The following is a 57,671-nucleotide window of genomic DNA, read 5'->3' as shown; positions in this document are numbered from 1 at the left end:
TCGTTGATGCGTGCTTCGACAGCTTGACGTTTTTCCGTATAATCAAGTGCCTTCGCCTTTTCTTCATCAATAACATGTGCCGGTGCTTTGCCAACGAAGCCAGGGTTGTTGAGTTTTTTCTCGACCCGTTCGACTTCTTTCGTATACTTGACGAGTTCTTTATTCAAGCGCGCGATTTCTTCCTCGATGTTGATCAAGTCCGCGAGTGGGATGAACAATTCTGCTCCCGTTACGATCGCACTCATTGCTTTTTCTGGTGCTGGCATCTGTTCTTCGATTCGAAGTTCAGATGCGTTCGTGAACTTTTGCAAGTACGAGCTGTTTGACGACAGGTCGTCTTGAACACGTGCGTCATTCGTCGAGATGAACAGTTGGATCTGTTTCGACATCGGTGCGTTCACTTCCGCGCGGATGTTACGAACCGAACGGATGACGTTCTGAACCGCTTCGAATGCTGGAACGGCTTCCGGGAAGTCGAGTGACGCTTCACGTGTTGGCCATGCAGCACGTGTGATCGTCTCGCCTTCATGCGGTAAGTGTTGCCAGATCTCTTCCGTGATGAACGGCATGAACGGGTGCATCAGACGCATGATCCGATCGAGCGTATAGGCAAGAACCGAACGCGTCGTCTGTTTCGCTGCTTCATCTTCCCCGTTGAGCGGTAACTTCGCCATCTCGATGTACCAGTTACAGAAGTCTTCCCAAATGAAGTGATAGAGAATACGTCCCGCTTCACCAAACTCGTATTTGTCAGATAAACGCGTTACGTCGTCAATCGTCGTCTGTAGGCGTGTCAGGATCCATTTATCTGCGAGTGACTTCTCGCCTGTCAAATCGATCTGATCAAACGTTAGACCATCCATGTTCATCAAGGCAAAGCGGCTTGCGTTCCATAGTTTGTTCGAGAAGTTCCATGTTGCTTCGATCTTTTCCCAGTAGAAGCGGAGGTCGTTGCCTGGTGTTGATCCTGTCGTTAAGAACCAACGAAGAGAATCGGCACCATACTTCTCGATGACATCCATCGGGTCGATTCCGTTCCCAAGTGATTTCGACATCTTGCGTCCTTCCGAATCACGAATCAATCCGTGAATCAAGACGTCTTGGAATGGACGTTGTCCTGTGAATTCGTACGATTGGAAGATCATCCGTGATACCCAGAAGGCGATGATGTCGTAACCTGTGACGAGTGTCGACGTCGGGAAATATTTTTGATAATCCGCTGCGTCTTTGTTCGGCCAACCCATTGTTGAGAACGGCCAAAGCGCTGACGAGAACCACGTGTCGAGAACATCGTTGTCTTGCTCCCAGTTCTCGATATCGGCTGGTGCTTCCTTGCCAACGTATACTTCGCCTGTTTCTTTATGGTACCAAGCCGGAATCCGGTGTCCCCACCAGAGTTGACGGCTGACACACCAGTCACGGATGTTTTCCATCCAGCGCACATACGTGTTCTCAAAGCGTTGTGGAACGAAGTTGACCTTGTCTGGTCCTTGTTGTTCCTCGAGTGCTTTTTGCGCGAGTGGTTCCATTTTGACGAACCATTGGAGTGAAAGATACGGCTCAACGATCGCGTCTGAACGCTCCGAGTGACCGACAGAGTGCAAGTGTGGTTCGATTTTGATTAGAACACCTTCTGCTTTTAAATCTTCAACGATTTGTTTCCGGCATTCGAAGCGATCCATACCTTCGTATTTCCCTGCGTTCTCGTTCATCGTTCCGTCTTCATTCATGACGAGGACACGTGGTAACTCGTGACGGTTACCGACTTCGAAGTCGTTCGGGTCGTGCGCTGGTGTGATCTTAACGACACCTGTACCGAACTCCATGTCGACATAGTCATCGGCAACAATCGGAATCTCGCGACCAACGATTGGTAACGTGATTGTTTTTCCGACGAGGTGAGCATAACGCTCATCCTTCGGGTTCACGGCGATCGCTGTATCACCGAGCATCGTCTCAGGACGTGTCGTCGCTAGTTCAACGTGACCTGAACCGTCCGTTAGTGGATAGCTGAAGTGATAGAACGCACCTTCTATATCCTTGTAGATGACTTCGATATCCGAGATCGCTGTTTTCGTCGCTGGGTCCCAGTTAACGATGTATTCGCCGCGGTAGATCAAGCCTTTTTCGTAAAGTTTCACGAAGACTTCTTGAACCGCTTCTGACAATCCTTCGTCAAGCGTGAAACGCTCCCGTGAATAGTCGAGTCCAAGACCGAGTTTTGCCCATTGTGCACGGATCGTTGACGCGTACTCTTCTTTCCATGCCCATGATTGCTCGAGGAATTTCTCGCGCCCCATTTCAAGACGTGATTGTCCTTCTGCCCGCAGTTTTTGTTCGACTTTTGCTTGCGTCGCGATACCGGCATGGTCCATTCCTGGTAGGTAAAGAACGTCGAATCCTTGCATCCGCTTCATCCGTGTCAGCATGTCTTGTAACGTTGTGTCCCACGCGTGACCAAGGTGCAATTTACCTGTGACGTTCGGTGGTGGAATGACGATCGTGTACGGCTCTTTTTCTGGATCCTGATCGGCTTTGAAATAGTCACCTTTCACCCAAAAGTCGTACCATTTTTCTTCCGTTGCCTGCGGATCATACTTCGTTGGCATTGATAATTCCTGCATCCTGATCGCTCCCTTTTTGTCCATAATAAAAACGGCTTCTCTCGTCCTATGCTAAGGACGAAAGAAAGCCGTTGCTTTTTTCCGCGGTACCACCTTAGTTCATCCACAATCGGATGCCCTCGAGCCACGTAACGTGTGGAGAACGGATATCGCTCGTAAGACTCACGATACCAGCTCGTGGGGTGACCTTCCTCCTGTTCGCCCGTCACATCTTTCAGCCAAGGATGTGTTCTCTACACCGGTACGAATACAGGACTACTCTTCCCGTCATCGCTGTTGCCATTTTCTTCTTTACTTATTTTAGCCGAGAGTTCAAGCAATCGTCAAGAACTGCTTAACGACCAAATTCAACTTGGAGTTCTTGGAACGTCAATTCGACGGCTTCGATCGTCCGCTCGATGTCTTCGTCCGTGTGGGCGATTGACAGGAAGAGACCTTCGAATTGTGACGGTGGTAAGAAGACACCACGCGCCGCCATCTTTTGATAATACGAACGGAACATCTCAAGATTCGATGTTTTCGCTTTTTCGAAGTTCGTGACGCGCTCATCCGTGAAGAAGACACCGAACATCGCGCCTGCACGGTTCGTCGTCAACGGAATGTTATACTTCGCCGCAGCGTTCAGGTAGCCTTCTGACAAACGGCTCGCTTTCCGGTCGAACTCTGCATAGTGTTCTGGTTTCAATTGTGTCAATGTCGCTAGACCTGCTGCCATCGCGAGTGGGTTCCCGGATAACGTACCTGCTTGATAGATTGGACCTTGTGGTGCGATCTGCTCCATGATGTCACGACGTCCACCGTAAGCACCAACTGGCATTCCGCCGCCGATGACTTTACCGAGACACGTGATATCCGGTGTGACACCGAAATGTCCTTGGGCACAGTGGAATCCGACACGGAAACCGGTCATGACTTCGTCAAAGATCAGTAAAGCGCCGTTTTCTGACGTGATTTCCCGTAAGCCTTCGAGGAATCCTGGTTCTGGTGGCACGAAGCCCATGTTCCCAGCAGCCGGTTCGACGATGACACCGGCGATATCGTCGCCATGTTTTTCGAACGCGATCCGGACAGCGTCCAAATCATTGTACGGAACTGTCAGCGTCATGCTCGCGATTTGCGCCGGAACGCCTGGTGAATCTGGTAATCCGAGTGTCGCGACACCTGAACCTGCTTTGATCAAGAGCGAGTCACCGTGACCATGGTAACAGCCTTCGAACTTCAAGATTTTCGTCCGACCTGTGTAGCCACGTGCGAGACGAAGGGCAGCCATCGTCGCTTCAGTCCCTGAGTTGACCATCCGGACGACTTCGACCGACGGCACACGACTGATGACGACTTCCGCCATCGCTGATTCGATTTCCGTTGGTGTCCCGTAGCTCCAGCCACGCGTTGCTTGTTCTTGAATTGCTGACGTGACGATTGGATCGGCATGACCGAGAATCATTGGTCCCCATGACAAGACATAATCGATATATTCTTTTCCGTCGATATCATAGAGCTTCGATCCTTTCGCATGATCTGCGAAAATCGGTGTCATCCCGACCGATTTATAAGCACGGACCGGACTGTTGACACCACCCGGCATGAGCGGGAGTGCCCGCTCGAATGCTTCTTTTGATTTTGAGTTCTGGTTAATTAAGCTCATTTCGACCCCTCCAGGTAACGACAAATGTCTTTTGCGAAATAGGTGATGATTAAATCAGCGCCTGCTCGTTTAAAGCCAAGCATCGTCTCAAGGACGATTCGTTCTTCATCGATCCAGCCGTTCAAGGCAGCGGCTTTGACCATTGCATACTCACCCGATACGTTATATGCGACAATTGGTAAATCGATTCGCTCGCGCACATCGCGAATGATATCCATGAACGCAAGTGCAGGTTTAACGATCATGAAGTCAGCTCCTTGATCGACGTCCGCTGTTGCTTCGCGGAACGCTTCGCGACGGTTTGCCGGGTCCATTTGATAACCTTTCCGGTCGCCTTCTCCCGGTGCCGAGTTCGCTGCATCACGGAATGGACCGTAATAAGCAGACGCATATTTAACACCGTAGCTCATGACCGGAATGTGGCTGAAGCCGTTCTCGTCTAATCCTTGACGAATCGCTGCGACGAATCCGTCCATCATCGATGATGGCGCGATGACGTCGGCACCTGCTCGGGCTTGTGAGATTGCTGTCTTGACGTGAAGCGGTAATGACGCATCATTATCGACCGTACCGTCGGCGACGATTCCACAATGACCTGTCGACGTATATTCACATAAGCATGTGTCGGCGATGACCGTTAGCTGCGGGGCAACCTTCTTGACGAGACGTGTCGCTTCTTGAACGATTCCGTGATCGTGAAACGCACCTGATCCTTGCTCGTCTTTCAAGTGGTCGTGCGGGACACCGAATAAAATGACAGATTCGATTCCGAGTGCGACGACTTCTTCAATCTCAGCCGTCAGATGATCGAGTGATAAGTTGAAGACGCCAGGCATCGAACTGACTTCGCGTTTAATGTCTTCGCCTTCAGCGACAAAAATCGGATAAATCAAATCTGATTTATGCAACTGATTCTCGCGGACGAGTGACCGGAGTGATGCGGTATGACGTAAACGACGGTGACGTGCGTATTCTAATGTGTTCATGCTGATTCCTCCTCAATGATACGATCAATCATGCCGTCCACCGTGAATTCACGGGCGACATGGATCGGTTGAAGTCCGGCTGCTTTTGCTGCTTGCTCCGTGACCGTCCCGATGACGATGAATATCGTCTGTGGGGCTAACGGCGCAATCGCTTCGACAGCGGAAGGACTCTGCAGTCCAATATAGGTGGCAGTTCTGACAAGTGCTTCAGGTAGTCGACGGGTGACGGTTTCATAGGTGATGATATCTTCAATTGTGAATCGATTCAGTTTCCGTAACTGATCGACTGGTGCTTGACGCGACCGATTCCCACGCGCAAAAACGATATGATCGCCGTCAGACAAGTGTGGTCCGAGTTCTGCGACGAGTGCGTCTCCTGTAAAGGTCGACGGACAGAAGTCGGCCGTTCGACCGTACTTCGCAAGTGCGTCTGCCGTCTTTCGTCCAACGACCGCGATACGTGTTGCTGTTAATTCAGGCAACGCATCAGCAATCCGGTGGACACCATTCGGACTCGTCACGATGAGCCAATCCATTCCCTTCGGCAATGTAAACGAAACCGGTCGCGTTTCAATGACAGGATAGTGCACTGACTCGATCGCGACGGCGCGCAGTCGCGCCATCTGCTCGGTCGTCGGTGGTCGGCTGCCCGTGAAGAGTACCTGCTTACAAGTCATCCGGAAGTGTCGCGAGAATCTCACGACCGCCCGAAGCAAGCAGACGTTCTGCAACATCTTGACCGAGTTGCATCGGGTCAAGACCTGATTCGCGCTCGAGTAGGATTTGCTCACCATCGACGGATCCAATGAATCCGACAAGTGTCGTTGACATGTCTTCGTTGATCGTTGCGAATCCACCGACCGGAACGTGACAGCTACCTTCGATCGCCGCTAAGAACGCGCGCTCTGCGTAAGCTACTTTTTCCGTCATCTGATCATGGATCAGGTGCAGAAGGTCACGTACTTCTTGATCATGTTCGCGACATTCGATACCGAGGATTCCTTGACCGACGGCTGGAATCATGTCATCTGTCGAGAGATATTCCGAGACGACGTCTTCAGACCAACCCATCCGTTGTAGACCAGCTGCTGCGAGCAAAATTCCGTCAAACGGACCATTCTTTAATTTATCGAGTCGTGTGTCGATGTTTCCGCGAATCGATTCGATTTTTAAATCAGGGCGGAGTTTTAGCAATTGCGATCCACGACGTAAGCTACTCGTGCCGACAACTGCACCTTCTGGCAAGGAAGCAAGACCTTCGCCTGTTTTCGTGATCAAGGCATCACGCGCATCGACACGTGCTGGTGTGGCACCGATGATGAGACCATCCGGTAATTCAGAAGGTAGATCCTTCATGCTGTGAACGGCAAAATCGATTTCTTCGTCAATCATCTGTTGCTCGATCTCTTTTACGAATAATCCTTTACCGCCGACTTTCGAGAGCGTCACATCCAAAATGCGGTCCCCTTTTGTGATGATGTTCTTGATTTCGAACTCATACGGCGCGCCGGCTTGTTTCAACTGGTCAATGACCCATTTCGTCTGTGTCATCGCTAGCTTCGAGCTTCGCGATCCAACAATGATTTTTCGCATGCTAAAATCCCCCTGTACAATGATAAAGGGGCGGCACAAGTCCGCCCCATGCATTTTCTATTGTAACACAAATCGTGCTTTGTTCACCGGTTCACAGCTTTTGCAGAAGGTGTCGTCTCTTCTGATGTCATGACATCATCTTCGAGCCCTTCGAACAAGTCTTCGTTTAATGCAAACGTATCCATGAACTGCGCAATCCGCTCATCGGCATCTGGCTTCGCTGCCGCATCTTTAATATAAGACAACGGCTCACGCAACAACTGGTTGATGATTGATTTCATGTGTTTGCCAATGACGGTTTTTTCGCGTTTTGACATATCCGGTAATTTCCGTTCCAAGCTTTGCATCGTTTCTTGTTGAATCCGCAATGCCTGGTCTCGTAATTCCGTGATGATCGGTACGACACCAAGTGTCGTCATCCAACCTTCGAACTCAGCGATTGCTGCTTCGATCCGTTGTTCGATTTTCGCCGCTTCCTTCATCCGTTCCGCCATGTTTTGTTGGACAATCGATGTCAAATCATCGACATCGTACAAATGAACACCCGGTAAATCACCGACGGTCGGTTCAATGTCCCTTGGTACGGCGATATCGATCAAGAGGAATGGACGATCGTGCCGGAACAGCTGTGCTGCCGCGATGTCTTCCCGTTTGATGATGGCACGTTTGGCACCTGTTGAAGAGATGACGATGTCTGCCCGAAGCAAACCGCACTGCATCTCGTTAATCGAATGTGCCGATCCTTCGAACCGATTCGCGACCTCTTCTGCTTTAGCTAACGTCCGGTTAAAGACCGTGATATCGCGTGCCCCTGCTTCATATAGGTTGAGCGTCGTCAATTCGCCGGTTTCTCCCGCACCGATGACGACGATTGATTTATCTTCAAGCGATCCAAGTAACTGTTCGGCAAGCGTGACAGCAGCAGCACTGACAGAAACGGCATTTTCACCGATTCCAGTTTCTGCGTGAGCCCGTTTGGCGAGCGTGACCGCTTCTTTGAAGAGTTTATTGAAGACCGTTCCTGTCGTTTCAAGCTTCTGCGCCATGAAGAAGCTTGTCTTCACTTGACCAAGGATCTGCGTTTCACCGACAATCATCGAATCAAGTCCACTTGTCACGCGGAACAGATGCTTCATCGCATCAAACCCTTCATGAATGAAGAGATACGGCTCGAGTTCCTCCATCGTCAAACCGAACCAGTTTGCAAGGAAACGTTTCGTATAATATCGTCCTGTATGTGGCTGATCCGTCACGACGTACAGTTCCGTCCGATTACATGTCGAGACGATGACACTTTCAAAAATACTTTTTTCATCGCGCAATGCGACGACCGCTCCCTTCATCTCATGCTCCCCAAATGAGACTTGTTCGCGTATTGATACAGGCGCTGTTTTGTTATTCAAGCCGACCACTACGATATGCATGCGCTCTACCCCTTACGTCCAAAGATTTCGTTCCGATCTATCTTTTCGTTCTCTATCCTACATTATAACCATTATAAAAAAGATTCCAATCAATTTATAAACTAAAATGAGTCGAAGTTGTGAAATCTTCTTCATTTTTTCTCTTCTTCTACCTTATCCCTCTCTCATGAAAATCACAAACCCTCTGCTCCTAAAAAGGTCAGAGGGTTACACTTTACTTCAAGGATTCAGGTGATACCGTCACGTCCGGTACGTCGAGACGTTGCTGACGTAAACGATAGATCCGAGCGATATTTTGAATGACGACTTTTGTGACCGCATAGGTCGGAACTGCTAGGATGACACCAATGATTCCACCGATTTTCCCAGCAACGAGCAAGACGATGATGATCGTCAGCGGATGAACCTTGAGTGTTTTTCCTTGGACATAAGGAGAAATCAAGTTCGACTCAATTTGCTGCGCGACGACGATCGTGATGATCGCATAGACGGCTTTGATCGGATCATCGATGAACCCGACGATGACCGCCGGTACAGCACCGATGTAAGGTCCAAGATACGGAATGATGTTCGTGACCGTACAGAATAAGGCAAGCAGTAACGCATATTGAATATCTGAGATGAAGAAGCCAATCAATGACATGAGACCGACACAGATTGAGACGATAACCTGTCCATTGACATAATGCTTCACTGTCACATGCATATCGTGCAAGATTTTACGCGTTTCTGTTTCATAGCTTTTCGGCAACAGCTTCACGACGGAATCCGGAAACTTATAGCCGTCAAGCAACATATAAACTAAGATGAACGGCACTAAGACAATGATTAAGACGGTCGAAGAGATGACACCGAAAATCGTTCCGACAGACGTCGAGACAGACTTAAAGACTGTACCGATATACGACGTCGCTTCATTCGTCCACTTGTCAAACAAGTCTGTATTCTCGTGAACCCATGTCGAGATGAAACGATTGTCCATCAATTGATCGCGTAAGTTTAACGTCTGATCGCGCAATTCGATGACGAGCGTCGGAATGCTTGTCGCAAAATCCGTCACCTGCTCGACTAAGATTGGTCCGATCGAAGCGACAGCAATCGTCAGAACCGTGATGAAACCAAGCAAGACAATCAACACGGCAAGACCACGTTTCTTGACGCGTTTTTGCAATGCATCTACGATACCGAGCGTGAAATAATAGAAAATCCCCGCAATGATCAGCGGCGGGAAGATCAATGCCAGCATGACTTTAATCGGCTGGAATAAAAATGAGATCTTTGTACCGACCCAGATAACGAGAAAAATCACTAATACCCAGATTAATGCCTTAAACCATTTGTTTCGAAGCAAATCCAAACCATTCACACTCCCATTTATTACATAGTCATTATAGCTATTCTTACACACTATATTACGAAATAATAGTTTTTTCATAAAACATATCTTATGTACCATACATAAAAAAAGCCTACGAAATCTTACTGATTTCATAGGCTTAACATCAATTCATAGTAAGCGATAAATGGCTTCCCACGCTGCATCGACGCCTTCTCCAGTCTCAGATGAGAAAGGAATCAATGTATCTTGACCATCAAATTGCAACTTACGTTTAATCGCCGCGATATGTTTATCACGTTGACTCTTCTTGATTTTATCGAGTTTTGTCGCAACGACGATGACCGGTAGATCGTAATACTTCAAGAAATCATACATCGTCACATCGTCCGCAGACGGATCGTGTCGGATGTCGACGAGCTGTACGACACCTTTGAGGATTTCCCGTTGTGTGAAGTACTTCTCCATCATTTTGCCCCACGCTTCACGCTCCGTCTTTGAGACTTTCGCATATCCGTAACCCGGTACATCAACGAACATGACTTCATCATTGATGTTGAAGAAGTTCAAGGTTTGCGTTTTACCTGGTTTCGAAGATGTCCGCGCGAGTGCTTTACGCTGGACCAGTTTATTGATGAAAGAGGACTTTCCGACGTTCGATCGCCCAGCGAGTGCCACTTCTGGCAACAATGGCTCCGGATAATGTTCCGGATTGACGCCACTCGTAATAAAATCAGCTTTATAAATTTTCATGTTACTCTCCTTTTAATGCATGTTCGAGCACTTGCTCCATCGTCGCGACCGGAATGAATTCCATTCCTGCGCGGACGCTTTCCGGGATATCATCGATGTCCCGCGTATTGTCTTGCGGTAGTAGAACGGTCGTCAAGCCCGCACGGTGTGCTGCGAGTGACTTCTCCTTTAGTCCACCGATTGGTAAGACACGTCCACGCAACGTGATTTCACCCGTCATTCCGACGTCTCGGCGAACCGGACGTTTTGTTAAAGCGGAAATCAATGCTGTCGCGAGTGTGATCCCAGCAGATGGACCATCTTTTGGTACGGCACCCTCAGGAACGTGGATGTGAATGTCTTGCGTTTCGTAGAAGTTCGGTTCGATGCCAAGGGACGTCGCATTCGCTCGGACGAAGCTGTAGGCGGTCTGAGCCGACTCTTGCATGACATCACCGAGTTTCCCGGTTAACTGCAATTTCCCTTTACCCGGAGCAAGGCTGACTTCGATCGTCAACGTATCGCCCCCAAAAGCAGTATACGCTAAACCAGTCACCGCGCCAATCATATCTTCGAGCTCGCCTTGACCATAGCGGTAAATCGGTTTGCCTAGGAAATCGTCCAGATTACGCTTCGTCACCGTCACCCGTTTCTTCTCCCCCATCGCGATTTGTTTCGCTGCTTTCCGGCAAAGTGAGCCGAGGACACGTTCGAGATTCCGAACACCGGCTTCTCGCGTATAACGACGGACGACTTCTTCTAGCGCGTCTGCTTTGACCGTCAATTGACTCTTTTTCAGACCGTGTTCAGCCAGTTGCTTCGATAAGAGATGACGAACAGCGATCTCCGTCTTCTCTTGTTCCGTATAGCCACCGATTTGAATCAGTTCCATCCGGTCAAGCAACGGTCCGGGGATGTTCGAGACATCGTTCGCTGTCGCGATGAACAGGACATTCGATAAATCGAACGGTTCTTCGATATAGTGATCGGAGAAGCTGTTGTTTTGTTCTGGATCAAGAACTTCGAGCATCGCGGACGACGGATCACCACGGAAGTCATTTGACATCTTATCGATCTCATCGAGCAGGAAGACCGGGTTGTTCGTTCCTGCTTGTTTTAAACCGCGAATGATCCGTCCTGGCATCGCACCGATATACGTCCGGCGATGTCCACGGATTTCCGCTTCGTCGCGCACGCCACCAAGTGAGACACGGACGAACTTCCGCTCAAGTGCTGTAGCAATCGAACGGGCAAGCGACGTTTTCCCGACTCCTGGAGGACCAGAAAGACAAAGAATCGGTCCACGCAATGAGTCGGTCAATTGACGAACGGCAAGATACTCAAGGATTCGTTCTTTGACCTTCTCTAGACCGTAATGGTCCTTTTCAAGCTGTTCCGAAGCAGCTGAGACGTTCAAGAAATCATCGGTTGCTTCATTCCACGGCAATGAGAAGAACCATTCGAGATAGTTGCGAATGACCCCATGTTCGGGACTCGTCGCCGGTACGACCGCTAAACGACTGATTTCCTTCTCGACGTTCGCAACCGTCGTTTCTGGTAAATCAAGCATCGCAAGCTGCTCCCGGTATTTCGTCGCATCGCTTTCAACAGAAGCCGACTCGCCACCGAGTTCTTGTTGAATCGTCTTCAATTGTTCCCGCAAGTAATACTCGCGTTGCGATTGTTCAATCGTCTTCTTCGTCCGTTCACGCATCTCACGTTCGAGTTCGACGACTTCATATTCGTGTTTCATGACGTCAAGCAACATCAATCCTCGTTCGACCGGATCCTGTTGTTCGAGAAACTCCTGCTTCTTCGAAATATCGATTGGTAGCTTCGACGTGATATAGTCCGTCAATGAATCGAGGCGTTCGTATGTCTCGAACCGGCGACGTTCATCGGTTCCGATTCCTTTAATCCGGGAGACGAGTTGACCAAACTGTTCTTTGATGAGACGAACGAGCGCTTCTTGTTTCGCTCCTTTGATGTCCATCTTCTCGATTGGTTCGATGACAGCTTGATAACCCTCGTCCGTCTCCTCGACGTTTTCAATCCGGACGCGTTCCTTCCCGATGACGCGGACACGGACCGTATCATTCCCGAGTTCACTCATCTTCGCAATTTGAACGAGCGTCCCAACCTGATGCAGCCCGTCGACAGACGGCTCTGCTTCTGGATCACGTTGCGTGACGACGACGAGATCGATTTCGTGTTCCTTTGATGCAAGTAAGGCTTTCAAGGATACCGGACGCCCGACATCGATCGTCAATCCGATCAATGGATACGCGACAACACCGCGTAACGGTAAAAGTGGATATTGTTTTTTCTTCATTCGAATTCCTCCTAAACAAAAAGACTCGGAAAGGCGTACAAGTAGCCTCCGAGCCGATTTGTCACGGTGTTACGCCGTTTCTTTTTCTTTCCCATGTTCAATTGTACCATCTTTCAACTCAAGCGTTGGACCGCGTTTACCAGTCAACGTTTCTGCTGTAATGATGACTTTCGCGATGTCTTCACGCGATGGGATTTCGAACATGATATCAAGCATAGTTTCTTCGATGATGGAACGAAGACCACGTGCACCTGTTTTACGTTCGATTGCAAGTTTTGCAATCTCAAGAAGTGCATCTTCCGTGAAGTCGAGTTCGACATCATCAAGTTGAAGCATTTTCTTATATTGTTTCACGAGGGCGTTTTTCGGTTTCGTCAAGATTTGAACGAGTGCCTCTTCATCAAGTGGCTCGAGCGTCGCCATGACCGGCAAACGACCGATGAACTCTGGAATCAAACCGAACTTTTGAAGATCTTCTGGTAATGCAGCTGCCAGAATTTCTTTTTGTGTAAGGTTACGGTTCTCTGAATCGTTTCCGAATCCGATGACTTTTTTACCAAGACGACGTTTGATCGACTGATCGATACCATCGAATGCGCCACCAACGATGAACAAGATGTTCGTCGTATCGATTTGGATGAATTCTTGATGTGGGTGTTTCCGTCCACCTTGTGGCGGTACACTCGCAACCGTTCCTTCCAAAATCTTCAGCAAGGCTTGTTGGACACCCTCACCAGATACGTCACGTGTAATCGACGGATTTTCTGATTTACGAGCGATCTTATCGATCTCATCAATGTAGATGATTCCTTTTTCAGCCTTCTCAACATCATAGTCCGCTGCTTGGATGAGTTTCAACAGGATGTTCTCGACGTCTTCACCGACATAACCGGCTTCCGTCAAACTTGTTGCATCTGCAATCGCAAACGGTACGTTCAAGATACGTGCCATCGTTTGGGCAAGAAGTGTTTTACCGCTACCTGTTGGTCCAATCATGACGATGTTCGATTTCGAAAGCTCGACATCATCTGCGCGACCACCAGCATTGATTCGTTTGTAGTGATTATACATCGCTACAGACAACGACTTCTTCGCTTTTTCTTGACCGATGACATAATCGTCAAGTGTCGTACGAATTTCATGCGGTTTCGGAACATTCTTTAGCTCGACTTCTTCTTCAGTGCCGAGTTCTTCCTCTACGATTTCATTGCAGAGTTCGATACACTCGTCGCAAATGTAAACGCCAGGTCCAGCAACAAGTTTGCGTACTTGTTCTTGTGTCTTTCCACAGAAAGAACATTTTAGCTGACCTTTTTCTTCGTTAAATTTAAACATAAAGGTCCACCCCTTTAACGTGGAAATTGTATGGATGCCTGTAGCATCCCGTCTCACGTTTTACTATTTATGATTGTAGCATGAACAAGGAAAGTCTTTCAAATCCTGGACGAACGATTTACAGTTTGATGTTCTGAACCAAGGATCGTTTGTCCTTGTTTGACCTATCGTACAAAAAAATCGACTCCAAGACCAGAAATTGGGCTTGAAGTCGATCGAAAACCATGAAATGGCTTATTTTGCTTTTGCGTTGTCGACGAGAACATCGATAGCTTTACGGAATTGAAGATCGCCTTTAAGCGTTTCAAGACCACCTTGTGGTGCAAGCATCGTTTCAAGTTGATCTGCAGGGATGTTGTAGAGTTCTGACATTGATTGAAGTTCAGCTTGAGTTTCCTCATCTGTTACTTCGATTTTTTCGTCAGCAACGATTTGCTTGAGGACGAGACGTGCTTTAACGCGCTCTTCCGCTTGCTCTTTCATTTCAGAACGCATTGCCTCTTCTGTCGTTCCAGTCAACTGGAAGTACATGTTGAGGTCGATGCCTTGTGATTGAATACGTTGTGTGAACTCTTGAACCATACGCTCGACTTCGTTTTCGACCATGACTTCTGGAAGATCAACTGTCGCGTTTTTCGTAGCCGCTTCGACTAACTCATCGCGCATTGAAGCATCAGCTTCTTGTTTGCGTGTGTTTTCGAGACGCGTACGAATTTTTGTTTTCAACTCGTCGAGTGAAGAAACTTCTTCATCCATTTCTTTTGCGAACTCATCTGTCAATTCAGGGAGCTCTTGTGCTTTAACTTCGTGGATCGTTACTTTGAATGTAACTGGTTTTCCAGCGAGTGATGCTTCGTGGTATTCCTCTGGGAATGTCACTTCAAGATCTTTTTGCTCGCCAGTTTTTAAACCGACCATTTGCTCTTCGAATCCAGGAATGAAGTTTCCAGAACCGATGACGAGTGAGTAGTTCTCAGCAGTTCCGCCGTCGAATTGGTTTTCCCCATCGAAACCTGCGAAGTCGAATACGACTGTATCGCCATTCTCGATGACGCCATCTTCTTTAACGACGAGTTCTGCACCGCGTTCTTGTAATGTTTTGAGTTCAGCGTCGACGTCTTCGTCAGTAACGTTCGTTTCAACTGCTGTGTACTCAAGACCTTTGTACTCACCGAGTGTAGCTTCTGGCTCGATGACGAACGTGATTTTGAATTCGACTGGCTTGCCTTTTTCGAGTGTTTCAACGTCGATGTTCTCAAGCGCGATTGGCTCGATTCCTGATTCGACGACTGCACCTTCGATTGTGTCCTTGTAAAGGATATCGAGTGCATCTTGGTACAGTGCTTCTTCACCGTACATTTTGTTGAACATTGCGCGTGGCATTTTTCCTTTACGGAAACCAGGTGTGTTCAAAGTCTTAACGACTTTCTTGAACGCTTGGTCTACCGCTTTATCAAATGCTTCAGCAGGCGCTTCATACGTGAGGACGCCGAGGCTACCTGATTGTTTTTCCCATTTTGCAGTCATGCTGAGTCCCTCCAAAATTGTCAATTAGCGTACATGTGTGTACAACAAGTCACATTATAGCACAATCGTTCTGACGATTACCACTGTTGAACGAATCGTTTCCAGATGTCTCAATCGAAGTAAATCTGCTCGAATGCGATGACTTCTGGATAAAGGATATGTGCCGCTCGATATAACCGCTTCGCCAGCGGACTGAGGATACGTTCCGGTTCTTCACGTTCAAATGTCAGACCTGCGAGTTCTTCGCATGCTGCGAGCCACTTCTCCATATCTGATCCGATTCGTTCTCGTTCTTCAAGATGAATCAGTTGATCCGATCGCAAGACGAGCAACGCTCGGAACGGATCCATTCGCTCTAACGTATGCATCGATGCCAGTAACGCTTGTTGCTCCTGTTGATGTACCAGCAGGATTTCTTCTAAATCTTCGCGTGACGAGATCGTCCAGTCTACAGCTAAGTGTGGTACATGAATGCTTATCGGATATGGCACGTGATCAAGCACGCTTCCTAATAACTGATCAATGACGAGTAGACTTTGATGTTCGGTCTCTTGCGCCTGAAGATATTTCTGGGTGATATATGCAATGAGCTCAGAGGTCCGTTCGAATTCAATACCGGTCAAATGGCGCATTTGTTCGACCCAACTCCCATGTCGTAACACATGCATCAGTTCCGTTGCTGATGTTACCTCACGCTGCGCAACAGGGTTGTTTTGAACTGCCGGCTTTTGTTCGCGAACACGCATCTGTTGTTTGATTTCATCTAATCGAAGCGCGAGCCCATAAGGCAGATACGGTGACGCCGAGCGCAAAGCGAGTTTCATCGGATAACGTTCTCCGAGATCATAAAGAAAGAGTGCGAGCACTTGCTCGACACCCTCGACTTCAAGAAATCGTTCTGCCACTGTTTCAAATCGTTCACGGTCATGCATTAAGAGTGGTTGAATGACATAGAGCCGGTGTAATACATCTTCTCCTGTCAATTGGTCAGTCTCTAATTCCATAATCAATTGTTCTTGTCTAGAAGCGGGCAAACGAAGAATCCGCGCTCGTTCTACTTCTAGTTCATGTTCCATCCAGCGCGATGTCCCCATATTCCGGCACTCCTTCATGTTCAACTTCTTATTTCGTAAATGGATCGAGTAAAGACGTCCAGTTCGTGATCGCTTCTTGAAGTTGTCCCGCCTGCTCGATTCCTAATCGATTCAACGTATCTAATGAGACGTCAGCTTCAAGTAATCGAGCGATGTCTTCCGATTGATTCACGTACTGCTCGAGTTTTGCACTTAAATTCTGCAATTCTTGCGGCGGGTTTTCAAGTCCCGCTAATCGTTGATCGATTTGATCCAGTTCTTGATTGAACTGATCAATCGTTCCGTTTTCCTTTAACTTTTCGATTTGTTGATCAAGTGCTTGTTCAGGGTTCGCGGATTCACGCGCTGTCGTAGCAGCCTCATTCAAGGAAGCCGACAAATCTGACGTGACTTGTGCCGTATCTTTTGCAATGCCTTGAAGTTCTCCAGCGTAATCGACACTATTTTTTACATCGTTGACTTGTTGTTTTGCATCGTCGACTGTATTTGAAATCTCACTACATCCAGCAAGAAACGTACTTAGCATAAGGACTGCTCCAACTTTCTTCCACATAGCATTCATCCCTTTCGAGTTCATGATACCTTAATTATAATCGAAAATCGGAATAAAAAAAAGAGACCACCCTCGTAAGGGCAGTCTCTATTTTAATTATAGCGTCCCAAGAGGGATTCGAACCCCCGACCGACGGCTTAGAAGGCCGTTGCTCTATCCTGCTGAGCTATTGGGACGTGTCAACACGAATAAACTATACTAGAACAATTCTTTCGTGTCAATCACATTACAAACATTGCAATTATTATATCACAAAAATGTCCCGTCCAGATGAAGGGCATTTACCGGGTCACCGTTCACATTAAGAAAATCGACAGAATAACGGTTTTGATCCACTTCAAGAATCGCATACGTCTTGTCTGGTCGATGACGTGGCATCCGGATTGAACCTGGATTGATGAATAACACACCGTCCCGATATTCAGCCTTCGCCACATGGGAATGACCATATAAGACGATGTCCGCCTGCTTTTCCTTCGCATGATGCTGTAAGACATCTAGACTGTATTTGACGTCCTGCCGATGCCCGTGGACACAGAGGATGGTATGACCATCCATTTCCGATACGACTTCTTCCGGAAAATCGTGTCCGTAATCGCAATTCCCTCGCACAACACGATATGGATATAATGATTCGATGTCGCGCGTCAATTGGGAGTCCCCACAATGAAATGCCGCATCTACGTCTTGGTGACGTTCGAATATCGTAAGCAGTTCTTGTTCTAGTCCATGACTATCACTAACGATCAACGCTCTCATCTTCATCACACTCCTAAGAAAGTAGTTAAGTCCTGTTCGAGCTTGCGCAATGCATTGCCACGATGACTAATCATCGCTTTTTCTTCTTTCGTCAATTCAGCAGCCGTCTGTCCGCTTTCTGTGACGAACAATGGATCATAACCGAAACCGTTCGAACCCGACGCCTCAAAACCGATTCGCCCTTCCATCGTTCCACGAACCGTCAATGTCTCACCCGTTGGTTTCGCTAGCGCGAGTACACAAACGAAGCGCGCCGTCCGCTCTTCCTCCGGAACACCTTCTAACTTTTCAAGTAGTAGAGCATTGTTCGCCGCATCCGACTTTTCAAGTCCCGCGAAGCGTGCTGAGTAGACGCCGGGAGCGCCATCTAAAGCATCGACTTCAAGACCTGAATCATCAGCAAGTACCGCGTGGCCAAAGTAGGCTGCTGCCTCTGTTGCTTTTAAAAGTGCATTCTCCTCGAATGTCTCACCTGTTTCATCCGTTTCCGGAGCATCGGCGTGATCGAGTAACGACTCGACCGTATAACCGAGACGACCCAGCATGCTTTCAAGTTCCTTCACTTTACCTGCATTGTGTGTTGCGACGATGACCTTCATCTATGTTCCCCCACTTCTTCTCCTACATACCACCAAGAGACACCGAGTGCCTCACGGCCAGCCTCAATCAGTTCCTTAATACCTTTTTCCCCAAGTTCGAGCATTTCGAGCATCTCTTGACGGGAAAATGTCGACTCTTCTCCTGTTGCTTGCATCTCGACGATTTTACCCGATGAGGTCATGACGAGATTGAAGTCGACTTCCGCCGCAGCGTCCTCTTCATAGCATAGATCGAGCAAGACATTCGACTCGACGATTCCAACCGAGATGGCTGCGATGCCCTCTTTGATCGGTGTATCTGTCAGTTTTCCCGCTTGAATCAATTGATCGACTGCTCGGACGAGTGCCAAAAAACCACCAGTGATCGATGCCGTTCGTGTACCGCCATCTGCCTGAATAACGTCACAATCGATCCAGATCGTTCGTTCCCCGAGCTTCTCTAAATCAACGACGGCCCGAAGCGAGCGGCTGATCAGACGTTGGATTTCCATCGTCCGTCCCGTCTGTTTGCCGCGGACGGCTTCTCGTGCGGTCCGCTGAGCCGTCGCACGCGGCAACATCGAATATTCCGCATTGATCCAGCCCTGGCGTTTACCGCGAAGGAACGGTGGCACCTTCTCCTCGACGGTCGCCGTACAGAGGACTTTCGTATCTCCCAGTTCAATCAAGACAGAACCTTCTGCGTGTTTATTGACATCAATCGATAATTGAATAGGACGGAGATCATCCGCCGTTCGTTGGTCTATCCGCATTTAATCTTCCTCCGTTCCAAGCACGATGCGCTCCGCATGGATGGTCTGATCGAGCCAGTCCGTCGCAATCTGATCAAATGAGCGGATATCGCCTGTCGCGTAATAACGATGTTCCGGAATTTGTGTCACATCTGCTGAAATCGTATTGTAATCAAGTAGTGCTGCTACCTCGAGCGCTGTCTCGTCTCCTGAAGAGATTAGCTGGACGCCTGGTCCGATGACCCGTCCAATCACATCTGCTAGAAGCGGGTAATGGGTGCACCCGAGGATCAATGTATCCATATCGTAATTCATCAATGGTCGTAATGTATTGGCAACGACACGTTCGACGTACGCACCATCTGTCTGCATCGACTCGACGAGCGGAACGAATGGCGGGCACGCTAACGATTCGACGACGACTTGCCCTTCGACGTGGCGTAACGCCTTCTCGTAGGAATTACTTGTAATCGTCATCTTCGTTCCAATGACACCGATTCGTTTCGTACGCGTCACCTTAACTGCCGCGCGGGCTCCCGGATCAATGACACCGATGACAGGTATATTTAAACGTTCTCGCGCTTCTTTTAAGACGACAGCCGTGGCTGTGTTACAGGCGATCACGATCAATTTCACATCTTGTTGCACGAGATAATCAATCATCTCCCACGTAAACTCACGAATCTCTTCTTCTGGACGAGGACCATACGGACACCGCAATGTATCCCCGACATAGATGATTCGCTCATGGGGCAACTGTCGCATCAATTCACGTGCGACCGTCAACCCACCGACTCCGGAATCCAGTACTCCAATCGCTCGATTCACTCTTCTCCACCTCTTTCTCTCTTTCCTATGGTAACAAAAAAGGACGACGGTGCAAGACCGGCGTCCGAGAATGTACGATTACAGGATTACTGAGCAAGACCTTCGCTAGTCAGCATATCTGAAAGAGTCGTGATTGCTTCAGAAGCATCGTCACCGTTTGCAACGATTTTGATATCTGAATCTTTCGCGATTCCGAGTGAAAGAACACCCATGATTGACTTCAAGTTGACAGTCTTCCCGTTGTATTCCAAGTTGATGTCTGATTGGAATTTAGAAGCTGTGTTGACGAGCTGAGTAGCCGGACGAGCGTGAATGCCTGAATCCGCGATGACTTTGAATGTTTTTTCCATGATTAAGAAATCTCCCTTCACTAATAACGTACTAGTGAGTCGTTTTCGAATATGTGAACTCATTATCAAATGATAACGGATTCGAATCGATTCTGCAAGGAATTTTTATACGCTTCACTCCATGGGAATGCTTTCCCCGAACGATCGATTTGTACCATAGATGTCCGTCCCGTGAACATCAATTCACCTTGCTCATCAAATGCCGCATAGTGGACGTCACACGATGCACTACCGACATGTACCGGATACGCATAGACAGCGAGACGCGCTCGTGGATAGACTTGGCGAATATAGTTACACTGAGCATCGGCGACGACGATAATGCCGTCTTCTGCAAGCGAATATCCTGTTTCCTCTAACATCAATGTCCGAACGTCTTCAAAATAGACGAACGGTACTCGGTTATTCATATGACCATAGGCATCCGTCTCCGCAAAACGAACAGCGACGTCGAGTCGTGTGCCATGTTTCATCTGTTCAAGCCATGACTCAAGTTCTGGAATATAAGCTGGTACGCGCACAATGAGTTCCTCCTGTCTGAATGAAAAAAGAAGGAGCAAGCTCCTTCTTTGATAAATCATGAACTAACGGCTTCACCTGTTCGTCCTTCGTCACTACCGAAGAACTTTTTGAATGAATGAAGTGTCGTCTGACGGTTCATCGCCGCGATTGAAGTCGTCAGCGGAATCCCTTTCGGACAAACCTCAACACAGTTTTGAGCGTTACCGCACTGCATGATCCCGCCATCTTCCATTAACGCTTCAAGGCGTTCTTCCTTGTGGAAGGCACCTGTCGGATGCGAGTTGAATAGACGAACTTGTGAAATCGATGCTGGTCCGATGAATGTCGAACGATCGTTGACGTTCGGACATGCCTCGAGACACACACCACACGTCATACATTTCGATAACTCATATGCCCATTGACGTTTGTTCTCTGGCATCCGTGGTCCTGGACCTAAGTCGTACGTTCCATCGATCGGGACCCATGCTTTGACTTTCTTCAGCGCATCGAACATGCGTTGACGGTCGACTTGAAGGTCACGAACGATCGGGAACGTCTGCATAGGTTGAAGGCGGATCGGTTGTTCGAGTTTATCAACGAGTGCCGTACACGACTGACGTGGTGTACCGTTGATGACCATCGAACAAGCGCCACAGACTTCTTCTAGACAACCCATGTCCCAGTTGATCGGTGTCGTTTTTTCACCGGCTGCATTCACAGGGTTCCGGCGAATCTCCATTAAAGCAGAGATGACGTTCATGTTCGGACGGTACGGAATTTCAAACGCTTCATCATACGGTTTACCATCAGGTCCATCTTGACGTTGAACGATGAATTGAACCGATTTTTGCGTAGTAGATGATTCGAGTGGTGTCGCCATTATGCTTTCACCTCTTTCTTCGACTTCTTGCTGTAATCGCGTTTCCGTGGTGGAATCAACGACGTGTCGACGTCTTCATAGAAGATTTCCGGATGACCGTTCGTGTAACGTGCCATCGTCGTCTTCAAGAACTGTTCATCATTACGTTCCGGGAAGTCCGGTTTATAGTGCGCTCCGCGACTCTCGTCACGTTTTAAAGCACCGAGCGTGATTGCTTCAGCTAGGTCGAGCATGTGATCGAGCTGACGGATGAACGATGCCCCTTGGTTACTCCAACGTGCTGTATCCGTTGCCGAGATGCGTGTGAAGCGATCGCGGAGTTCCTTGATTTTTGTCAGTGTCTCTTCGAGCTTATCGTTGTACCGGACGACCGTGACGTTATCCGTCATGATTTCTCCAAGCTCACGGTGGATTTGATATGCGTTTTCCGTACCTTCCATTGATAGGATATCGTTGAAGCGGTTGATTTCTTCGATTTTATGCGCTTCGACCACGTCCTCACTCATCTCATGAACCGATGTCTCGAGTTCATTCATATAAGCAATGGCTGATGGTCCAGCGACCATTCCGCCGTATACCGCAGAGAGAAGTGAGTTCGCTCCGAGACGGTTACCACCATGCATCGAATAATCACATTCACCAGCTGCGAACAATCCAGGGATGTTCGTCATTTGATCGTAGTCGACCCATAGTCCACCCATTGAGTAGTGAACAGCAGGGAATATCTTCATTGGTACTTTTCGTGGATCGTCACCGACGAACTTCTCGTAGATTTCAAGGATCCCACCGAGTTTGACGTCAAGTTCTTTTGCGTCTTTATGCGATAGATCCAGATAGACCATGTTCTCCCCGTTGACGCCGAGTTTTTGATTGACACAGACGTCGAAAATCTCACGTGTCGCGATATCCCGTGGAACAAGGTTTCCGTATGCCGGATATTTCTCTTCGAGGAAATACCAAGGCTTACCGTCTTTATACGTCCAGACGCGACCACCCTCACCTCGTGCTGATTCACTCATGAGACGTAACTTATCGTCTCCAGGAATCGCTGTCGGGTGAATTTGGATGAATTCACCGTTCGCATAGATCGCACCTTGACGATAGACAGCAGCTGCAGCTTGTCCTGTGTTGATGACCGAGTTCGTCGATTTTCCGAAGATGACCCCAGGACCACCCGTCGCGAGGATGACAGAATCCGCGGCAAATGCCTCGATTTCCATCGTCCGGAGGTTTTGACAAACTGCTCCACGACAGATGCCATTGTCATCGATGATGGCACGAAGGAATTCCCATCCTTCATATTTTTCTACCAAACCTTGCGCTTCGAACTTACGAACCTGTTCATCTAATGCGTACAACAGTTGTTGTCCTGTCGTCGCTCCAGCGTATGCCGTCCGGTGATGCAACGTTCCGCCGAAACGTCGGAAGTCGAGTAAGCCTTCCGGTGTCCGGTTGAACATGACGCCCATCCGGTCGAACATATGAATGATTTTCGGCGCTGCTTCCGCCATTTTTTGAACAGGTGGTTGATTTGCGAGGAAGTCCCCACCGTATACCGTGTCATCGAAATGCTGGTATGGTGAATCGCCTTCCCCTTTTGTATTGACCGCTCCGTTGATGCCACCTTGTGCACAAACAGAGTGTGAGCGTTTGACGGGTACGAGTGAGAATAACTTAACTGGTACGCCTTGCTCCGCTGCTTTTATCGTAGCCATCAGACCGGCAAGCCCTCCGCCGATGATGACAAGATTCTTGTTCGCCATGTTGTCAGTTCCCCTTTCCTTACAACACGCCTGCAAACGTTAAGATCGAGCGTACGCCTACAAACGATAAACCGATGAATACGAGTGCTGCCACGTAAGACATCGCCCGTTGAGATGCTGGTGACTGCGTGATTCCCCATGTGATGCAGAACGTCCAAAGTCCGTTCGCAAGGTGGAATGTCGTCGCCAAGATCCCGACGATATAGAACGCGAGCATGAATCCGTTATCGACGATGTTCTGCATCATGCTTGCATCGACTGGTGTTCCCATCGCAGCGGCAATCCGTGTTTCCCAAACGTGCCACGTGATGAACACGACAAGGAATACACCGCTGAACCGTTGCAGTACATACATCCAGTTCCGGAAGTATGTATAACGCCCTGTGTTCGCAGATCCGGTGAATGCGATGTACACACCGTAGACACCATGCAAGATGATTGGAATGAAGATGACAAAGATCTCTAAGAACAATCGATACGGAACGTTCCCCACGAATTCCGCGGCCTTATTGAAGTCTTCCTCACCACGTACGATGAAGTAGTTCGTCGTTAAGTGCGAAAGTAAAAATAACCCGATTGGAATGACGCCGAGCAGTGAGTGTATTTTACGACTCACGAAATCACGATGATTCGCCATCCAAATCCCCCCTTTTGTTTGCCAATCAACCGTTGGCGCATTTTGGTAGAAAAGCGCTTTCATAAGGAAATTCGTCTTTTCATCACTTATTCTACTCCTGTCCTTTTTAGAAGACAACCCGAGCCGTTGCATTTAACTGCAAATTTTTTTAGGAAAACAATGACCGACAAGAATCATCTCGGTATAATGGTTCACAGATAGGAGTGAATCATGATGGATGCTACACCAAAACAAACACCACTTTTCGGTATCGAATTGATCCGAGATTATGTGCTGACCGATCTTCTCGGATCGGATTATCGGCAAGTCATCTACTGGGCAGGTAAACGTCTAGCACGTCAATTCCCTGTCGTAGATGAATCTGAATTAGCCTCATTTTTTGAACAAGCAGGTTGGGGAACGCTCGAAATCAAGAAACGTAAAGGCACGGTCGTCTTGTTCGTGCTGTCTCCTCCTGATACGACGAGAGATGAACGACCACATGGATACTTCCAACTCGAAGCCGGTTTCCTCGCTGAACAGTTCTCCCGTTTTAACGGATGTGTCGCGGAAGGATATGCCGAGTTAACTAAAGAGCTCGTTCAAATCACGGTCCAAATCGATCCTAAAGATCCACTTGAACCGCTCAAGTGAAATTTACATAAAACGTGACAGGAATCTTGATTTTCAACATCGAAGTAGATTCATGAAACTTTTTGCAGTAAGTGCTCGTAAAGTCATTCGTACACAAATCGCAAGGAGGAACTTCACATGTTCAAAAAACTAGCAGCAGATTTAACGGGATTCAGTGATATCGGACAAGTCATTCATCCTGATGATTTCGACAAAGCAGCCGCTGACGATTATGTCTTACATGAAGACGGCGAGAAAATCTACTTCTTGATCAAATCTAAATCTGACGAGTATTGCTTTACGAATCTGGCTTTGATTCACCTCGATGGAGAAAGTGCCGTCAGTTCAAAACGTGTACTCTACCGCTATCCGTATGCACATTATCCGATTCGCCACGTCATGTTCGAAACGGCGGGAACGGTCGATCTTGATGTCGAGATCAAATTCGAGATCGGTGGCAAACATTATTCGATCGACGTCGATAAAAAACAACTCGAACATGTGAAAGATCTTTACAAAACACTTCTTGCCATCGCTGAAAAACAGTATGAAGGACAAAAGATGCTCGAGTTCGCGAACAGCTCATTGAATCATTCGGTCACGATTCTCGGCGGACTTCGTCAAGGTGATATGAACGTACCGCAAACATTCAAGGAGTTGTCTGAACAATCCTTCGAGTGGCTACAAGGTCACTACCATCAGTGGAACCAGCGTGACTTTGGTTCATACTACGAAAAGTACATCAACAACTAATCACTAAAAAAGCCGCCCTCTTCAAGAGGACGGCTTTTTTCATTCTTCATTCGCTTGACTTAAATATTCAGCGACGGTTTCCGCTAACTTGACAGGTAATCCTGCTTCCGCCAACTGTTCGATCGTTGCGCGTCGCAAGCTGCGCATCGATCCGAAATGACGAATCAACTGCTGGCGTCGTTTCGGTCCAACTCCTGGAATCTCGTCGAGCAAGGAACGGGTCATCCCTTTCGAGCGGAGCGAGCGGTGGAACGTGATTGCAAACCGGTGGACTTCATCTTGCATGCGTTGGAGCAAATAAAACGCACTCGAACGCGGACTTAGTTCAATTAACTGTGCTCCTTCTCCAAACAACAATTGACTCGTTCGGTGTTTGTCATCCTTTTTTAATGACCCGACTGGAAGGGATAAGCCGAGTTCATCTTGAATGACTTCTAAAGCAGCATTCAACTGTCCAACTCCTCCGTCAATCAGGACGAGGTCCGGAAGGCGCGCTCCTTCAAGTAACAATCGTCGATAACGCCGACGCACGATTTCTCGCATCGATTCATAGTCGTCCGGTCCTTGGACTGTTCGAATCTTGAATTTTCGGTATTCCTTTTTAAGTGGCTTACCGTCTTCAAAGACGACGAGTGCCGAAACGGCGTCTGCTCCTTGAATGTTCGCATTATCGATGATCTCGATCCGGGACAATGGATGAACGTCAATCGCATCGGCGAGTTCTTCGACTGCTTGAACGGTCCGTTTCTCGTCTTTCGCTAACAACTCGAAGCGTTCCGAGATCGCATTTTCAGCATTCTTCGTCGCTAAATCAAGTAATTTCCGTTTTGATCCTCGGACCGGAACGTGAATTTTAATCGATAGCGCCTCTTTGAGTAACAACTGATTGACGAGTGGCGGTACATAGACTTCACTTGGCTTGATGTTCTTTTCGTAGAACTGGACGATGAAGCTCTCGAGCTCTTCTGCCGGCGTACCATAGATCGGGAAGAGCGAGACATCGCGCTCGATCATCTTTCCTCCACGGAGGAAGAACACTTGGACACACATCCAGCCTTTATCGACATGAATCCCGAATACATCACGCGACGTCAAATCTGCTGTAATCATATTCTGTTTGTTCATGATCGATTCAATCGCTCGAACTTGGTCGCGCAATTCTCCGGCACGTTCGAATTCCATCGTCTCGGCTGCTTCCGCCATCTTGTGCTTCAAGCTTTCAACGAGTTCCTTCGTGTCGCCCGACAAGAACCGTCGGATTTCCGATACGAGTGCTTTTTGTTCCGATTCAAGATTCGGGATTTCACATGGGCCGAGACATTGTCCAATATGATAATACAGACAGAGTTTCTTCGGCATCGGCTGACATTTACGTAACGGATATAAACGATCTAACAGACGTTTTGTTTCGTTCGCTGCATACGCATTCGGATACGGACCGAAGTAATGACCGCCGTCCTTTTTTAACTTACGTGTCGTAATCAATCGTGGATAGGTCTCATTCGTAATTTTCAAGTACGGGTAAGATTTATCATCCTTCAGCATGATATTGTATTTCGGATCATGTTTCTTAATTAGTGTCATCTCAAGCAGCAACGCTTCGAGTTCACTGGCTGTGATGATGTATTCGAAATCACGGACTTCCGCGACGAGACGTTCCGTCTTAATATCATGTGCTCCCGTGAAATAGGAACGGACACGATTCTTGAGATTTTTTGCTTTTCCGACATAGATGACTTCTCCGAATTCATTTTTGTGCAGATAACATCCTGGCTCATCAGGCAAAAGGGATAGTTTCGCTTTGATATGTTCTTGATGTCCCAAATAAATGTCTCCTTTCACCGTTTTTAGTTTTATTCGTTCGGGTAAATACCATACATTGATTATGACATACGGAGGATGAAAAATGCGTACATATGATTGCATTGTGATCGGAACAGGTTCCGCTGGAAACCAAGCGGCTTATAAATTCGCTGAAAAAGGACTACGTGTTGCCATCGTGGAGAACTTCACTCCAGGTGGCACATGCGCACAACGTGGATGTGACGCAAAAAAAATCTTACTGACGGGTAGTGAGACGAAAGACGCTGTCGAGCGATTGCTCGGATACGGCGTAAAGGGGCTGATTTCGATTGATTGGCGCCAATTGATGGAGCGAAAGAATGAATACACACGCGCCATCCCGGAGCAAACACGAAAGCGGTACGCGGAAACGGACATCGACTATTTCCATGGAGAACCGCATTTCGTGTCTTCACATCGCCTTCGAATTGGTGAAGACGAAATCGAAGGGAAACAGTTTTTAATCGCAACCGGTCTAAGACCTCGCGAATTATCTGTACCCGGTAGTGAGCGTTTCATAACAAGTAATGAGTTTCTTGAACTGAAAGAACTTCCACGCCGACTCGTCTGCATCGGTGGCGGTTATATCTCGTTCGAGTTCGCCCATCTCGCTCGTATTGCTGGCGCAGACGTCACGATCGTCTTACGTTCTAACGCCTTAAAACAATTCGAGAGCGAATTGGTCGATGTGCTGTTAGAAGCCACACGGGCACTTGGTATCTCGATCATCAAAGAAGCAGAGGTCGTCGCTTACGAAGAGCAGTCCCTTCATTTATCGAACGGTGACGTCTTGAAGACGGATGTCGTCTTGAATGCGACTGGACGTGTCGCAAGTATCGATCAGCTTGGTCTCGAAGCAATTGGCGTTGCCCATAATGAAAAAGGAATCCATGTCAATGCGTACCTTCAGTCTTCCGTCGAACATATCTATGCCGCAGGGGATGTTGCTGTCAGCGGGAATCCAGCGTTGACGCCGTTTGCTGGAACCGAAGGACGACTCGCTGCCGATAACATGCTCGAAGGGAACAATCGGAAACTAGAGCTGCTCCCTGTACCTAGCGTCGTATTCACCGCGCCGAACCTCGCACTCGTCGGTGAGACGGAAGCTGCATTGAAAAAAGCAGGTATTCCTTATCGTGGTCGCTTGATTGATACGTCCGCTTGGCAAACGAACGCACGGATCAAGGACAGTTTCGCTCGGGCGAAAGTGCTCGTCGGGGAAGATGATCAAGTCCTTGGCGCACACTTCATCGGTGTCAATGCAGCGGAACTAGCAAACTATTTCTCGTTTGCGATGCAACACCGGATTCCAAGTACTTCGATGCAACAGACTGGATTCGCTTACCCGACACCTGCTTCAGACATCGCTTCGTTATTCGAGGATTGACAGGAGGCTTTTGGATGATTCAATACGGCTATACGATTTTATACGTTGAAGATACTGCACGGACGCTGACATTCTATCGAGACGTTCTTGGACTATCCGTCAAGGCGGAGCACGGCAGCTACATCGAGTTCGAGACCGGTCAGACGACACTCGCCTTCAATACGCGTGAAGACGTGCAACAGTTGATTCCGGATTACATGATACCAAGCGGAAAAACACAACAGACGTTAGAGATTGGTTTCATCACGGATGACGTCCCTACTCTATTTCAGAAGGTGGTGGAGGCAGGATATGAGACCGTCCTCGCGCCTGCACAAAAACCATGGGGGCAAGTCGTCGCCTATGTCCTCGACCCCGATGGTCACCTGATTGAACTTTGTACGCCAATGTAATCTAAAAAAAACAGACCGTTCTGCCTGTGCAGAACGGTCTGTTTTGATATGCAGGAAAGAATTAGTTAGATGTTTCAACGAATTCTTTAAGTGCGTCTTTTGGCATGAAGCCCATTGTTTTGTTGACAGGTTGTCCATCTTTGAAGAGAACGAGTGTCGGGATACTTTGAACTTGGAATGCTCCAGCTACTTCTGGGTTTGCATCTACGTCGACTTTGACGATTTTTACATCTTGCATGTCAGCATCGAGTTCTTCAAGAACAGGTGCGAGCATACGACATGGTCCACACCATGTTGCCCAAAAATCAACAAGGACGAGTCCTTCTTGTGTTTCTTCTTTAAATGATTGGCTAGTTGCGTGTACGATTGCCATTGATCATAACCTCCTAATGAGTAGATCGACCCGGTAAAAAAATGGGTGATCTCTTTATTGATTCGAGTATATCATAGCAGTCTCTTCCAACAAACGAAACTGCTCACGCGAAAAATCTGCAAAAACAACCGGCACCATGATAATGGCACCGGTCTTCAAACTCATCCGTGAACGAGCATTTTTTTGAATTCAGCTGTCAATAGTGGCACGACATCGAACAAATCACCGACGATGCCATAGTCAGCGACAGAGAAGATGTTCGCTTCCGGGTCCTTGTTGATCGCAACGATCACTTTGGCATTTGACATCCCTGCTAAGTGTTGGATCGCACCTGAGATCCCACACGCGATATAAAGATCCGGTGTAACGACTTTACCTGTCTGACCGATTTGAAGCGCATAGTCGCAGTAATCTGCATCACAAGCACCACGCGAAGCACCCACTGCTCCTCCGAGGACATCTGCTAGTTCTTGTAACGGTGCGAAGCCGTCCGAACTCTTGACGCCTCGTCCACCTGCGACGATGACTTTTGCCTCTGACAAATCAACGCCGCCTGTTGCTTTGCGTACGATGTCTGCGACGATTGTCCGTAAATCCTTCAGTTCAACCGTAACCGACTCGACCGTTCCTTGTGAACTACCTGCTTCGAGCGGATCGATGTTGTTCGGACGGACTGTAAAGAGTGTCTTGCCTTCTGCGACTTTGACTTTTTCAAATGCTTTCCCCGAGTAGATCGGGCGAATGAATGACGCATCTGCGCCTTCCCCTTCAATCGCCGTCACATCACTGATCAAACCGGCTTGTAGTTTTGCCGCGATCTTCGGTGATAGATCCTTGCCGAGCGACGTATGACCGAAGACGAGCACGTCGGGTGACGTTCGATTCATCAACTCGAGGAAGACTTGTCCATAACCGTCTGGCGTGTAGTGTAAAAGACGCTCATCCTCGACGACGAGGACTTGGTCCGCTCCGCGTGATGCTAGTGCATCCGCATCCTTTGCGACATCGTGTCCAATCAGGACCGCGATGACTTCATCCGCGACACGTCGCGCTGCTGCGATTGCCTCAAACGACACATTCCGTAAACTGCCGTCCCGTGATTCTGCGAGTACTAATGCTTTTGTCATTCGTTTCTCCCCCTTAGACCACTTTTGCTTCGTTGCGTAATAATGATGCGAGTTGCGCGACTTGCTCGTTCAGTTCACCTTCAAGGATCTTACCAGCTGCTTTGTTCGGTGGTAAGAAACGATCAATCGTCTCTAGACGTGGTGCGAGTTCGTCTTCATCAAGTTCAAGATCATCGAGTTCGAGTTCTTCAAGCGGCTTTTTCTTCGCCTTCATGATCCCTGGCAGACTCGGATAACGTGGTTCGTTCAATCCTTGTTGCGCAGTGACGAGTAACGGAAGCGTTGTTTCGATCGTCTCCGTATCCCCTTCAGCGTCGCGTGTCACGACAGCTTTCGTACCGTCGAGCTCTAGTTTCGTGATCGTCGTCACGTAAGGGATATCAAGTAGTTCTGCGACGCGAGGCGCCACTTGACCACTTCCGCCATCGACTGCGACGTTCCCGGCGATGACGAGATCAACCGTTTGTTCCTTCAAATAACCAGCGAGCACTTCAGAAATCGTGAAATGATCTGCCTCTTCGATATCATCTTCAATCGAGATACGAACTGCTTGATCCGCTCCCATTGCGAGTGCTGTTCGTAATTCTTTGTCCGCATCTTCCGGTCCGACCGTCACGACCGTTACCGTTCCCCCTTGTGCATCACGAACACGAATCGCTTCTTCTACCGCATACTCATCGTATGGGTTAATGATGAACTCAGCGCCATCCTCATCGATTTGACCATTCTCGAGTTGGATTGCTTCTTCCGTATCGAATGTGCGTTTCAACAGTACATAGATTTCCATCTCATGCTCCCCCTTGTCGTCTATTCACCATCATCCTTTGTATCCGCTTACATAGTTGTTGTCATGAAAAGGGCTTAACTCAGCCCTTTGATCAACATCCGATGAATCCCGTCGCGTGTCTCAAGCAACTCATATTTGAATCCACTTGCCATCCAGCTCGTCACGACCTCATCGATTGTTCCGAAAATCATCTGACGTGCTAATCGATAATCCAGATCGTTTGAAAACTCACCTGTCGTCATCCCGTGCTTAACGACCCGGTCAATCAGATGCAAGTACGGCTTTAAGACGGCGGCAATGTTTTGGCGCATGTCTTGATTGGATTGACGTAGCTCGATTTGCGTGACGACAGCCAAATCATAATCAACGGATAATTGCTCAAGATGTGCCTCGATCAATGCGGCCAATTGTTCTGTTGCTGACGTGTGATTCGCGATTTGTCCTTCGGAATATTCGATGAAGCTTCCCATTTTCGCTTGGAATAGCGAAATCAAGAGATGTTCTTTATTCTTGAAGTACAGATAGATCGTTCCATCCGCAACCCCGGCTTCCTTTGCGATGGCAGTCACTTTCGCTCCATGGTAGCCGTTCTTGGCGATGACTTTTACGGCGGCATCAATGATGCGGTCACTCTTTGACATTGTTCGTTTCATTCCACTATCTCCTAACGCATAAAATGAATGATGGTTCATTCATATTTATTCTATCATGTCATTTTATCCTGTCAACTGCTTTCTTCGAGTTGTTTGGCACGTTCTTCTTCAACGAGAACACGGCGGAGAATCTTACCAACGAAAGTCTTCGGTAACTCTTGCCGGAATTCATACTGCTTCGGCACTTTGAACGATGCTAACTGCTTGCGACAGAATTGATCGAGTTCTTCTTCTGTGACCGTCATCTCATCCTTGACGACGATGAACGCCTTGACGGTCTCTCCGCGGTAGACATCCGGAACACCGATGACGACCGCTTCTTTAACGGCTGGGTGTTCATATAGGATTTCTTCGACTTCACGTGGATAAATGTTGAATCCAGAAGCAATGATTAAATCTTTTTTCCGATCGACGATTCGGAAATAATGATCCTCACCGATATATCCAAGGTCTCCCGTATGCAACCAACCGTTTCGCAGAACAGCTTGCGTATCTTCTGGTCGTTTCCAGTATCCTTTCATGACTTGCGGACCTGTGACGATGATCTCACCAATCTCACCTGGAGCAGCCGGTGTCTCTCCGTCTGCTTGGACAATTTTCGCTTGCGTATCGGGTACCGGAATACCGACCGTTCCAGGAATCCGACGATCCCAGATACAGTTCGTATGTGTCACCGGACTCGTTTCAGACAAACCGTATCCTTCAACGATCCGCCCACCCGTCAGCGCTTCGAATTTTTCCTGCACTTCGACTGGTAGTGGAGCTGAACCAGAAATACAGGCTTCAATCGAAGAGAGATCATACTTCTTCAGCTTCGGATGATTCAATAGACCGACATACATCGTCGGAGCACCTGGGAACAAATTCGGTTTTTCCTTGTGAATCGTCTTGAGTACCTGTTCGATATCGAATTTTGGAACGATGATTTGTTCATAGGCATTAAATATGCCGAAATTAAGGTTACACGTCATGCCATAGACATGGAAATAAGGAACGACTGCTAACAGCTTCCGTCCATCTCCTCGATTGTATTTATAGAACCAGTTGTCGATCTGTTCGACGTTTGCACTCAAGTTAAAGTGTGTCAACATGACACCTTTGGGTGCGCCTGTCGTTCCACCCGTATATTGGAGAACCGCGACGTCCTCCTTCGGTTGAATCGCGACTGGTGTAATCGGTTCATACCCCCGCAAAGATAAAAACGGGATCGAACCTGTCGTATCAATGATGATGTTGTTATCTTTCCGTGCTTTAATCGGATAGAGTTTATTTTTAGGGAAGGGAAGGTAATCCGCGATACTTGTCGTCACGACGGTCTTGAGTGTCGTCGACGCCTTGACACGAGACGCTTTCGGATAGAGTAGATCGAGCGTCACGAGTAGATGTGCTCCTGAATCGACGAGAATCTGTTCAAGTTCACGGTCTGTATAGAGTGGGTTCACTTGGACGACGATACCACCTGCATAGAGAACAGCATAATAACTGATCATATACTGGGGACAGTTCGGTAACATCAGTCCGACGCGATCCCCTTTTTTTAGTCCATGCTCTTGTAATAGGCTCCCAAGTGCGCGGGCCTCGTCACGTACTTCACGAAACGTCATACGTTTTCCTAAGAAACTCAAGGCACGTTGTTCTGGAAAATCAGTCGCTGCCTCATCGAGTGCCTGATAAAGAGGTAATTCTCGATAATCAATCGATGCGGGTACTTGCTCGGGATAATCAGATAACCAAACGGATTCCATACGTTTCCCTCCCTGATAATGAATTACTATTCATTTTTATTATACGTTGAATCGAATTCGACATGCCAGTAAAATCCAAAAAAAGAAATCAAATCTGATTGTTTTTTTCGATTCGTTCAATTAGAAATCATCATACAAAAAAGCAGCACCACCCTTTCTCGTTTCCGAAAAAGAAGCAGCACTGCTTTTTAATAGACATCACCGGGATGGATACGTAAATCCTTCACCAATGACTTCGCGCACTTTATGAATGACGACGAAGGCGCGGGGATCCGCTGCTTCGACGATCTGTTTCAACGGTGCCAGTTGTCGTTTATCGACGATCATATACAACATATCATTCTTTTGTTTCGTAAAATGACCGTGACTGTGGATGACCGTCGCGCTACGACCGAGCGTCTCTGTCAGGATCGTCGCGATCTCCTCTTGGCGATGACTGATGATCGTGACCGCTTCGCGGACATTTAATCCTTCGCTGACGAGATCAATCAAGTACGAGCCGATGATGATTGCAATCAACGTGTATAGCATCGTCTCTTCTCCGAATAGGAACCCTGATGCACCGACGACCGCGACATCGATGATAAACATCGAGACCGCGATACTGAGATTCAAGTATTTATTCATCAGTCGAGCGATGATGACTCCGCCGCCCGTCGTTCCTCCAGCTCGAATGACAAGACCAATCCCAACACCAATCAGAATTCCCGCATAGATCGTACCGATTAAACGGCTATCTGATGATGTCGCTAGACTAGCAGTCGAGGAGAGGACAAATGATGTGACGGCGACCGAAATGACGGAGTAAAGCATCGTCTTCCGGCTGAGGAATCGATAACCGACGACGAACAGCAAGGCGTTCGCAATCAGGGAAACAAGTCCAGTATCCCAGCCATAGAGGTAGTAGAAGATGACCGTGATCCCGATCAATCCACCTTCAGATAAATCGTTCGGAATCGTAAAGTAGTTGATTCCAAAGGCGAGAATCGCAGACCCGATGATGACCCAGAAGATGTCCTTCCAAGAAATCAATTGCATCGCCTCAAAAGCACGGCGTCTCGTTTCTGTCGTTGTTGATGTTTTTCTTACGTTCATATGCGTTCCTCCTTTTTTGATTAGGCGTGGCTTCCAATAAAAATTCCGTACTGAAACGATGTCAGTACGGAATGATCACACGGTAAGACCGGTTCTTTTAATTAAATACAATCCAAAGGATACCGACGACCAAAAAGGCAATCGAAACCCCGAACATGATTTTCGCTAAACGTTCTAACACGGATTCACCCCACTAACGCTGATCCGATGACGTAGGACATGCCGATCGATAAGGCACATGAAATAATGCCGACAGCAATGTTGCCGTTCTCGATTTCACGGTCTACCGGCAAATTCGGTGTCAGGAATTCAAAGATCCAGTATGTCGATATCAACAGTAAGAAGCCAAAAGCACTTTCAAGAAATATCGACCCGACCCGTTCTTCCCCTTGAACAGCGAAATGAACGATATTGGCGAGTCCGATGATTTTTCCACCTGTTGCTAACGCAACGGCGATGTTGCCACTCTTGATATGTTCCCAGTTTTTATACCGGGTTGTCAACTCAAAAAGTGCAAGTCCTAAAATGATCAGTAATCCCGCGACCGAATAGAGCGCTGTCGTGTAGACATAGACGTTCTCAAAAATGTTCATCCTGCTTTCCTCATTTCAGTTCGATGATCGTCACACCGTGTCCGCCTTCACCTTGACCGCCTAAGCGGTGACCTTTGACGTGACGATGACCTTTCAAGAATTCTTGGACACCTTGACGCATCGCTCCCGTACCCAGACCATGGATGACACGAATGTGGTCGTAGTTCGATAACAAAGCTTGGTCCATGAAGCGTTCGAGCTTCGATAATCCTTCTTCAACACGGACGCCACGTAAATCCAGTTCAGCTGAAGGCGCCGATTGTTTCGTCACACTCGTACCACCAGAACGCCCTTTTGTTTGAGGACGTTTTGGAGTACTGCCGATCTTCGCGAGATCTTCCGGTTTGACGTTCACCTTCATGATGCCGACTTGAACGGTATACTCGCCGTTCGCCTGTTGGTTGATGATATAGCCTTTTTGATTAAAGGTCGTGACTTTGACTTCTTCCCCTTTATCAAAACGTGGCGTTTGATCGTATTTCGCTTTTACTTTAGCGATCCGTTTCTCTTGCAGAATCGGCTTCGCATCTTCAAGTTTTTTACGTGCCTCGATCAGTTCATGCTCTTTGACGGCACCAGCATCACGCAATTCTTTCAAACGTTTAATGACGCCTTCAGCCTCTTTTTGGGCACGTTCGACTGCACGTGCTGCTTTCTCTTCCGCTTTTGCCAGAATCTCATTTTTCTCTTCCTGAATCTCTGCTTGTTCTTGCTCGAATTGCTCACGCTCTGCAACGAGTCGTTTCTTCTCTTCTAGCAACTGAGCCTCTAACGTTTCAGCACGCTGTTTCGCTTCTTCCAGTCGTTCGATCATCGTTTCGACGGATTGGGCGTCGCTACCGATTTGACCACGTGCCGCGTCGATGATCCGGTCTTCAAGTCCGAGACGTTTTGAAATCTCGAACGCGTTCGAGCGTCCCGGTACACCGATGAGTAAGCGATACGTCGGACTGAGTGATTCGACATCGAATTCCATCGACGCGTTGACGACTCCTTCTCGGTTATAGCCGTACGCTTTTAATTCCGAATAGTGCGTCGTCGCTGCAACGCGTGCTCCGCGGCGTTTCACTTCATCAAGAATTGCAATCGCCAGGGCAGCCCCTTCTGTCGGGTCCGTTCCCGCACCCAATTCATCAAACAGCACCAAACTCATGAAATCGATTTTCTCCATCATCGAGACGATGTTCGTCATGTGCGAGCTGAACGTCGACAAGTTTTGTTCAATCGACTGTTCATCCCCGATATCGGCATAAATCGCATCGAAAACACTGAGCTCCGTCTCATCTGCTGCCGGTACGTATAGTCCTGATTGCACCATCAATTGCAAAAGACCGATCGTCTTTAAGGTAACCGTCTTACCACCCGTGTTCGGACCTGTGATGACGAGAGATGTAAAATCGCCACCTAGCGAGACAGTGATCGGTACGACCTCTTCTTTTGGAATGAAGGGATGTCGTGCTTCCTTCAGAATGATATGGCGATTTTCATTCAAGCGTGGTTCGACCGCTCCAATCTGATGACCGTACAATGCTTTCGCCATGATGAAATCAAGTTCTGCTAGTACATCGAGATTGATGCGCAGCGAGTCGCCGACACTCCCGACAAGTGCTGATAATTGTGCGAGGATTCGTTCGATTTCAGCTCGTTCTTTCAAACGCGCTTCTTGGATCTCGTTGTTCGCAGAAACGACGGCTTGTGGTTCGATGAACAACGTTGCACCGGACGCCGACTGATCATGAACGATCCCACCGAACGCTTGACGATATTCTTGTTTGACCGGGACACAGTAGCGATCATTTCGCATCGTCACGATGGCGTCAGATAGCATCTTCGCTTTACTACGTAAGACACTATCGATTTTCGAACGAACTTGTCCTTCAAGCGAACGCAACTGACTCCGTAACGCTCGTAATTTATCACTTGCCGAATCTTGAACAGTTCCCTGATCGTCAATGGCATGACGAATTCCCTGTTCGATCTCAACGAGCTTCGTGATCTGTTCGATTCGACTGTCGAGTCGTGGTAATCGTAGATCCGGATGATCCTCATGCAATCGTTCCTGGAACGCCTTCACTTGACGTCCTGAATAGACGACGTCTGCGACGGATAGAAGTTCACTCGTCGAGAGGACCGAACCAATTTCTGCTCGTTTCACTTCACTGCGGACATCTGTCAGTCCACCGAACGGATAACGGTCACGTAACCGATAAACCGTCGTTGCTTCCGTCGTGACAGCCAATAATTCCTTGACCTGCTCGAACTCTTCCGCTGGACGCATCGCTCGAACGAACTGTGCTCCAAGTGAGCTTGCTGTGAACGATAACATGTTTTCTTTTAACTTCTCATATTCTAAGACGCGTAATGCGTTGGCATTCATTTAATCCACTCCTAAACGTTTTCGACCGAAGAAGGCAAGTGCTGCTTCAGCGCTCCACGTATTGATGACATCAGACGCCTCCAAATAGGCTTTACGTGCATGGAGGACTCCAAGTTTCATATCTTCTAACATTTCTGGTCGGTGTGTATCCGTATTGATTAAAATTTTCACACCAGCAGCCTTCGCTTTTGCTAGGGAACTTGCCGTCAAATCGAATCGTGCCGGGTTTGCATTCATCTCAAGCGCTGTTCCTGTCTCGGCTGCTAGTTCGATCAAGCGATCGACGTTAACCGCATAGCCTTCTCGTCTACCGATGATTCGTCCTGTCGGATGGGCAATCAGAGAAACGTAAGGATTACGACACGCATTCTCAAGCCGTTGCATGATCTCTTCTTCCGTCTGATCGAATTTCGAGTGAATCGAGGCAATGACGTAATCCATCTCTTTTAAGAAATCATCTTCATAATCGAGCGACCCATCAGGTAAGATATCCATCTCGACGCCACATAAAATCGTCATCTCGGGATGTTTCTTGCGTGCTGCTTCAATTTCGACCCGTTGCGCACGTAGACGCTCTTCCGTCAATCCATTGACGAACTTCATATATTTACTATGGTCGGTGATCGCCATCCATGTATACCCTCGTGCAGCACACGCATCGACTAGTTCTTCAACAGATAATGTGCCATCTGACCATGTCGTATGCATGTGCACATCTGCTTGAATATCCTGTTCCGTCAAAAGGCGTGACAAATCCTGCTCGAACTCTTGACGCCCTGCTCGTAATTCAGGTGCGATGAACGGTAAGTCGTACCGCGCAAACAATTCTTCTTCCGTCTTCGGCTGCACTAACCCGTTCTCCGTCTCGACACCATATTCAGAAATGCTCTCTCCCTGTTCTTTGGCAAGTTGACGCATCCGGACATTGTGATCCTTCGAACCCGTGAAGTGATGTAACGTTGACGCGTACGCCGCGTCATCGACGATTCGGAAATCAACCGCGATATAATGGACGTCTCGTTTTAAGACGAGTGATACTTTCGTGCTGCCGGCAGCAATGACTTCATCGATGAGCGACAGTTCCAATAGTTGCTCCTTGATCCGTTCCGGTTCGTTCGTCGAGAGGATGAAATCAAGGTCCTTGCACGTCTCTTCTGCTCGGCGGAAGCTTCCACCAACTTCGAAGCGAATGATTTCATCGAACGACGCAAGGGTCTGATTTAATTCCGTAACGACCTTCCGCATGACACCATACGGTAATCGTTCCGGTCGTGTTTCAAACGTTTCGAGCGCTTTGACGTACTTTTCGACCGTCTTCTTACCGAATCCAGGCATCGTTTCGACTGTACCATCCGCTAATTTCTCTGCAAAGGAATCCGCATCAATGACGCCGACTTCATGCAATTTAGCAAGTTTCTTCCCACCAAGACCTGGGATCTTTAGTAAAGCGATCAGTCCTTCCGGTACTTCTTGTTCGAGTTCCGTCAGTGCCGTACTCGTTCCCGTTTCCCGGTACTCCTCAAGAACAGCAGCCGTTCCTTTACCAATCCCCTTCATCGCCGTGAAATCGTCGATTGCCATGAAGTCAGCATCCGATGCCTCGAGGATACTTGCTGCTTTTCGGAAAGCATTGATCTTAAACGGATTTTCCCCTTTAACCTCTAGATAGACTGAGATTCGTTCTAAGTGACGCATTGCATCTTGAATCGTACGCATGTGCAATTCTCCCCTCAAAAAAAGCTCCCATTTAACGGGAGCATGTTTATTTTATCAATCCAACTTTGTCCATCAGCCAATTCGCAAGGAGCGGTGTATGTTGGATGATGAAACTTGCCAAACTCGAGTCTGCAATGGCATCCTGTATCGACTGAATCGGAACGAATGCTGCGAGGAACAAGAGTAAGAAAATGAAGATGTACATCTCGATAAAGCCAAAGACGCCACCTAATAATCCTTTGACTTGTTTTAAAATCGGAATGTTCGTCAACGAATCAAACATCGATAACAAAATCGCTAAGATGATTTTTGTACCGAAGAACAGGACGACGAACCAAAAGGCTTTGTAGAACACCTCATCGAGTCGTGCTGAACTTGGAATTGCGAACATCGTCAAGTCGATTCCCGCATCATCCAGTGTCGACGGATATGGAACCCACAAACGGAATTTCGTCGCCAGTTCCTCATAGAACGACAAGGCAACGATGAAGGAAATGATCAGGCTGAGCAAATGCCCGGCCTGCAATACGACTCCCCGTCGGACACCCGTCATGACGCCTAAGGCGAGAAGTAATAAGATAACGAAAGAAATCATAGTTTATAGTTCACCCAAATTCTTTTTTATTTTTACGTAATCACTACCAATATTAAGCGCCGCTAGGACGGCGATTTGACGAACGTCGAGTTGTGGTGCTTGTTCTCGGATTTCTCGAATTTTCGTATCGACGAGGAGACCCACTTCGCGTACGTGTTCTGGCGACTCCGTTCCGACAATCGTATAATCATTGCCTGCGATATGAATCGTCGTCCGGTTCAACCCTTCTGAATCAGCCATTTTTCTGTCCTCCTCATACTTTGCTTCTTTCATATAGTACCATCATTTTCGTTTTAGGAAAAGAAGTCCCCCATCGGTCTTAAGGATGGTATGCTTAATCCCGGAAAGGGAGGTTATCTCGTGGGAACTACCGTTTTACGCTTATCTAAAGAAAAGCAAGACCTCGTCATACAAGAGTTTAAACAAGGACAGACGAAGAGTCCACCGTATGCCCGCTTCGCCGCTAAAGTACCCGGATGTGTCATCACGATTTACAATTCTGGAAAAGTGATGTTTCAAGGAACCGAAGCCGAAACCATCGCTTCACGCTTCGGTACGGCTACACCGACTAAATCGAAGGAACCACTTGTTTCAACGTTACCGAATGGTTTTGCAGAATGGTCCGTCGCTGGCAGTGACGAAGTTGGAAAAGGCGATTTCTTCGGTCCACTCGTCGTCGTCGCTTCCTTCGTTGATCGAAAGCAGATTGCACTTCTTCAGGAACTCGGTGTTCGGGACTCCAAGCACTTGAATGACACGGAGATTCGAAAGATCGCCCGTGATCTCCATGCTGTCATTCCGTACACATATCGTATCCTACACAATCCAGAATACAATCAGATGCAACGAACGATGACACAAGGAAAGATGACTGCCTTGATGCATAATGATGTACTCGAGCGACTTCTTGACCAACTGGAGACGAAACCAGAAGCGATCTTGATTGATCAGTTCGCTGAAAAGACCGTTTACTACAAACACTTGTCTGGTGTCGTCAATCCCGTTCGAGAAAATGTCTACTTCTCGACCAAGGCGGAGCAACTTCATGTCGCCGTCGCTGCCTCCTCGATCATTGCTCGCGCCATCTTTTTGAAGGAGATGGACAAGTTGAGTGAAACAACAGGTGTCGTCATTCCGAAAGGTGCTGGTGCCAAGGTCGATCAAGTCGCTGCCTCACTGATTTTACGTTATGGAGCTGACAAACTTCGTGACTGGACGAAAGCCCATTTTGCGAATACGAAAAAGGCACAACAACTAGCTGCGAAACGAAACCGACCATGACCTTAACGGAATGGTCGGTTTTTTTAAATGACGGACTCCCCTTCAGACAGTCGTTCTAATTCCGCAAGAAGTATGTGTTTTTCATTAAAAGGAATCGTTTTTGTACCGATTCGTTCTACCTCATCATGACCTTTCCCGACGATGACGATGCGTTTCCCTTCGTGCGCCAGATGCGCTGCTTGTACGAGCGCTTCGTGACGGGATGTATGACACCCTACCAACTGTTCACGTGGAATATCGACAATTAGCTCTTCGATGATTCGATCCGGATTCTCTGTCCTCGCATCATGGACCGTTGCGATGATGTGTTCACAATATTTGCTTGCAATCCGCCCCATCTCCGCTCGTTTCGTTCGATCACGCTCTCCAGCTGCACTTAAAACGACCGATAGCGATTCTCCGGAAGAAGTGAGTGCCTGTAAACATTTTTCTAGACCATCCGGTGTATGGGCATAATCGATATAAATCTCACAAGGTGCCCAGTCCAGTCGTTCAAGTCGTCCTTTCGGCAATTCCAGTTCTGGAATATGACGAATCAAATTATAGAGATTGGCATCGCCTGCCCGCAATAATCCCATCGCCGCCGCTAAATTCGCTGCATTGAATTCACCTAGTAAAGCTGTCGGCACACGCGTCGTCGTCTCGTCGATCCGCACATTGACGGTGTCTGTCAACCATTCGACCGCGATCTGTGACGTCCGATGTGGTTGCGTCGTATACCAGATGACAGGTTGTAAAGGCGCGGCTTCTCGCATGACGCGACTCCAACCATCTTCTCGATTCAAGACGATAGTCCGACCATTTGACGCAGCGACTTGTTGAAACAACAACGCTTTCGTCTTGGCGTAATCCTCCATTGAATGGTGGTAATCCAGATGATCATGCGTCAGGTTCGTAAATGCTGCCGAGTGGAAAGACACTCCCTCGACTCGACCTTCGGCTAGTGCGTGAGAAGACACTTCAATGATGCAATCCGTCACGCCTTTTTCAACCATTTCATATAACAGTCGATGTAAGATGATGGCTTCAGGCGTTGTATTAGGCGTCTCAATGAGTTCCTCGTCAATTCGTGCACCGACCGTGCTGATCATGCCGGCTTTCACACCTGTTGCTCGAAAGAGATCATACGCCAATTTCGTCGTCGTCGTTTTTCCGTTTGTTCCGGTTACACCGTAGACACGCATCTTTTGACTCGGTTGATCGTAAAAGCGATTCGCGACTTGACCTGCAAGTCGTTTCGTATCCGGCACGGTAATGACGGGAATCGGGCAATCCGGAAACGATCGTTCAGCTAAAATCGCCACAGCCCCGTTCTCGATTGCCTGATTGATATAATCGTGACCATCAACTGTGTAGCCGTTGATACAGATGAATAATCCGCCAGGTGTGATTTGTCGCGAATCGGTTGCGATATTCGTAATGAGTGGATTGATTGCTTCCTTTATAGTGAGTGGTAATAGTTCATTCAGAAGCTTCGCTAGTCGATTCATGATGTACTCTTCCCTTCTTGTCTCTTCTCTATGTCAAGATGAATTAGTGAACCAATCACAAAAACAGTCGTATCCACTGTTTCAAGTAAATCAAATACTCTTTTACGGAAGATACCCGCTTTAAGACCTGCTTAATCTTTTATCATGCTAGAAAATTATTCTCTTCAATGCTCGAAATGAGTGTTTCTTCCCTTGCACCTCTTAATCAGCTTTGATACACTCTTAAAGTTAACTAGTTAACTAAAAGGAGAAATAGGATGCTTTACACACAAGAAGATGTACTCGGACAACTATCAAAAGTCTCACGTCTCGTAAAACGAGAGATTGATGCTACCTTGCTTCCCTACTCGTTACATACGGGTCAATGGGCACTAATAAAAGCAGTTGCATTACTACAACCTGTCTCACAAGTCCAACTGGCCGATTACTTAATCATTGAAAAACCAGCTGTGACGAAAACCGTCTCACGTCTTGAGACGCTTGGTTTCATCACTCGGATAAAAGAAGGACGAACACACTTTGTCTCATTGACACCTTTAGCCATTGAACGGTTCGACCAAATCGATGCTGCGGTCCAAGAGACCCACCAACGCTTACTCGCCTCCTTCTCCCTCACCGATCAGCAACAGCTTGGTGAGTGGATGACGCACCTACTTACTCTACATCGACAGGAGGAATCTTCATGACCACTCGGTTATTCTCGCGTCATTACGTCATGACGCTGATCATTAACCTATTGCTCTTCATCACGTTTTATCTACTTAATGCCTCACTTCCTTTACTCGCTGCTAAACAGTTTCCAGTCTCCGCTTCAGCACTCGGGTGGATCGTGACGAGTTTCATCCTGGCAACCGTCTGTTCTCGTCCACTGATCGGTCACTGGTTAGATCGTTATGATTTAAAGCGTGTCTTGATGGTTTCTGCAAGTCTCTTTACATTAATGAGCCTCTGCTACTTGCTTGTCCTACCACTGGAATCATTCTTCTATTTAATCGTTATTCGTATCATCCACGGGTTTAGTTTCGGAATGTTATCTTCTTCGATCAGTCTCGCCGTTACGACATTGATTCCAAAAACACGTCAAGGTGAAGGGATGGGCTATTTTGTCCTATCGATGAACTTGGCATCCGTCCTCGGTCCTGTCATTGGTCTAACCTTTATTCAAGAAAAAGCATTCGTTCTGTACTTCGTGACAGTTGCTGCCCTAGCAGTCATCGCCTTGTTGTTAATGATGCGTCTACCGCTGACAAGTCAACATATTCCAAGCACGTCCGCGTTTCGTTTAAGTCAGTCCCTCTTCTTATCACGTCCGCTTTTGTTGATAGCAACTCTGTTGGCAGGCGTTGCGATTTCTAGTACATCAGCGTTTATCTCACTGTATACGGACTCGATCGGACATGTCGCATATGCTTCTTATTTTTATGCATTAGTCGCTCTCGGGATGGTCGGGATTCGACCGATTGCCGGAAAATTGTTTGATCAGCGAGGAGCTGCATTCGTGTTGTTACCATCGTATGTTCTTTATATGATAGGCTTTGTCATTCTCGGCATGTATCCTTCGTTTGCCGGTTTATTGACTGCTGCCGTCATCATTGGTATCGGTTCTGCGTCCATCTTCCCAGGTCTTCAAACGGTCCTTTTGAATTTCGCACCTCCTGCACAGAAAGGGAAAGCCATCTCGACCTTTTTCCTTGCTTACGACACAGGCTTCGGAATAGGTGCCTTGATTCTCGCTACAGTCGCAAACGGTATCGGCTATTCCAATATGTTCTTGTCCTGTAGTCTGATCGTTCTCGTAAACGGTCTACTGTATTTCACCTTTACGAAACGACAAGCTGCGTCATCTGAAACAGAAGAACTTGCTTCTTGAATCTGTCGTCAAACGAAAACAGCCGCCTTCCTCTGAAAGGAAAGCGGCTGTTTGTTTATCCTGATTATGCGCGAAGTTCCGCATTGAATGTTTCTTTCACTGCATCTACGACTCGCTGTTGCGCTGTCGTGATTTCTTCATCGACTAACGTCCGTTCTTTGTTTTGATAACGGAGGGAGAACGCGAATGATTTTTCATTCTCTCCGACGTTCTCACCCGTGTAGACATCGAACAATTCGATCGTCTGAAGAAGTGGACCGGCTGCTTCCGTCATGACATCGACGATGGATTGCGCCGTCACTGATTGCTCGACGACGATTGCTAAGTCGCGTGTCATTGATGGGAAACGTGAAATTTCCGAGTAGACCTGCTCTTCTTTCGAACGTAGTGCCATTGCCTCTAATTCGAAGACGTACACTTCTTTTAGACCATACTGTTCTTTTGACAGACCAGGATGCACTTGACCGACGAATCCAATTACTTCTCCGTCAAGCAGAACGCGCGCCGTCCGTCCTGGGTGCATCGATGGAATGCTCGCTGCCTCGAACGTCAACGTGACACCGACTGCAGATGCGAGTGTCTCGACGATTCCTTTCATGACGAAGAAATCCGTTTTGACGAGTGTTCCGTGCGCACGATGTTGTTCTGACACACCGACTGCGACGCCACCGATCATTTCTTGTTCGATCGGAAGTGTCTCAAGTGACGCATCCCGTTGTAGATAAACACTACCAAGTTCATAAAACGCGACATCGGCATGCTGTCGTGCGACATTATGCTGCGCGACTTCAAGGAGTCCCGGAATGAGGGACGTCCGAAGTGTCGAACGTGCTTCACTGATTGGCATCGCCAGTTTAACCGGATGCAAATCTTCCCGTTCATTGAATTGCATCGCGCGTTGTTCGCTCGTCAATGAATACGTGATCGCTTGCGAAAGACCCGCTCCCTGCAGTGTCCGGCGTAAATGACGACGGTGGATGTTCCGTTTTGGTAAGAAACCACGGCTCGCTTCAGACGGTAAGCTTGAAGTCAGGGCATCATATCCATAAAGACGTGCCACTTCTTCCGCTAAGTCAGCTGGAATTTTCAAATCTTGGCGACGAGTCGGTACGCTGACTGTCAAGGCATCACCCGATAATTCAACACCGAGACCAAGACGTTCGAGTAACGTTTGCATGACCGTTCCTTCGATTTCCATACCAAGACGGTGATTGATGTACGAGACACTCGCTTCAATCAAGTGATCGTTAAGCTCGAGCGTTCCTGCTTGAGCGACACCAGCCTGAACCGTTCCACCCGATAGTTCAGCAATCAAAGCTGCTGCCCGATCGAGTGCTAACAAGACACGACGTGGATCAACACCTTTTTCGAAACGGGCACTCGAGTCCGAACGAAGCCCAAGAACACGGCTCGTCTTCCGGACAGAAATCGGTGCGAAGTAAGCTGATTCTAAAATGATCGATGTCGTGTTTTCATCGACTTCAGTATTCGCTCCGCCCATGACACCAGCAAGCGCGACCGGGCGTTCACCGTCTGTGATGACGAGCATCGAAGAATCGAGCGTCCGTTCAACTTCGTCGAGCGTCGTGAACGATTCCCCTGCGCGCGCTTGACGCACGACGATCCGTTTGCCGAGTTTCTCAGCATCGAACGAATGCAGCGGTTGACCTGTCTCGAGTAAGACGAAGTTCGTAACGTCGACGACGTTGTTGATCGGACGAATCCCGTTCGCGATCAAGCGGTTTTTTAACCAAGTCGGTGATTCTTGAATCGTGACGCCTTGAATCTCTCGTGCCGCGTAGAACGGGCAGTCCTCTGAATCAAGCGTCACGTCGACTGCCGTCGCAGTTTCTGCTTCGTTGACTTCAACGACCGGGAAAGTCGGTGTCGTATCGTAAAGCGCCGCCACTTCGTATGCGACACCATACATGCTGAGGCAGTCCGACCGGTTCGGCGTTAATCCAAGTTCGAGGATTTCATCACGTAGACCGAGTAACTCCAAAACGTCTTGTCCTGGTGTGACTGGTTCACGGAACGTATGGATCCCGTCCTGCTCATCTTCTCGGATATATTTCTTTTCGAATCCGAGTTCTTCGAGTGAACAGATCATCCCTTCTGAGACGACACCTCGTAATTTAGCACGTTTGATTTTAATACCTGGCAGGCGAGCTCCGACGCGTGCGACGATGACATCTTGTCCGGCTTCGACGTTGGGTGCACCACACACGATTTGGACCGGTTCGTCTTGCCCGATGTCGACCGTCGTGACATTCAATTTATCTGCTTCTGGATGTTTTTCTTTCGTTAATACACGTCCGACGATGATGTTGTTCAACGCCTCATCCCGGACATCTACGCCTTCGACTTCGATTCCGCTCTTTGTAATCAAATCAGCCAAATCTTGTCCTGATGTATGACTGACATCCACATATTCGTTCAACCATTGTTTTGAGACTAACATCTGCGTTCCCCCTTAAAACTGTTCGCTGAAGCGAACGTCATTCGTATAGAAGTGGCGAATATCATCGACACCGTATTTCAACATGGCAATCCGTTCGATACCCATCCCGAATGCGAAACCTGACATTTTCGTGCTATCATATTCGGCCATTTCGAGCACGTGAGGATGAACCATTCCAGCGCCCAGAATTTCAATCCATCCCGTCTGTTTACAGATGTTGCATCCTTTACCGCCACATTTGAAGCACGAGACGTCGACTTCGACGGACGGCTCCGTGAACGGGAAGAAACTTGGGCGTAAGCGGACTTCACGTGCTTCACCGAACATCTGCTTCGCGAAGGCTTCAAGCGTTCCTTTTAAGTCTGCCATCGAAATCGATTCTCCGACGACGAGTCCTTCGACTTGCATGAATTGGTGCGAATGCGTCGCATCATCTTCGTCTCGACGATAGACTTTACCTGGGCAGAGAATGCGGATCGGTTCACCTTTAGAAGCGATCATCGTCCGTGCTTGGACCGGTGACGTATGCGTTCGCATCAAAATTTCTTCCGTGATGTAGAACGAGTCTTGCATATCACGTGCCGGGTGATCCTTCGGTAAATTCAACATCTCGAAGTTGAACAGATCTTGCTCGACTTCTGGACCTTCCGCAATCGTATAACCGAGTCCGACGAAGATGTCTTCGATCTCATCCGTCACCTGTTGCAAGAGGTGCGCATGACCGACCTTTTTCGGACGTCCTGGTAACGTGACGTCAATTGCTTCCGCTGCCAGTTTCGCATCCATTTCTTGTTGTTTGACAGCTGTCAGACGTTGTTCCAATTGCTCCTGGATCGCTTGACGAACCGTATTTGCGATCTCACCGACAACTGGTCGTTCTTCCGCTGATAACTTTCCCATTCCTCGTAATACTTCTGTGATTGGTCCCTTTTTCCCGAGATACTTGACTCGGACGTCATTGAGATCTTTTTGTGTTGTTGCCTGATCGACTAATGTCAACGCTTCATCGCGTAATGCTTCTAATTGCTCGCGCATCTTTCCCACTCCTTTAGTTGAAGATATAAAAAAACGTCCCTCCGACAAATGCCGAAGGGACGATGTAAACACCGTGGTACCACCCTTGTTTGACTTTTCAATCGAAAAGTCCTCCAATTGCGCGATAACGGGCGCATCCCGTCACGATCTCTCGTGCGACTCCGGAGTGAATTCGGTTAGCAGATTCATGAAGCAGTTTTCAGTCTACGACCGCTTCTCCCTGATTGAATCGTTCCCTAACGTACTCTGTTCCATCAACGTCCATGATGTATTCCTGATGTTCACTTTAGCATGAACGCTTACCGGTTTCAATCCACGCTTGCAAAATGATAGAGCAAAATGCCAGCCGCTACTGCCGCATTCAATGACTCCGCTTTACCACGAATCGGGATGTAAGCACGCTCATCACAGTAAGAGAGCAATTCTGGCGCAACGCCTTGTGCTTCGTTTCCGATGATTAAACCGAGTGCATCCATCGGTGCGATCGTTTGATAAGACGTCGCTCCTTCTAATGCCGTGCCGATTACCGCAATTCCTTGTTCGTGCAGGGCATTGACTGCCTCTTCGAGTGGCATGGAGATGACCGGTAGGTGGAACAGCGATCCTTGCGTCGCACGGATGACTTTTCCGTTATAGACGTCAACTGTTCCCGGTCCGACGACGACCCCATCGAATCCAGCTGCGTCAGCTGTCCGAATCATCGTCCCAACGTTCCCTGGATCTTGCAGACGATCGAGCAACAAATAGCGTCCTCGCTCTAATTGTGCCGAAGCTTGTTTCATCTCACAGACAGCGAAGATGCCTTGCGACGTTTCCGTCTCAGCCAGTACTTTGATGACGGCATCATCAATCGTAAAGACATCGGCATTTCGTTTCCAAGAACCGGGTACTTGATACGATTCACGCACGATCAATTCCTTGACGATTCCAGCGCGAACAGCTTCTTCAATCAAGTGTTCTCCTTCAATTAAGAAACGGTTCGTCTGCAGACGTCCTTTTTTCGTTAAGAGTTTTTTCCATTGTTTAACGATTTCGTTCTTTGCTGATGCGATGTGCTTCATTGTTTTATTACCCCTCGTAGATCGCTTGGACAGTCTCCGCATCCAGACGTTTTGTCACAGCAACGACTAAATCGACGGCTGCTTCGAAATCGGCTTTATGCATGATTGAGACATTCGTGTGCAGGTAACGAATCGGTACAGTCAATGCAAGTGATGGAACACCTGTATTCGATAAGTGGAACTTCGCTGCATCCGTTCCGCCACCTGGTGTTAAGTCCAGTTGATACTTGATATTTTCTTCTGTTGCGACTTTCGTCACGAAATCGATCAATCCACGATGTGCGATCATCGTTGCATCGAACATGATGACTTGAACGCCTTCACCTAATTTCGACAATGCTTCACGATCGGTCATTCCTGGCGTGTCACCCGGGATACCTGTATCGACAGCAAAGGCGATTGATGGTTTGAGCAGGTGTGCGACGGTTTGAGCCCCACGTAATCCGACTTCTTCCTGAACAGTCGCTCCTGCGAAAATCGTGTTCGGATGTCCGTCTGCTTTTAAGCGTTTGATTGCTTCGATTGCGATGGCACAACCAATCCGGTTGTCCCACGCTTTTGCCATCAAGAAGTTCTCATTTTTCATCACAGTAAATTCGCAATGTGGAACGACCGTATCACCCGGACGAATTCCCCAACCGTCGACTTCTTCTTTTGATGAAGCACCGATATCGATGAACATGTCTTTAATGTCGACTGGCTTATTGCGCGCTTCCGGTGGTAAAACATGAGGTGGTTTTGCACCAATTACACCTGGAATGACTTCACCAGATGACGTCACAATATTCATACGCTGTGCCAAGAGGACCTGACCCCACCAACCGCCGAGTGGTTGGAAACGAAGGAATCCTTTTTCATCAATCTTCGTGACCATGAATCCGACTTCATCCATGTGACCCGCAATCAATACACGTGGCGCATCTTCGCCTGCGCCTTTATGTTCAGCAAAGAGGCTACCGAGACCATCCTGGTGGAATGCTTCTGCATGAGGTTCTAAATATTCACGCATGAGGTTCCGGACTTCTTTTTCGTTTCCCGGTACACCTGTTGCGTCCGTGAGACGTTTTAGCATATGTAATTGTTCGTTCATCTGATTTCCTCCTTAGTAACCGTTGTCTTGTCGCACATGGTTTGCTTCATTTTTAGAAATGTAAGCCTTGAAAATCATATCCTGTGTAAAGCCTAGTGTAGCACCTAATGCAAGGTATGCACCAATTAGAACATCATAACTTTGTTCCGTCCGCGAAATCGCAAAGACGTTCGTTTTGTTATAGACGTCTAAAAAAGCATCTGTTGCTGTCAAATAGAAGTCACCTTCTGTAAAATGACTTTTCTTGTAATCAAGTGCTAAACCTAGTGAGAGTAGAAAATGGACGCCATCGACATATTCCTCAAGAATTGTGACTTGAGCGGATGGTCCCTTCTTCGACCAGAACTTAAAGCAACGTGTCTCGTTCGCAAGTTCACCGAGTTCGACCAATAAGGCGAGCAGACGCTCGTCGAATTGATTGCCTGTCAATTGATGTTCTGACTGAATCCGTTTATCCAACTGTTCTTGCATCTCAAAAAGTGTCAACCAATCCATCTTTAATTCTCCTTCTATCTAAAAAAATCATATGACCGTCTCATCGACGTGCCTTCTTATTTTATCATTAAATCGAAAAAAACGTCGGAGAATTAAATTCCCCGACGAATTGTAGAACTTAAGCGTTCAATTTTGCTTTTGCTGTGTCAGCAAGTGAAGCAAATGCAGTTGCATCTGTAACTGCGAGGTCAGCGAGCATCTTACGGTTAACGTCGATACCTGCTAATTTAAGACCATGCATCATGCGGCTGTAAGAAAGACCGTTGATACGTGCTGCCGCATTGATCCGAGTGATCCAGAGGCGACGGAAGTCACGTTTCTTTTGACGACGGTCACGGTAAGCGTACATGAGAGATTTCATGACTTGCTGTTTCGCAACCTTGAAGAGTGTATGTTTCGAGCCGTAGTAGCCCTTAGCTAATTTGAGTTGTTTTTTACGACGTTGACGAGTCGTATATCCGCCTTTTACGCGTGGCATATAAATTCCCTCCTAAATCTGTATACGATTGGATAAATTACTTCGCGATCATGTGACGGATGCGTTTGAAGTCACCCGTAGATACCATGCTAGCTTTACGTAATTTACGTTTCGCTTTTGTTGATTTGTTACCGAACAAGTGGCTTGTGTAAGCACGACCACGTTTCAATTTGCCAGAAGCAGTACGTTTGAAACGTTTAGAAGCACCGCGGTGCGATTTCATTTTAGGCATGAGAGATTCCCTCCTACTTCGATTCGATTAGTCTTCTTTCTTAGGAGCAAGCACGAGGAACATGCTGCGTCCTTCCATCTTCGGTCTCTGTTCCACAACACCGAACTCACTTAAATCCGTTGCGAGGCGTTCGAGAACGCGTTTACCGATTTCCGAGTGAGTGATGGCACGACCGCGGAAACGAATGCTCGCTTTCACTTTGTTACCATTCTCCAAGAATTTCTTCGCATTACGGAATTTCGTTTGGAAGTCGTTCTCCTCGATCGTCGGGCTAAGACGAACTTCTTTCATCTGAATCACTTTCTGATTCTTCCGAGTTTCTTTGTCCTTCTTTTGCATCTCGAAACGGTATTTACCGTAGTCCATGATCTTACAAACTGGCGGCGTCGCTTGTGGAGCGACCATGACGAGGTCAAGTTCCGCTTCCTCTGCGAGACGTAGCGCTTCGTTGCGTGATTGGACACCTAGTTGAGCACCATCCGCTCCGATAAGACGAACTTCCCGGGCACGGATGCTTTCATTGATTAACAGATCTTTGCTAATGGTTAGCACCTCCATCGTGCATTGCACGAAAAATGAATGATAGAAAACGCTATAAAAAAAGCGTCGGCAGTTCTTCCCGCCCACACTCATAAGGAACGTCAAAGCATAGCAGTCGCTACACATTGCGTATCTTCATGATGAACCAGTACGAGTCGTCATACATGGTGAGAAGCGGGATGCTTCTGCTTTGTTGTCATTTCACTTTGCTATCATAGCACTTGTTTTCCCGTGATGTCAAGCCGCTTTCTATGTTCTTACAGAACGTTGCTCACATACTTGATTATAATAGCAATCCTTTGACGGATAAGCAAGAAGTTTCTAACCTGTTTTTCACGGGTACACTCTTAACATGGAAAAAAAGATTCAGAACATTCGCAAGCAAAATTGTTTATTTAGAATGATTATTGTTTTATAATCAATTTAATCTTACATAAGGGGGAGAATAACAGATGACTGAAAAACGATTAACGACCAATCAAGGCGTACCAATCGGAGACAACCAGAATTCACGTACGGCTGGACGTCGCGGACCAACGTTATTAGAAGACTATCAATTAATTGAAAAGATGGCCCATTTCGACCGGGAACGTGTACCTGAGCGTGTCGTACACGCTCGTGGATTCGGTGCTCACGGTGTCTTCACTGTCAAAAACTCAATGAAAAAGTACACGAAAGCTGCGTTTTTACAAGAAGAAGGGACAGAAGTTCCTGTTTTCGCCCGTTTCTCGACTGTTATTCACGGCACGCATTCTCCAGAGACACTCCGCGATCCACGTGGATTCTCTGTCAAGTTCTATACAGAAGAAGGAAACTGGGATTTCGTCGGGAACAACCTTCCTGTCTTCTTCATTCGTGACGCTATGAAGTTCCCGGATATGGTCCATTCACTTAAACCAGATCCACGCACGAATATTCAAGATCCCGACCGTTACTGGGACTTCATGACACTTCGTCCGGAATCGACGAACATGCTCATGCATCTCTTTACGGATGAAGGGATTCCTGCAAGTTACCGTAAAATGCGTGGTTCTTCCGTCCATTCATTCAAATGGGTGAACGCTCATGGCAATACGGTTTACGTCAAACTACGCTGGGTACCGAAAGCTGGCATTCATAATCTCTCAGCAGAAGAAGCGACAGAGATTCAAGGAAAAGACTTCAACCACGCTTCAAACGATACGTTCCAAGCGATTGAAGACGGAGATTATCCGGAATGGGATCTGTTCGTACAGGTGCTCGATCCGGCTGACGTCGATCAGTTCGATTTCGATCCGCTCGACGCAACAAAGGATTGGTTTGAAGATGTCATCCCGTTCCAACACGTTGGTACGATGACACTGAACAAAAACGTCGATAACTACTTCGCTGAAACAGAATCTGTCGGATTCAACCCAGGTGTCTTGATTCCAGGGATGTTACCATCTGAAGATAAGTTGTTACAAGGTCGTCTATTCTCTTACTCAGACACACAACGCTACCGTATCGGAACGAACTACCAACAACTTCCGATTAACTGTCCGTTCGCACAAGTGAACAATTACCAACGTGATGGTGCAATGCCAGTTGGTCAGCAAACGAGTCCGGTGAACTACGAACCAAACCGATATCAAGAAGAACCAAAAGAAACACCAGAGTATACGGAAGAAAACCAGCCGTTACTTGATGATAAACACGGTCGTCTCGAAATCGAGAAGACGAACAACTTCGGTCAAGCCGGCGAAGTATACCGTCGTCTGACAGAAGACGAGCAAGCAGCTCTTCTGAAGAACCTCGTCAATGATCTCGAGCAGGTTCGCCATGAGAACACAGTCTTGCTCGCAATCTGTAACTTCTACCGTGCTGATGCTTCACTCGGTCAGAAACTATCAGAAGCGCTTCAAGTCGATATCGAACCGTTCTTGCAACAAATGCGTTCATAACGTAAAACAAGCACCCTCGACGCTAGTCTTGGGTGCTTTTGCTTGGTTTAGTACGGAACAAAGTCATATCGTTCAGCTGTTGCATACGTATATTCGTTTAGTTTCGTAAATAAGACGATTCTATTTAATTGAACATCTTTGGCAGTATTTTGTTGCATGTACTGTTTTTCTGTTTCCGTAAATGAGTTATAAATTGGTGCATATCCATCGCTTTGAAACGGTTGCATTTGAATCGCACGATCGGCGTTTTCGAATGTATTATAGCGAATCGTCCCACCGATGATGCCTCGCCCTAAAATCGTCATTGCTTTTCCGTCTGCCCGGTGTACATCTCGAATCGTATTGTTGATGACGGTCGGATTTTTCCAGTTCATCATCGAAATGGCATAGTCCTTCGTCTTTTCGATCAAGTTATTTTCAATCCGGATATTCGTGTGTAAACGATTCTCTGTATATTGATGTGTGCCAATGGCGACGTTGATGTTAGAAAAAACATTGTTTCGAATCGTGATATCCGAATTTGGTGTACCATCTTGAGCAGACCACTTCCACGGAAAACCTTTCGTGATTGGATCCGGTGTATCTAAGTTAATCGATTCATTTGGTCCTGTATTCGCTATCATTGTCGCATCCACGAACTTCATATTTTCAATCGTCGCGTTTTTCGTCGCGTCTAACTCCATCGCATGTGATCCTTTTTGATTACGCACTGTGATGCCACCGATATATAAATTTTGGTTGTGTGCAATCGCAAAGGCAGATCCTCGCGAAAAGCCGTTTAAGTCGATTTGTGCGTTTCCTTTTCCGATGATCCGTGCGTTTTTCGTACCGTTGTATTTCGACATTTTTTTATTCAGACGTAACACAGACGGTGCTACTAAATCAAAGACACTCGTCGTCGCACTAATTTTTGACGTCCCTGTTTCAGATGTCTTTTTGATGATGACTCCGTCTTCTAAAATGACCGTCGTATTCGATGGAATTCCGACACGCAGTGGAGATAGATATGTTCCTTTCGTTAAAACTAGTGTACCCCCACCCTCTTTTTCAAGTCTTTCTAAATAAGAACGCATCGTATAATGATTTCGTGTTTTCGCATTGTAGGTCGTGTATTTTCGAATCAAGGGATCGATTGCTTCTGTTTTTGGTGTGATGCGATATGTCTTTTTAGTTGTTGCTGCTTTTGGCTGTTCAGCTGAAGTTCCTATGAACAAGAGGGAGGCAGCAAGTGTTATTGTCAGTGTTCGTTTCAATGTCATACGTCCTTTCTACTCATAAAACAAATTTATCCATTTCCCATTACATTCTAATACTTTCCCAAATAAAAATAAATATTTCCATCTTCTTTTTTCAAAACTAACTCTCTTGTTTATCGGATCTACTTCATTTGTTTTAAAGGATATACAAAAAAACCGATCATCCCGTAAAACGGAACAATCGGTAATACGCCATTATTTTGAACGGTTTGCGATTTCTGTTTCTAAATCGGATACGAATTGTTCAAGTGATGCATTGCTTGAGTCTTTTGAGCCGTAGCGACGAATGTTGACTTCGCGTGATTCGACTTCTTTATCACCTAAAACGAGCATGACTGGTACTTTGTTGACTTGTGCTTCACGAATCCGGTATCCGAGTTTTTCGTCACGGAAATCTGTTTCGACACGAATTCCTTTTTTCAGCAAGATCGCTTTGATTTCACGAGCATAGTCTTCATGCACTTTAGAAACCGGAATCAATTTCACCTGAACCGGTGCAAGCCATGTTGGGAACGCGCCTTTGTATTCTTCGATCAAGTATGCAACGAATCGTTCCATCGTCGAAACGACACCTCGGTGTAAGACGACCGGACGGTGATCTTGTCCGTCATTTCCTTTGTACGTCAATTCGAATCGCTCTGGTAAGAGGAAGTCGAGTTGGACTGTCGAAAGCGTCTCATCTTTACCAAGTGCTGTCCGAACTTGAACGTCAAGCTTCGGTCCGTAGAAGGCAGCTTCGCCTTCTGCTTCGAAGTATTCCAGTTCGAGCTCATCCATTGTTTCTTTTAACTCACGTTGCGCCATTTCCCAAATTGCATCGTTATCGAAGTACTTCTCTTTATCCGCTGGGTCACGGTACGAAAGACGGAATTTGTAATCCGTGATTCCGAAGTCAGCATAGACTTCTTGAATGAGGTGAACGATGGCTTTGAACTCATCTTTCATTTGGTCAGGACGGACGAACGTATGGCCATCGTTTAGGACCATGTAACGAACGCGTTGGAGTCCAGTTAATGCACCAGACATCTCATACCGGTGCATGCCACCAAGCTCCGCGACACGAAGCGGTAAGTCACGGTACGAACGTGGTTCGTTTTTGTAGACCATCATGTGGTGTGGACAGTTCATCGGACGAAGAACGAGTTCTTCATTGTCCATCTCCATTTTCGGGAACATGTCATCTTGATAGTGATCCCAGTGACCCGATGTCTTGTATAGATCGACTGAACCGAGGACCGGTGTATAGACGTGCTCATATCCAAGTTCGAGTTCTTTGTCGACGATATAACGCTCGACTGTCCGACGGATCGCTGCTCCTTTTGGTAGCCACATCGGAAGTCCTTGACCGACTTCTTGAGAAGTGAAGAACAATCCAAGTTCCTTCCCGAGTTTACGGTGATCCCGCTCTTTCGCTTCAGCAAGGAAGTGGAGATGTTGTTTCAACTGGTCTTTTGTTGCCCATGCTGTACCGTAAATCCGTTGAAGCATTTTATTTTTTGAATCGCCCCGCCAGTAAGCACCAGCAATGCTCATCAATTTGAAGACTTGTAACTTCGCTGTTGCTGGAACGTGTGGTCCACGGCAGAGATCGAAGAATTCGCCTTGACGGTAAATCGTCAAATCCTGATCAGCAGGAATCGATTCGATCAATTCGACTTTCAACGGATCATTGAGTTCTTTATAAATCGCGAGTGCTTCGTCACGCGAGACGACTTCCCGTTCGATCGGCAAGTTCTCACCGGCGATTTTATTCATCATTTTCTCGATTTCTGGTAAGTCTTCTTCTGTCAGACGACGTTCCATATCGATGTCATAGTAGAAACCATTCTCGATCGTCGGTCCGATTCCAAGATGAATCGTTTCATCCGGATACAGACGTTTGATGGCTTGTGCCATCAAGTGAGCTGAAGAGTGACGAATCAAATCGAGCCCTTCTTCTGAATCCGGCATGATCAATTCGATTGTGCCGTCCTCTTCGATTGGACGACGGTAATCGATGGCGTGCCCGTTTAGTTTGGCAGCAAATGCTTTTTTACGAAGTCCTGGGCTGATTGAAGCCGCAACCTCTTCAGCTGTCGTGCCGGCTGCGAATTCTTTTACGGCGCCGTCTGGAAATGTAAGTGCGATGTTTGACATGACTGTTTCCCCCTTTAACAAAATAAAAAAGACTCATCCCTAAAA

The 57,671-nt window shown here is 47.5% G+C and carries 53 protein-coding genes, 1 tRNA gene and 1 other annotated feature (1 of these 55 running past the window's edge); of the genes, 8 read left to right on the top strand and 46 right to left on the bottom strand.

The window, feature by feature from the left end; genetic code table 11:
• From KNQ14_RS03285 to KNQ14_RS03175, 23 genes are all read right to left on the bottom strand, one after another.
• Positions 1-2,624 carry the 5' portion of a valine--tRNA ligase gene (locus tag KNQ14_RS03285; RefSeq protein WP_075642590.1) on the bottom strand. Its footprint begins 13 nt before the window's first position, so only the first 2,624 of its 2,637 coding nucleotides appear in the window; it begins with the start codon at positions 2,622-2,624; its stop codon lies off the left edge, out of view.
• Positions 2,625-2,674: 50 nt separating this feature from the next.
• Positions 2,675-2,904: a binding site (T-box leader), on the bottom strand.
• 54 nt (positions 2,905-2,958) lie between these two features.
• A complete protein-coding gene (gene hemL / locus KNQ14_RS03280; RefSeq protein ID WP_055968728.1) occupies positions 2,959-4,269 on the bottom strand; it encodes a glutamate-1-semialdehyde 2,1-aminomutase in 1,311 nt (436 codons plus the stop codon).
• Positions 4,266-5,255, bottom strand: coding sequence for a porphobilinogen synthase (gene hemB, locus KNQ14_RS03275; protein ID WP_023468970.1), 990 nt, complete (start codon positions 5,253-5,255; stop codon positions 4,266-4,268). The genes hemL and hemB overlap by 4 nt, the downstream gene beginning before the upstream one ends.
• Positions 5,252-5,956: a uroporphyrinogen-III synthase gene (locus KNQ14_RS03270; protein WP_371743319.1), complete on the bottom strand. Its 705-nt coding sequence runs from the start codon at positions 5,954-5,956 to the stop codon at positions 5,252-5,254. The genes hemB and KNQ14_RS03270 overlap by 4 nt, the downstream gene beginning before the upstream one ends.
• Positions 5,922-6,848, bottom strand: a complete 927-nt coding sequence (gene hemC / locus KNQ14_RS03265; protein ID WP_023468972.1) for a hydroxymethylbilane synthase — start codon at positions 6,846-6,848, stop codon at positions 5,922-5,924. Before hemC ends, KNQ14_RS03270 begins: the two co-directional genes overlap by 35 nt.
• Before the next feature lie 83 nt (positions 6,849-6,931).
• The gene (gene hemA / locus KNQ14_RS03260; RefSeq protein ID WP_035396598.1) at positions 6,932-8,272 is read right to left on the bottom strand and encodes a glutamyl-tRNA reductase; all 1,341 of its coding nucleotides are present in this window, start codon (positions 8,270-8,272) and stop codon (positions 6,932-6,934) included.
• Positions 8,273-8,486: 214 nt separating this feature from the next.
• A complete protein-coding gene (locus KNQ14_RS03255) occupies positions 8,487-9,629 on the bottom strand; it encodes an AI-2E family transporter (protein WP_214859617.1) in 1,143 nt (380 codons plus the stop codon).
• Between the two features lie 150 nt (positions 9,630-9,779).
• Positions 9,780-10,361, bottom strand: a complete 582-nt coding sequence (gene yihA, locus KNQ14_RS03250; protein WP_023468975.1) for a ribosome biogenesis GTP-binding protein YihA/YsxC — start codon at positions 10,359-10,361, stop codon at positions 9,780-9,782.
• 1 nt (position 10,362) lies between these two features.
• Positions 10,363-12,672, bottom strand: coding sequence for an endopeptidase La (gene lon / locus KNQ14_RS03245; RefSeq protein WP_023468976.1), 2,310 nt, complete (start codon positions 12,670-12,672; stop codon positions 10,363-10,365).
• Between the two features lie 69 nt (positions 12,673-12,741).
• Positions 12,742-14,007 (bottom strand): ATP-dependent protease ATP-binding subunit ClpX, encoded by a 1,266-nt coding sequence (gene clpX, locus KNQ14_RS03240; protein ID WP_023468977.1) that lies wholly within the window; start codon positions 14,005-14,007, stop codon positions 12,742-12,744.
• A 234-nt stretch (positions 14,008-14,241) separates the two neighbouring features.
• Positions 14,242-15,534 (bottom strand): trigger factor, encoded by a 1,293-nt coding sequence (gene tig, locus KNQ14_RS03235; protein WP_029342286.1) that lies wholly within the window; start codon positions 15,532-15,534, stop codon positions 14,242-14,244.
• A 110-nt stretch (positions 15,535-15,644) separates the two neighbouring features.
• Positions 15,645-16,628 (bottom strand): hypothetical protein, encoded by a 984-nt coding sequence (locus tag KNQ14_RS03230; RefSeq protein WP_214859616.1) that lies wholly within the window; start codon positions 16,626-16,628, stop codon positions 15,645-15,647.
• Positions 16,629-16,656: 28 nt separating this feature from the next.
• Positions 16,657-17,154 (bottom strand): hypothetical protein, encoded by a 498-nt coding sequence (locus tag KNQ14_RS03225; RefSeq protein ID WP_235147586.1) that lies wholly within the window; start codon positions 17,152-17,154, stop codon positions 16,657-16,659.
• Positions 17,155-17,283: 129 nt separating this feature from the next.
• Positions 17,284-17,357 (bottom strand) — tRNA-Arg (locus tag KNQ14_RS03220).
• A gap of 73 nt (positions 17,358-17,430) precedes the next feature.
• The gene (locus KNQ14_RS03215; protein ID WP_023468981.1) at positions 17,431-17,940 is read right to left on the bottom strand and encodes a metallophosphoesterase family protein; all 510 of its coding nucleotides are present in this window, start codon (positions 17,938-17,940) and stop codon (positions 17,431-17,433) included.
• A 5-nt stretch (positions 17,941-17,945) separates the two neighbouring features.
• Complete coding sequence (locus KNQ14_RS03210) at positions 17,946-18,539, bottom strand: XTP/dITP diphosphatase (RefSeq protein ID WP_023468982.1); 594 nt, start codon at positions 18,537-18,539, stop codon at positions 17,946-17,948.
• On the bottom strand, positions 18,536-19,291 hold the full coding sequence (gene rph, locus KNQ14_RS03205) for a ribonuclease PH (RefSeq protein WP_023468983.1): 756 nt from the start codon (positions 19,289-19,291) through the stop codon (positions 18,536-18,538). Before rph ends, KNQ14_RS03210 begins: the two co-directional genes overlap by 4 nt.
• A complete protein-coding gene (gene racE / locus KNQ14_RS03200; protein WP_023468984.1) occupies positions 19,292-20,098 on the bottom strand; it encodes a glutamate racemase in 807 nt (268 codons plus the stop codon).
• A gap of 86 nt (positions 20,099-20,184) precedes the next feature.
• Positions 20,185-20,448: a phosphocarrier protein HPr gene (locus KNQ14_RS03195; RefSeq protein ID WP_012371023.1), complete on the bottom strand. Its 264-nt coding sequence runs from the start codon at positions 20,446-20,448 to the stop codon at positions 20,185-20,187.
• Positions 20,449-20,513: 65 nt separating this feature from the next.
• A complete protein-coding gene (locus KNQ14_RS03190) occupies positions 20,514-20,969 on the bottom strand; it encodes an acyl-CoA thioesterase (protein WP_023468985.1) in 456 nt (151 codons plus the stop codon).
• Between the two features lie 56 nt (positions 20,970-21,025).
• The gene (sdhB, locus tag KNQ14_RS03185) at positions 21,026-21,832 is read right to left on the bottom strand and encodes a succinate dehydrogenase iron-sulfur subunit (protein WP_023468986.1); all 807 of its coding nucleotides are present in this window, start codon (positions 21,830-21,832) and stop codon (positions 21,026-21,028) included.
• The gene (gene sdhA / locus KNQ14_RS03180) at positions 21,832-23,595 is read right to left on the bottom strand and encodes a succinate dehydrogenase flavoprotein subunit (protein WP_023468987.1); all 1,764 of its coding nucleotides are present in this window, start codon (positions 23,593-23,595) and stop codon (positions 21,832-21,834) included. Before sdhA ends, sdhB begins: the two co-directional genes overlap by 1 nt.
• Positions 23,596-23,614: 19 nt before the next feature.
• Complete coding sequence (locus tag KNQ14_RS03175) at positions 23,615-24,232, bottom strand: succinate dehydrogenase cytochrome b558 subunit (RefSeq protein ID WP_029342294.1); 618 nt, start codon at positions 24,230-24,232, stop codon at positions 23,615-23,617.
• A 210-nt stretch (positions 24,233-24,442) separates the two neighbouring features.
• Here KNQ14_RS03175 and KNQ14_RS03170 point away from each other — a divergent pair, with 210 nt between their 5' ends.
• Both KNQ14_RS03170 and KNQ14_RS03165 read left to right on the top strand, forming a co-directional pair.
• Positions 24,443-24,865 (top strand): YslB family protein, encoded by a 423-nt coding sequence (locus tag KNQ14_RS03170; RefSeq protein WP_235147587.1) that lies wholly within the window; start codon positions 24,443-24,445, stop codon positions 24,863-24,865.
• 117 nt (positions 24,866-24,982) lie between these two features.
• Positions 24,983-25,597 (top strand): PH domain-containing protein, encoded by a 615-nt coding sequence (locus KNQ14_RS03165; protein ID WP_023468990.1) that lies wholly within the window; start codon positions 24,983-24,985, stop codon positions 25,595-25,597.
• 39 nt (positions 25,598-25,636) lie between these two features.
• On the opposite strand, the gene uvrC is transcribed toward KNQ14_RS03165, so the two are convergent.
• Positions 25,637-27,421, bottom strand: a complete 1,785-nt coding sequence (uvrC, locus tag KNQ14_RS03160) for an excinuclease ABC subunit UvrC (RefSeq protein WP_023468991.1) — start codon at positions 27,419-27,421, stop codon at positions 25,637-25,639.
• An 82-nt stretch (positions 27,422-27,503) separates the two neighbouring features.
• Here uvrC and KNQ14_RS03155 point away from each other — a divergent pair, with 82 nt between their 5' ends.
• Both KNQ14_RS03155 and KNQ14_RS03150 read left to right on the top strand, forming a co-directional pair.
• Entirely contained in the window at positions 27,504-28,826 is a 1,323-nt protein-coding gene (locus tag KNQ14_RS03155; RefSeq protein ID WP_214859615.1) for a dihydrolipoyl dehydrogenase family protein, read from the top strand.
• A 14-nt stretch (positions 28,827-28,840) separates the two neighbouring features.
• Positions 28,841-29,218 carry a VOC family protein gene (locus KNQ14_RS03150; protein WP_055968739.1) on the top strand — a complete coding sequence of 126 codons (378 nt, stop codon included), beginning with the start codon at positions 28,841-28,843 and terminating at the stop codon, positions 29,216-29,218.
• 61 nt (positions 29,219-29,279) lie between these two features.
• Here the strand turns inward: KNQ14_RS03150 and trxA are convergent, their stop codons facing one another.
• From trxA to zapA, 11 genes are all read right to left on the bottom strand, one after another.
• Positions 29,280-29,591 (bottom strand): thioredoxin, encoded by a 312-nt coding sequence (gene trxA / locus KNQ14_RS03145; protein ID WP_023468994.1) that lies wholly within the window; start codon positions 29,589-29,591, stop codon positions 29,280-29,282.
• A 161-nt stretch (positions 29,592-29,752) separates the two neighbouring features.
• The gene (locus KNQ14_RS03140) at positions 29,753-30,718 is read right to left on the bottom strand and encodes an electron transfer flavoprotein subunit alpha/FixB family protein (RefSeq protein ID WP_050677630.1); all 966 of its coding nucleotides are present in this window, start codon (positions 30,716-30,718) and stop codon (positions 29,753-29,755) included.
• Between the two features lie 13 nt (positions 30,719-30,731).
• Positions 30,732-31,505 (bottom strand): electron transfer flavoprotein subunit beta/FixA family protein, encoded by a 774-nt coding sequence (locus KNQ14_RS03135; RefSeq protein ID WP_214859613.1) that lies wholly within the window; start codon positions 31,503-31,505, stop codon positions 30,732-30,734.
• Positions 31,506-31,579: 74 nt separating this feature from the next.
• On the bottom strand, positions 31,580-32,158 hold the full coding sequence (locus KNQ14_RS03130; protein WP_214859612.1) for a fatty acid metabolism transcriptional regulator FadR: 579 nt from the start codon (positions 32,156-32,158) through the stop codon (positions 31,580-31,582).
• A gap of 71 nt (positions 32,159-32,229) precedes the next feature.
• Positions 32,230-33,903: an AMP-binding protein gene (locus tag KNQ14_RS03125; RefSeq protein WP_214805255.1), complete on the bottom strand. Its 1,674-nt coding sequence runs from the start codon at positions 33,901-33,903 to the stop codon at positions 32,230-32,232.
• Between the two features lie 198 nt (positions 33,904-34,101).
• Positions 34,102-34,998, bottom strand: a complete 897-nt coding sequence (locus tag KNQ14_RS03120; RefSeq protein WP_214859611.1) for a YitT family protein — start codon at positions 34,996-34,998, stop codon at positions 34,102-34,104.
• A 185-nt stretch (positions 34,999-35,183) separates the two neighbouring features.
• Positions 35,184-35,591, bottom strand: coding sequence for a DUF350 domain-containing protein (locus KNQ14_RS03115; RefSeq protein ID WP_023469001.1), 408 nt, complete (start codon positions 35,589-35,591; stop codon positions 35,184-35,186).
• Between the two features lie 10 nt (positions 35,592-35,601).
• Positions 35,602-37,968: an endonuclease MutS2 gene (locus KNQ14_RS03110; protein ID WP_214859610.1), complete on the bottom strand. Its 2,367-nt coding sequence runs from the start codon at positions 37,966-37,968 to the stop codon at positions 35,602-35,604.
• Positions 37,969-39,684: a DNA polymerase/3'-5' exonuclease PolX gene (gene polX / locus KNQ14_RS03105; protein WP_064299526.1), complete on the bottom strand. Its 1,716-nt coding sequence runs from the start codon at positions 39,682-39,684 to the stop codon at positions 37,969-37,971. It lies immediately after the preceding gene.
• A 46-nt stretch (positions 39,685-39,730) separates the two neighbouring features.
• Positions 39,731-40,279: a CvpA family protein gene (locus KNQ14_RS03100; protein ID WP_050677637.1), complete on the bottom strand. Its 549-nt coding sequence runs from the start codon at positions 40,277-40,279 to the stop codon at positions 39,731-39,733.
• Positions 40,280-40,282: 3 nt separating this feature from the next.
• Positions 40,283-40,519, bottom strand: coding sequence for a cell division protein ZapA (zapA, locus tag KNQ14_RS03095; protein ID WP_029342308.1), 237 nt, complete (start codon positions 40,517-40,519; stop codon positions 40,283-40,285).
• 120 nt (positions 40,520-40,639) lie between these two features.
• Here zapA and rnhC point away from each other — a divergent pair, with 120 nt between their 5' ends.
• Positions 40,640-41,560 (top strand): ribonuclease HIII, encoded by a 921-nt coding sequence (gene rnhC, locus KNQ14_RS03090; RefSeq protein WP_214858136.1) that lies wholly within the window; start codon positions 40,640-40,642, stop codon positions 41,558-41,560.
• A 23-nt stretch (positions 41,561-41,583) separates the two neighbouring features.
• On the opposite strand, the gene KNQ14_RS03085 is transcribed toward rnhC, so the two are convergent.
• On the bottom strand, positions 41,584-43,050 hold the full coding sequence (locus KNQ14_RS03085) for a UDP-N-acetylmuramoyl-L-alanyl-D-glutamate--2,6-diaminopimelate ligase (protein ID WP_214859609.1): 1,467 nt from the start codon (positions 43,048-43,050) through the stop codon (positions 41,584-41,586).
• A 257-nt stretch (positions 43,051-43,307) separates the two neighbouring features.
• Between KNQ14_RS03085 and KNQ14_RS03080 the strand changes: the two genes are divergently transcribed.
• Both KNQ14_RS03080 and KNQ14_RS03075 read left to right on the top strand, forming a co-directional pair.
• The gene (locus KNQ14_RS03080; RefSeq protein ID WP_023469008.1) at positions 43,308-43,736 is read left to right on the top strand and encodes a MarR family winged helix-turn-helix transcriptional regulator; all 429 of its coding nucleotides are present in this window, start codon (positions 43,308-43,310) and stop codon (positions 43,734-43,736) included.
• Complete coding sequence (locus KNQ14_RS03075) at positions 43,733-44,920, top strand: MFS transporter (protein ID WP_214859608.1); 1,188 nt, start codon at positions 43,733-43,735, stop codon at positions 44,918-44,920. The genes KNQ14_RS03080 and KNQ14_RS03075 overlap by 4 nt, the downstream gene beginning before the upstream one ends.
• Before the next feature lie 64 nt (positions 44,921-44,984).
• Here KNQ14_RS03075 and pheT read toward each other — a convergent pair whose 3' ends face one another.
• The 8 genes from pheT to infC form a co-directional block, all read right to left on the bottom strand.
• Positions 44,985-47,381 (bottom strand): phenylalanine--tRNA ligase subunit beta, encoded by a 2,397-nt coding sequence (gene pheT, locus KNQ14_RS03070; protein ID WP_214859607.1) that lies wholly within the window; start codon positions 47,379-47,381, stop codon positions 44,985-44,987.
• A gap of 12 nt (positions 47,382-47,393) precedes the next feature.
• Positions 47,394-48,416, bottom strand: coding sequence for a phenylalanine--tRNA ligase subunit alpha (gene pheS, locus KNQ14_RS03065; RefSeq protein WP_214746565.1), 1,023 nt, complete (start codon positions 48,414-48,416; stop codon positions 47,394-47,396).
• A gap of 308 nt (positions 48,417-48,724) precedes the next feature.
• On the bottom strand, positions 48,725-49,510 hold the full coding sequence (locus KNQ14_RS03060; RefSeq protein WP_369792088.1) for a TrmH family RNA methyltransferase: 786 nt from the start codon (positions 49,508-49,510) through the stop codon (positions 48,725-48,727).
• Positions 49,485-50,567, bottom strand: a complete 1,083-nt coding sequence (locus KNQ14_RS03055; RefSeq protein WP_023469013.1) for a M42 family metallopeptidase — start codon at positions 50,565-50,567, stop codon at positions 49,485-49,487. The genes KNQ14_RS03060 and KNQ14_RS03055 overlap by 26 nt, the downstream gene beginning before the upstream one ends.
• Before the next feature lie 12 nt (positions 50,568-50,579).
• Positions 50,580-51,062: a dUTP diphosphatase gene (locus tag KNQ14_RS03050; RefSeq protein WP_023469014.1), complete on the bottom strand. Its 483-nt coding sequence runs from the start codon at positions 51,060-51,062 to the stop codon at positions 50,580-50,582.
• A 118-nt stretch (positions 51,063-51,180) separates the two neighbouring features.
• Positions 51,181-51,540, bottom strand: coding sequence for a 50S ribosomal protein L20 (rplT, locus tag KNQ14_RS03045; RefSeq protein WP_012371057.1), 360 nt, complete (start codon positions 51,538-51,540; stop codon positions 51,181-51,183).
• A gap of 37 nt (positions 51,541-51,577) precedes the next feature.
• A complete protein-coding gene (rpmI, locus tag KNQ14_RS03040; protein ID WP_023469015.1) occupies positions 51,578-51,772 on the bottom strand; it encodes a 50S ribosomal protein L35 in 195 nt (64 codons plus the stop codon).
• 27 nt (positions 51,773-51,799) lie between these two features.
• Positions 51,800-52,330 carry a translation initiation factor IF-3 gene (infC, locus tag KNQ14_RS03035; protein ID WP_029342318.1) on the bottom strand — a complete coding sequence of 177 codons (531 nt, stop codon included), beginning with the start codon at positions 52,328-52,330 and terminating at the stop codon, positions 51,800-51,802.
• Between the two features lie 434 nt (positions 52,331-52,764).
• Between infC and KNQ14_RS03030 the strand changes: the two genes are divergently transcribed.
• The gene (locus KNQ14_RS03030) at positions 52,765-54,234 is read left to right on the top strand and encodes a catalase (RefSeq protein ID WP_023469017.1); all 1,470 of its coding nucleotides are present in this window, start codon (positions 52,765-52,767) and stop codon (positions 54,232-54,234) included.
• 47 nt (positions 54,235-54,281) lie between these two features.
• On the opposite strand, the gene KNQ14_RS03025 is transcribed toward KNQ14_RS03030, so the two are convergent.
• Together KNQ14_RS03025 and thrS are read right to left on the bottom strand one after the other, a co-directional pair.
• Positions 54,282-55,493 (bottom strand): glycoside hydrolase family protein, encoded by a 1,212-nt coding sequence (locus KNQ14_RS03025; RefSeq protein ID WP_023469018.1) that lies wholly within the window; start codon positions 55,491-55,493, stop codon positions 54,282-54,284.
• Positions 55,494-55,685: 192 nt separating this feature from the next.
• Positions 55,686-57,626, bottom strand: coding sequence for a threonine--tRNA ligase (gene thrS, locus KNQ14_RS03020; protein ID WP_035396562.1), 1,941 nt, complete (start codon positions 57,624-57,626; stop codon positions 55,686-55,688).
• Positions 57,627-57,671 lie beyond the last annotated feature (45 nt).

The sequence above is a fragment of the Exiguobacterium sp. s161 genome, assembly GCF_018619045.1.
GTDB lineage: Bacteria > Bacillota > Bacilli > Exiguobacteriales > Exiguobacteriaceae > Exiguobacterium_A > Exiguobacterium_A indicum.
The sequence above is the reverse complement of the archived record's forward strand: the minus strand, read 5'-3'. Positions and strand labels throughout refer to the sequence as shown.

What these genes read in the sequence shown, in the direction of transcription:
- hemL (WP_055968728.1), bottom strand. Translation starts at nt 4,269, where the DNA reads ATGAGCTTAATTAACCAGAACTCAAAATCAAAAGAAGCATTCGAGCGG.
- hemB (WP_023468970.1), bottom strand. Translation starts at nt 5,255, where the DNA reads ATGAACACATTAGAATACGCACGTCACCGTCGTTTACGTCATACCGCA.
- hemC (WP_023468972.1), bottom strand. Translation starts at nt 6,848, where the DNA reads ATGCGAAAAATCATTGTTGGATCGCGAAGCTCGAAGCTAGCGATGACA.
- hemA (WP_035396598.1), bottom strand. Translation starts at nt 8,272, where the DNA reads ATGCATATCGTAGTGGTCGGCTTGAATAACAAAACAGCGCCTGTATCA.
- yihA (WP_023468975.1), bottom strand. Translation starts at nt 10,361, where the DNA reads ATGAAAATTTATAAAGCTGATTTTATTACGAGTGGCGTCAATCCGGAA.
- lon (WP_023468976.1), bottom strand. Translation starts at nt 12,672, where the DNA reads ATGAAGAAAAAACAATATCCACTTTTACCGTTACGCGGTGTTGTCGCG.
- clpX (WP_023468977.1), bottom strand. Translation starts at nt 14,007, where the DNA reads ATGTTTAAATTTAACGAAGAAAAAGGTCAGCTAAAATGTTCTTTCTGT.
- tig (WP_029342286.1), bottom strand. Translation starts at nt 15,534, where the DNA reads ATGACTGCAAAATGGGAAAAACAATCAGGTAGCCTCGGCGTCCTCACG.
- KNQ14_RS03230 (WP_214859616.1), bottom strand. Translation starts at nt 16,628, where the DNA reads ATGGGGACATCGCGCTGGATGGAACATGAACTAGAAGTAGAACGAGCG.
- KNQ14_RS03225 (WP_235147586.1), bottom strand. Translation starts at nt 17,154, where the DNA reads ATGCTAAGTACGTTTCTTGCTGGATGTAGTGAGATTTCAAATACAGTC.
- KNQ14_RS03215 (WP_023468981.1), bottom strand. Translation starts at nt 17,940, where the DNA reads ATGAGAGCGTTGATCGTTAGTGATAGTCATGGACTAGAACAAGAACTG.
- KNQ14_RS03210 (WP_023468982.1), bottom strand. Translation starts at nt 18,539, where the DNA reads ATGAAGGTCATCGTCGCAACACACAATGCAGGTAAAGTGAAGGAACTT.
- rph (WP_023468983.1), bottom strand. Translation starts at nt 19,291, where the DNA reads ATGCGGATAGACCAACGAACGGCGGATGATCTCCGTCCTATTCAATTA.
- KNQ14_RS03195 (WP_012371023.1), bottom strand. Translation starts at nt 20,448, where the DNA reads ATGGAAAAAACATTCAAAGTCATCGCGGATTCAGGCATTCACGCTCGT.
- sdhB (WP_023468986.1), bottom strand. Translation starts at nt 21,832, where the DNA reads ATGGCGACACCACTCGAATCATCTACTACGCAAAAATCGGTTCAATTC.
- sdhA (WP_023468987.1), bottom strand. Translation starts at nt 23,595, where the DNA reads ATGGCGAACAAGAATCTTGTCATCATCGGCGGAGGGCTTGCCGGTCTG.
- KNQ14_RS03175 (WP_029342294.1), bottom strand. Translation starts at nt 24,232, where the DNA reads ATGGCGAATCATCGTGATTTCGTGAGTCGTAAAATACACTCACTGCTC.
- KNQ14_RS03170 (WP_235147587.1), top strand. Translation starts at nt 24,443, where the DNA reads ATGATGGATGCTACACCAAAACAAACACCACTTTTCGGTATCGAATTG.
- KNQ14_RS03165 (WP_023468990.1), top strand. Translation starts at nt 24,983, where the DNA reads ATGTTCAAAAAACTAGCAGCAGATTTAACGGGATTCAGTGATATCGGA.
- KNQ14_RS03155 (WP_214859615.1), top strand. Translation starts at nt 27,504, where the DNA reads ATGCGTACATATGATTGCATTGTGATCGGAACAGGTTCCGCTGGAAAC.
- KNQ14_RS03150 (WP_055968739.1), top strand. Translation starts at nt 28,841, where the DNA reads ATGATTCAATACGGCTATACGATTTTATACGTTGAAGATACTGCACGG.
- trxA (WP_023468994.1), bottom strand. Translation starts at nt 29,591, where the DNA reads ATGGCAATCGTACACGCAACTAGCCAATCATTTAAAGAAGAAACACAA.
- KNQ14_RS03140 (WP_050677630.1), bottom strand. Translation starts at nt 30,718, where the DNA reads ATGACAAAAGCATTAGTACTCGCAGAATCACGGGACGGCAGTTTACGG.
- KNQ14_RS03135 (WP_214859613.1), bottom strand. Translation starts at nt 31,505, where the DNA reads ATGGAAATCTATGTACTGTTGAAACGCACATTCGATACGGAAGAAGCA.
- KNQ14_RS03130 (WP_214859612.1), bottom strand. Translation starts at nt 32,158, where the DNA reads ATGAAACGAACAATGTCAAAGAGTGACCGCATCATTGATGCCGCCGTA.
- KNQ14_RS03125 (WP_214805255.1), bottom strand. Translation starts at nt 33,903, where the DNA reads ATGGAATCCGTTTGGTTATCTGATTATCCCGAGCAAGTACCCGCATCG.
- KNQ14_RS03120 (WP_214859611.1), bottom strand. Translation starts at nt 34,998, where the DNA reads ATGAACGTAAGAAAAACATCAACAACGACAGAAACGAGACGCCGTGCT.
- KNQ14_RS03115 (WP_023469001.1), bottom strand. Translation starts at nt 35,591, where the DNA reads ATGAACATTTTTGAGAACGTCTATGTCTACACGACAGCGCTCTATTCG.
- KNQ14_RS03110 (WP_214859610.1), bottom strand. Translation starts at nt 37,968, where the DNA reads ATGAATGCCAACGCATTACGCGTCTTAGAATATGAGAAGTTAAAAGAA.
- polX (WP_064299526.1), bottom strand. Translation starts at nt 39,684, where the DNA reads ATGCGTACGATTCAAGATGCAATGCGTCACTTAGAACGAATCTCAGTC.
- KNQ14_RS03100 (WP_050677637.1), bottom strand. Translation starts at nt 40,279, where the DNA reads ATGATTTCTTTCGTTATCTTATTACTTCTCGCCTTAGGCGTCATGACG.
- zapA (WP_029342308.1), bottom strand. Translation starts at nt 40,519, where the DNA reads ATGGCTGATTCAGAAGGGTTGAACCGGACGACGATTCATATCGCAGGC.
- KNQ14_RS03085 (WP_214859609.1), bottom strand. Translation starts at nt 43,050, where the DNA reads ATGAATCGACTAGCGAAGCTTCTGAATGAACTATTACCACTCACTATA.
- KNQ14_RS03080 (WP_023469008.1), top strand. Translation starts at nt 43,308, where the DNA reads ATGCTTTACACACAAGAAGATGTACTCGGACAACTATCAAAAGTCTCA.
- KNQ14_RS03075 (WP_214859608.1), top strand. Translation starts at nt 43,733, where the DNA reads ATGACCACTCGGTTATTCTCGCGTCATTACGTCATGACGCTGATCATT.
- pheT (WP_214859607.1), bottom strand. Translation starts at nt 47,381, where the DNA reads ATGTTAGTCTCAAAACAATGGTTGAACGAATATGTGGATGTCAGTCAT.
- pheS (WP_214746565.1), bottom strand. Translation starts at nt 48,416, where the DNA reads ATGCGCGAGCAATTAGAAGCATTACGCGATGAAGCGTTGACATTAGTC.
- KNQ14_RS03055 (WP_023469013.1), bottom strand. Translation starts at nt 50,567, where the DNA reads ATGAACGAACAATTACATATGCTAAAACGTCTCACGGACGCAACAGGT.
- KNQ14_RS03050 (WP_023469014.1), bottom strand. Translation starts at nt 51,062, where the DNA reads ATGGATTGGTTGACACTTTTTGAGATGCAAGAACAGTTGGATAAACGG.
- rplT (WP_012371057.1), bottom strand. Translation starts at nt 51,540, where the DNA reads ATGCCACGCGTAAAAGGCGGATATACGACTCGTCAACGTCGTAAAAAA.
- rpmI (WP_023469015.1), bottom strand. Translation starts at nt 51,772, where the DNA reads ATGCCTAAAATGAAATCGCACCGCGGTGCTTCTAAACGTTTCAAACGT.
- infC (WP_029342318.1), bottom strand. Translation starts at nt 52,330, where the DNA reads ATGGAGGTGCTAACCATTAGCAAAGATCTGTTAATCAATGAAAGCATC.
- KNQ14_RS03030 (WP_023469017.1), top strand. Translation starts at nt 52,765, where the DNA reads ATGACTGAAAAACGATTAACGACCAATCAAGGCGTACCAATCGGAGAC.
- KNQ14_RS03025 (WP_023469018.1), bottom strand. Translation starts at nt 55,493, where the DNA reads ATGACATTGAAACGAACACTGACAATAACACTTGCTGCCTCCCTCTTG.
- thrS (WP_035396562.1), bottom strand. Translation starts at nt 57,626, where the DNA reads ATGTCAAACATCGCACTTACATTTCCAGACGGCGCCGTAAAAGAATTC.